Below are 57,671 nucleotides of genomic sequence, written 5' to 3'. Positions count from 1 at the left end.
TGTTCTTTATGAATCCATCTTGTGCAGTAGTTCTTTGTAGTTGAGTTATTGATATGAAAGTGTATAAAGTATAAGATTTCTTCATCATGCAACGCTTTTAGGTATTCTACAACAGACTTTCTGTTTATCTTCGTATTCTTTACTATAGTATCAATCGCAGTATATGATATTGGATTGTTGCTTACAGTGTAGAATATATTACCTATCATATTGAGATATGTTGCAAATATTTTAGGCTTATAATCACTTTTCATTACAACTATCTTTTGAATATCTTTATAGAACACCTTAGCGAAACCCCATTCTTCTTCCTTGCCTGTTGGTTTGATAAAGTAGTTGTTAGCATGCTTTAATTCTTTCACCTTACTTTCCATTGTTACATCTTCAAAAATCTCGATATGTCCCATCTCTTGCAATCTGAGAAGGGATTCATTTGTTCTTATTTTAGTCGTACTTTGTTCCGTACTCATTCCAATGAATCTCATCATGTGAATAACTCCAGTATAAGCTGCTCCTTGAAAGTTATTAGCAAGTGTTTTAATTATTGCTAGATGGTAAACGTCTAGTTCCCCATTCTTTCCTAAATCTTTAGTTTCCATTAGCGATTTGGAAATCTTAATAAACGATTCTTCCCTTTCTTTTTTTGTAGTTGATATTGTTTCTGTACTCACTCTTTTCTTTCTCCTTTTAAATTGTATTTTTCAATCTTCCCCGCCCAATAGAGAGATTTCAGAGAAGCTTGTTTGAGGGGAGCAAAAGGAGGCTTTGCCGACTTGCCCCCTACATTTCTATCTATTTAATTTCTTCTATCTAATATTCTTCTATCTATTCCCTCTTCGAAATTGACCGATATCATTGAAAAAGACTAACGGTTTTAAAGATAGGTGGATACCCGATTTTTCGGTGGTGTTTTAAAAATAGTGACCGTGTTTTTAAGTGGGGATTTATGCATATAAAAAAACCCCACCCATTATTTAGTTCGAAAAGGGATTGTATCAAGCTTAATATAGATACTCTCGTTTCACTTTTTCTTAGGCATAAGTGTTTGCTTTTTAGGATTGGTTTTACAGTATCTTGATAGATTCCCAGTCCTGTTTGCTAAGGCTTCATCGATCCTTTCCACCGAAACCTCACCGCGCCATTTAATGATTAAATCCTCTCTCATAGCAGAAAACGTCCACTCACGATCGGTTTCATTAACAATTCTGCCTATTACTCTTTGAATTGAACGAATTTCATATCTAGGATTTTCCGTTTTATTGAATTGAGGAATCCACTCTTGGATAAATCTTGACTCCTCTTCCTTTAATTCATCCTTTGCCAAGGGTTTAAAGATTACTTCAATATCATTAGGAACTTTTTTAACTAATTGCATCAATTTAGGATTGCAATGTTGACTACTTTCCTCTTTCAAATACCCAGAATAGAATCTTTTCCAAAAATTATCAGTCTTACCTACGTACTTTAAACCGCCCTTCAAATGAAAAAAGTACAGACCACTTTTCTTATTCAATTTTTCTTGATTACTACTTATCTCAGTAAATTTAAGTCTAAGTAATTGGTTGGACACTCATATTTGAAGTTAGTGTATGCCCTCACCCTCGACAATATATCATTGTCCGACACTACGATTTTCAGCAACTTCATCACCCCACTTTCTTTAATTGAATTTGATTTACGTTGTTTAGATTATTGTTAGCCGCTCCTTAAACAACGCAAAAAAGGAGCGAATCTACATGCTCCGCCCTCATTAGAAAACACACTTCTCCCCTGTCTATTAATAGGCATAATACATCCTATCCATTTCAGTACGTAACAGGTATAGATACAAGTGTGCCTCCTAATGAGGCGGTTGCATGTAATTCACTCCTTGAATAGTTTTATAGTTTAGTTGAAAACATTATAACACTATTGATCTCATATCACAATATATCTCTTTTGATTACAACTATTTTCCAACATTGTCTGAATGGTTTGAACGATTAGGCATAGCCAACGTACCTACTACCTCTTTAAATCAACGGATAACCGTCGAAGGCAGTTTCTATATCTGCTTACCCTACTCCCGTTTCTTACAGCATCATTTGTAACTTATTTCAAAAAACAACCAGATAAGTCTTTATATCTTAAATGAAATATCATATTTTTTATCGAGACCCATGCTCTTTACTACAAAGTACTTTTCTATTAATCTTTTAATCGTGGTACTCTTTACTACTAAATGGTCAGTAGCAACCACTTCAAAGCCATCATAAAATACCTCTATCAACTCTCTTTGCCAAACATCATTATTTAACAATCCATCTAGCTTTTCTCTTGTTAAAACAATTTCTTTTTTCCCATTATTATAAGTAATATAGTCAGTATTATTTTTTCTACTAGAAATCAAATAAGTTATGTAGGCACTAAAGTTCCCTCCATGGAATTTTTCCGCTTGTTCCAGAGCGTACTGATGTATGTCTTCTCTCAAACTAATACTTTTTTTAAAAATAATCTCCTCTTTCAATATTCGAATCCCCCTACCATTGAAATTATTAATTTCTCTTTATTTTGGAAATAGTGACCATAAACTCTTCCAAAGAAAGATTCCCCTTCTTTAGATTGCATTTCTTACAAGCGCACACACAATTACTTAAAGTGGTTTCTCCCCCTTTTGATTTAGGAATAATATGATCAATGGTATTGCCTGTCCCTCTACAATACCTACAGACATATCCGTCTCTTATTAGGACAATTTCTTTTATGTTTAACTGCTGGATAAGTGAGCTATTTACAATTCCACCAACCCCATCTTTTACCATTTCTACTGCCTCCTCATAGGAGATTCTATAAAACTGAATTCTAGACTTTGTTTTTACCCTTACCTTTATACTAGATTTTTCCGCCAACTTTTCAGTGTTAAAAATGTCTTTTGAGCCATTTCTATTAAAATATTTACACTCATGGCAATACGACTTCCTTCTACTCTTATCACGTCCATTAGATGCAAACCTTGTGTGACCTTTCATTTTATTCCTCCCATTTCTATGATTCTTCTAATATAGCATACCATTGAGGAGATTCCAAATAATACCAGTTAGGCAAAAGTATTGCAATCCTTAATCCAATAACTAACTTCTATTCATCAAATCCATGATTCTGTTAGGGGATACCTTAAACAAAACAATTGCAATATAATTTCAGATTTTATGTTCGAAACAAAAACATTTTTTTCATCGTCCAAATGGTTAGCTAACTACCAAATTCTTATGTTACAAGAAGAAGATAAATTGAAAATTAAGTTTTAGCTAATAAAAAGAGAACAGCCACACGACTGCTCCTTAGCTAAATCATTGATTTTAGTTTTTCAATTAACTCTTATTCAAAACCTTTCTCAATTGCTTGTTCAAGGTCTTTTCCATAAATCTGAACATAACGCTGGAGCATTTCAAGGTCGCTATGACCCGTCAATCTCTGTAGAACGAATAAATTTACTCCAGCTTCCACTTTTAACCGACAGAACGTCCTTCGAAATGCGTGTGGACTTACTGGGACTTCGTTTTCGACCTTTGAAACCACTCCGTAATGTTTCAGTCGCTCTTGTACCGTCCGAGCGTTTATTGGGGCATTCTCGACGCTTACAAACAGAGCATCAGTCTCCTCTAAAAGCCCTCGTTCTGCGACATATGCTTTCAAAACCGTCCTTAACCGCTTAGTCATCGGGACACGTCTTGCGTATCGATTTTTAGCTTGTTGAATTATAACTTCCCCATTTCCTTCAAATGATATGTCTTGAACCTTAAGTGAACAAAGTTCTTTAAGACGAAGTCCAACATGAGCGAACGTTAACATAATTGCGAGGTCACGTAAGCCAACAAATTGTGTTATATCTGGAGCATCCAATAATTTGTTCAACTGTTTCTTCGTAAAGGTCGCTCCAACGGTGTGCCGTTTCTTCAATTGTGACACCCCGTCAAAAGGATTCCTTTCAATGTAATCTTTTTTCAAACAGTAATTCATAAAGGTTCTTCCTGCTCTCATTCTTGCATTGATTGAGGAAATGGCTCTTTTCTTCTCCAACATGTATTCGATCCAACTTTCAATGTCATTTGTCTTGAGAATCCTCAAGTCTTTCAATGAAATCTCAATTTCAACTAATGCTCTAGAGAGTCCTTTCAGTTCTTTATCATAAAATTTGACCGTGTCTGGTGAAAGTCCTTTAATCTTACAATGCTTAAGAAATTCCTCTGTTGCTTTCTGAAAGTCTTTAGAGGGTTGCTCCTGCTGTTGAACCAATTTTTCCAATATGTTTGTGCTAACTGATTTTCTTCTCGACATAATAATGCCCTCCATTACGTGTTATTCGTTGCGTGGTACACGAGAATGAAAAGCACCCAGACAAATTAAATGAAAAAAGACCTCGTGTCTGTTGAAAACTCAACAAACACAAGGTCTCTCGTACGCCCTCGGCAGGAATCGAACCCACATTTTAAGAACCGGAATCTTACGTGCTATCCGTTGCACCACGAGGGCAAAATTATTAGCGACTTTTACATTATACAGCGAGTTATGTTTTTTTGCAAGAGGATTTACTGTTATAGTATTTATAAGAGTCCATTACGGTTTTAAAAATCCTGAAGATTGGTTATCCTGTATGAGGGAAAGTTGTCGAACATTTTTAAGGTGAATCGTTTGACCTTTATTGACCATCAGTGTATGATAACTATACATAAGTTTTTTACCTTTTCTATTCAAAGGAGGAAGAAAAATGAATTTGATTCCTACAGTCATCGAACAAACGAATCGCGGCGAAAGGGCCTATGACATTTATTCCCGTCTGTTAAAAGATCGGATTATCATGCTTGGAAGCGCCATAGATGATAATGTTGCCAACAGCATTGTAGCGCAATTGTTGTTCCTTGAAGCGGAAAATCCTGAAAAGGACATTACTCTTTATATTAACAGCCCGGGCGGCAGCATTACAGCCGGAATGGCCATTTATGATACCATGCAGTATATTAAACCACATGTATCCACTGTATGTATCGGTATGGCAGCGTCTATGGGCGCTTTCTTGCTTGCAGCGGGGGAAAAGGGCAAGCGCTTCGCATTGCCGAACGCTGAAGTGATGATTCATCAGCCGTTAGGCGGAGCTCAAGGCCAGGCTACTGAAATTGAAATTGCCGCCAAGCGCATTCTATTCCTTCGCGAAAAACTAAACGGCATTTTAGCTGAGCGCACTGGCCAGCCAATTGAAGTACTTCGCCAAGATACCGACCGTGATAACTTCATGACTGCTGAAAGAGCGAAAGAATATGGCTTAATTGACAACATCATTACACGCAATATTCTTGATAAGAAAGACAAATAATACTTATAACGGGCAATCGGCGGCATGCCGATTGCTTTTTTAATACAAAAAAGCTGGTCTCGAATGTGAGCCAGCTTTTTTTTCTTAATGATCCTTCTGAATAAATTCTGATAATGCCTTAATGGCGGTTTCTTCATCAGAGCCGTCTGCAATAATATTAATGACAACGCCTGAACCGACAGCTAGGCTCATTAAGCCCATAATGCTTTTGGCATTTACTTTCTTGCCGTCTTTCTCTAGGAAAATATCTGCCGAAAAGCGGTTCGCCTCCTGTACAAATAGGGCAGCAGGACGCGCCTGTAAACCAGTTCTTAATTTAACTTCTACTTCTTTAACCAACATTTCAAATTCCTCCTCATTATCCCACTATAATATAAAATGAATGCTCATTCTTTAACAAACTATTCTAAAATTATATCTACTTCACAGATGGCATTTCTCCAGCCCTCAGCCTCTCGGCAATTTCATCAATTTTACGCAGGCGATGATTGATGCCGGATTTGCTAATAGACCCGCCGGAAACCATTTCACCCAGTTCCTTTAAGGTAACATCTGTATAATTCAACCGAAGTTCAGCTATTTCCCGCAATTTATCAGGTAAAATCTGCAGGCCAACCGTTTGATCAATGAACCGGATGTTTTCTACCTGCCTTATTGAGGCACCGATTGTTTTATTAAGATTGGCGGTTTCACAGTTTACCAGGCGGTTAACGGAATTACGCATGTCCCTGACAATTCGGACATCCTCAAAGCGGAGCAGGGCATTATGCGCGCCAATAATATTTAAAAACTCGGTTATCTTTTCAGCCTCTTTTAAGTACGTAATATAGCCTTTTTTGCGCTCAAGCGTTTTGCTATTCAAGTCAAATGTATTCATCAATTCACATAAGGAATCATTATGCTCCTTATATAGTGAAGCAATTTCCAAGTGATAGGAGGATGTTTCCGGGTTATTCACGGAACCTCCGGCCAAAAACGCACCACGCAGATAAGAACGCTTACAACACTTCTTTGTTATCAGTTCGGGGGAGATATCATGGATGAAGGTAAAACCCTCACCAAGGATTTTCGTATCCTCGAGAATTTCCCTGGCCTGCTCTGCCAAACGCACGATGTAAACATTGTTCTTTTTCAAGCGCATTTTTTTGCGGACAAGCAGCTCAACCTGAACCTGGTAATTCTTTTTAATCAATGTATAAATTCTTCTGGCAATCGCAGCATTTTCGGTTTGAATATCGACAATGATTTTTCGATTTGAAAAGGAAAGGGAACCGTTCATGCGGATCAGCGCTGAAAGCTCAGAGCGGCTGCAGCAGGATTTCACTTCCAAGTTCGTTAATTCCTTTTTCGTTTCCGAAGCGAAAGACATTCCCTCACCTCCTTATGACCAACACTAACATAAATATTCCTTTTTGAAAGTAATTTTTTAAAGAAAACTTGCCGATTGGCGAGCCCCTAAGGGCGAAGACAGAGGCGTAGTTGCACTTATACTTTTTTATTAGCTCAAAAAAGAACATGCCAAATAAGCTTTTTAAATAATATTAACTTATTTACGCTTCATAACGTCTTTTGGTTTCATTTATTAACAAATTATATAAAATTTTTGCAACCTTCTTCGGGTCATGCCTTAGCGCGCCGTTTTCTAGATTGGCAATGTCGGCATAAACCGTCTCAAGACCAAGCTCGGTTAACCGGTCCACATCGTAGAGGACAGGATGGGCCAATTCCTCATTATAGCGAAGCTGAACATCCTGCGGAATTTCTTCATTATTCACGAGTATCGTATCGATAAACGCTCTGCTCATATGATCATAAATAGCTCGCACATGATCGCTAGCAGTATAGCCATGCGTTTCGCCGGCCTGTGTCATCAAATTGCAAATGTAAACCTTTTTGGCATGCGAACGACACACCTCATCGCCTAGCCGTGGAACAAGCAGATTAGGCAATAGACTCGTATATAAACTGCCTGGTCCAAGAATAATAAGGTCGGCTTGTCGGATGGCCTGAATCGTTTCCGGAAGCGGCCTGATTTGCTTTGGGGTCAAAAATACCCGGTTAATTTTTTTTCCGGAATAGGGAATTTTCGATTCTCCTGATACAATCGTGCCATCCTCCATTTCTGCATGCAACACAACACTTTGGTTGGCAGCAGGCAGCACTTTTCCCCTTACATTCAGAACCTTGCTCATTTCCTGAATCGCATGAACAAAATTACCAGTAATTGAGGTCATCGCGGCAATAATCAGGTTGCCAAGCGAATGGCCAGATAGTTCATTTGACGTCTTAAACCGGTGCTGGAACATTTCCTCGACAAGAGGCTCCACATCGGAAAGTGCCACCAAAACATTACGGACATCACCTGGCGGAGGAACATGCAGGTCCTCACGGATTCGCCCTGAACTGCCGCCATCGTCTGCGACGGTGACAATAGCGGTAATATCAACAGGATACTGCTTTAAACCTCTAAGCAAAACAGGTAACCCTGTGCCGCCGCCGATGACGACAATTCTAGGCTGCCAAAATTCTTTCATGTTGTCTTTTCCTTTCTCCGCTCAATGTCACGGTGAGAAACAATCGTCTTATAATCCTTTTGGAAAAATCGGCCAATGTATTCGGCGAGCGCCACAGAACGATGCTGGCCGCCCGTACAGCCAATCGCAATCACCAATTGGGCCTTGCCTTCCCTTTTGTAATGAGGGAGCATGAAACTCAGAAGGTCGGTTACTTTTTCCAAAAATTTCTGTGTTTCATTCCATTTTAAGACATAGCTAGAGACATCCTCGTCGAGTCCTGTTTTCGGGCGCATATGTTCAATATAATGCGGATTGGGCAAAAAGCGCACATCAAAAACAAGGTCGGCGTCAATGGGAATGCCGTGTTTAAAACCGAACGACATAACGTTAACTGTAAAAATTAATTGTTTATTCGCCGTAAACTCCGTTAATATCTTCTCACGTAATTCCCGCGGTTTCATCTGGGAAGTGTTGTAAATTAATTGCGCCCTGCCTTTTAACTCCTCAAGAAGCTCCCGTTCAAGGGTAATTCCTTCAAGAGGCGACCCTGACTTCGCGAGTGGATGGGACCGTCTTGTTTCCTTATAGCGGCGGACCAATGTGGCATCATCCGCATCAAGGAATAAAATCTGCGGTGTAACCCAGGAGGTTTCTGCAAGATTATCATCCAACGCTTTAAAAAGATGATCGAAAAACTCACGTCCCCTTAGGTCCATGACAAGGGCAACTTTATTCATTTTATTCCCTGATTCCTTCATAAGTTCTAGGAATTTCGGCAGTAAGGTAGGAGGCAGATTATCGACACAGAAGAATCCTAAATCCTCAAAGCTTTGGATGGCGACTGTTTTCCCTGCGCCGGACATGCCAGTAATAATGACCATTTGGATATCGCTTGTCGAACCGGTACTCATTTTGATTCCTCCTATTTCGAATTAACCTGGATCTAATCGGTAACTAATCAGCTGAAAGTCTTTTGTATAAGTAAAAGTACCGTAAATCATTCCCTTGCCGTGGATCATATAATCGATAATATGGTAGTCTCCGGCTGCCATCGGCAAGCCTTTTATTTGGTCAAAAAGGTGCCATTCAAGCTTGCCTTCTTCCGACTCATCAAGGTCTAAGCCGTCGGAATCGTGGGCCACAAAGGTAAACATCATCCACTCCGACAGAAGTTGGTCTCCCTCCATCATAATCATTGTAAAAATTCCTTTTAGCTGGGGATTCTTTAAATATACGCCCGTTTCTTCACGGTATTCCCGGATGCAGGAATCCCGGACCGACTCGCCCGGCTCCATTTTCCCGCCTGGTGCCACCCACCAGCCGCGCCGCGGTTTTTGCAGCAACAATACCTTATTTTCTCTAATTAACACACAATTGGTGACCCGCTGCACAACATTTCACCCTCTTTATATAAACACATATTGCAAAATATCTTAAGATAACAACCTCATATATTCTTCTCATTATACTATTTTTATAACCCGCTCACAATCAATTGAAAATTGATATTTCTGTAAATTCCCTCTTGCAAATATTACAATTGGGGCTAGTTTCCTTTTAGCGGGACCCTTATTAGTTATGTAGCTTTCTTGCTAAACACAAAAAAAGAGCACAGGCTGCTGGACCTGTGCAGAAAAGGTATATATTTTTAAAGGGGGTCAATTTCCATAATCATACTATATTTTTATTTCACTACTGTTACAGTTCAATTAAAACAGGATTAACTTTTTGTAAAAAATGTTGGGAAACTTTTTAATTATTTTTTCAGTTTCATTTCCTCTTTCAATTCTTCCACATAGTGCTGGGCTGTTTGGGCAGCAATACTACCGTCGCCAGTCGCCGTTACAATCTGGCGTAGTGTTTTTTCACGGATATCTCCTGCTGCGAAAATGCCCGGCACCTTTGTTTCCATTTTTTCGTTTGTTTCAATGTAGCCATTTTCGTTTGTTATGCCTAAGCTCTCGAATGGTTTAGATAGCGGCACCATTCCGATATAAATGAACACACCGTCTGCAGGCAGGGTTTGTTCTGTACCATCCACTGTTGACACCAATGTTACACTGCCAACCTTACCGTCCTTATCATTAATCGATTTAATGGTATGATTCCAAATAAAATCGACCTTTTCATTGGCAAAGGCGCGATCTTGAAGAATTTTCTGTGCACGAAGCTGGTCACGTCGATGTACGATGGTAACCTTAGATGCGAATCGAGTTAAGTATACACCCTCTTCAACTGCAGAGTCCCCTCCGCCGATGACAAAAAGCTCTCTATTTTTGAAGAATGCCCCGTCACAGACCGCACAATAGGAAACTCCGCGGCCGCCTAGCTCTTTTTCGCCTGGTACTCCGACTTTTTTATACTCTGCACCTGTTGTAATGATGACAGAATAGGCTTTATACTCCTTTGATCCGGCTTTGACCAATTTATAATCGCCATGATCAACAACCTCTTTAATGTCACCGTAAGCATATTCGGCACCGAACTTCTTCGCATGCTCAAACATTTTCGTTGATAAATCTGGACCTAAAATGCTTTCAAAACCCGGATAGTTTTCAACATCCTCGGTATTGGCCATCTGGCCGCCCGGCATTCCCCGTTCAATCATGAGGGTCGAAAGATTTGCACGTGATGTATATACAGCAGCTGTCATCCCGGCAGGACCCGCCCCAGCAATGATGACATCATAAATTTTTTCTTCAGTCATGGTCGTTTTCACTCCTTGTATAAAAAAAACGATTAAGTTTAGCTTTCCCAACTTAATCGTATTAAACAATTGATTTATAGTCCAAAAATCTGCTCATTTCCGGGGATTTCGGGGTGATTTTAATTTAAAAGCTCATTGACTAGCTTTACGTATTTTCCGATTGTTGCCGATGAGGTTCCGTAGCGCTGTGCGATTTCCTGCTGGGACACTTTTTCACTGCGCAGCCTGTGCCAGACGTACTCGACTGCACCTGCCCAGGCGCTTTTATTTTTCAATTGCATATTTGCTTTAAACATTTCCACAAAAACGGAAAACCACATTAAATATAAACCGGCCTCAATTGTCCCAATCGGCTGATGGTTTTCGTAAAACAGCTCGGCGACTTCCTGCGCGTCGGCCGTCCGTGACGGTCTTCCCGACCGGATTAACGAGATGTATTCCTTCTCCAGTGCCGTAAATTTCTGGTTTTGAAAAAGGCGCTTTGAAGTGATGATTTCATCCTTTTTATCCGAAACAGTTGTCAGGAAAAGAGCAAATAGCCGTTCCTCGACATAGTCGCTTTCTAGTTTTTGAAAAATCGATCCTGAATGGTCCTCAAACCCGTTTGCACGGTCCTGCTCATTTGTATTCCACGGTTCCTGGCCCTCTTTGTCAGGGCTAATTTCCAGAAGCTTTTTCCAAACGTTTTGGGCGAAAATTTCCCTGCCAGTGAAATAAGCAGAATAGGCGAGCCAATAATAAAACGGGCCATCCCCATCAAAGCCGTTTTTATATAATTTTTTCAGCCATACATAAGCATGCTCATATTCGCCAACAAGTGCGAAAGAAGTTCCAAGCTTAAATTGGTGTTCGCTTAAGAGCGGCTGAACTTTTTTCAAGCTATCGAACAGCTCATTGACATATTTGGTACGCCCTTGATAATGGGCAAATATCATTTTATTGCATAGTGCGTGCAGATTCCCAGGGTTCTTTTTCAAAACATCATTTAAGATGGCGTCCGCCTTCTCGCTTTTGCCTAAATAGAAATAAGCGAGCGCTAGGTTGTTGTAGGCAGACCAGTATTCCGGATAGTCCTTGATGACTTCCTTTAATAGTTCAATCGCTTTTGGGAAATAACCTGATTCGAGAAGCTCGCGAGCTTGCTCCTGTTTAACGATTAGGTCGTCTTGCTGAAAGAACTCATCAGCCAAATCATCCGACTCCAATGCGAGAAGCTCAAGCAATTCCTCCGCATCCTCTGAAAAATCACCACCTGCATCCAATTCCATATAAAGGTTGGCATGGTGATAAGCGTCTTTAAAAAATCCCAAATGGGCATAATTATTTGCTAAGAAGTAGTGGCACTCCACCATTTCGTGGTCAAGATCTTCAAGGATGAGATGCAGGAGTCGGTTGGAATCTTCAAACTCGCCAAGTTCAGTCGACACAATGGCCAGCTGGCACGCAATCATCGGTTCGCCCGGCTCAAGCTGCAGCGCCCGTCCTAGATATTTTTTCGCTTTGAAAAAATCACGGCGATGGTATGCCTTAATTCCTTTCTTGAAATAATATTCCCCCGTAGGAACAAATGAAAGTATTTTCCCCTTTTGCATTCTTGCTTTTGCGTCTTTACTCATGCAGTCCTCCATCATCCATTAATAACTAATGTAGTATAACACAATTCTGACTTGTACGAGAAGGATTTAGGGCTTTGGGCGGAATGGAAAAATTTCCGGAGCTAAAAAATGGGGGAGCAGCCAGTAAAATGATGTTTTTGGCGAGTAAATTCTGAAATTGTTGCGAGTAAATGTTAGATTCCGACGAGTAAATCCGAATTTCGGCGAGTAAATTGCAAAAATCGGTGAGTAATTCCCAAAACAGGTAATTTTCCCATAGAAAAACCGGTCCAAAATCAGGACCGGTCCTTGTGTCTTTCTTCCAGTGTCCGCAAAACTTCCTTAAATGGAAGGCCTTGTTCCACCAGCAATACCTGCAGGTGATAGAGCAAGTCGGCTGCTTCCCATTTCAGTTCTCCATGGTCGCGGTTTTTAGCTGCGATGATGACTTCGGCCGCTTCCTCACCGACTTTTTTCAAAATCTTGTCTACACCTTTTTCAAATAGGTAAGTGGTATAGGCACCTTCCGGCCGCTCACGTTCGCGGTCCAAAATAACCTTTTCTAGGGTTTGTAAAATTTGATAGTCCCCTAGGCTGGATTTGCGATCGGCAACCTCTTCCCCTGAAAAACAGCTGACCGCTCCTGTGTGACATGCAGGTCCTTTCGGATTCACCTGTACAAGAATGGCATCCTGGTCGCAGTCGTATTTGATGCTGACGACAGACTGAGTGTTGCCGCTCGTTGCACCCTTATGCCACAATTCCTGGCGGGAGCGGCTGTAGAACCAGGTTTCACCTGTTTCCAATGTTTTCGCAAGCGACTCTTTATTCATATAAGCCAGTGTCAAAACTTCTAATGTTTCTGCATCTTGAATAATGGCAGGGACTAATCCCTTTTCGTCAAATTTGATAGTGTCCGGATTCATCGGACCGTCACTTCCTTTTTTGAAATCGAACTTAGTTTTTGATAAAATCTTATGATCGCGCCCTAGTTAACGGACGGCCAGTCCCTTTTCGCGCAAACAGCTTTTAACTTCCTGTACTGAAGTTTCTTTGTAATGAAAAATGGATGCGGCAAGTGCGGCATCGGCTTTACCTTCCAAAAAGGCTTCAGCAAAATGCTCCGCGTTTCCGGCACCGCCTGAGGCAATAACTGGAATCGTAACGGCTTCACTGACCGCCTTCGTAAGAGAAAGGTCAAAGCCGTTTTTCTCGCCATCGCTATCCATGCTGGTCAATAAAATTTCCCCAGCGCCAAGCTCCATTGCCTCCCGCGCCCAATCGATTACCTTTTTTTCAGTTGGCTTTCGGCCGCCATGTGTGTATACCCTCCAAGTCCCAATCTCGGAATCATATTTTGCATCGATTGCTACAACTATACATTGCGAACCAAAAAAGTCGGCCCCTTCACGAATGAGTTCCGGATTCTGGACCGCCGCAGTATTCAAGGATACCTTATCTGCCCCGGCACGAAGAATTTTTTTCATATCTTCCAATGAATTGATGCCGCCGCCGACCGTAAAAGGAATGGCCAATTCGGAGGCAACCGCCTTAACAACCTCAACCATTGTCTTCCGTCCCTCAACTGAAGCAGAGATATCAAGAAACACAAGCTCGTCTGCCCCTTGCTCATCGTAAATCCGCGCCAGTTCTACCGGATCGCCGGCGTCGCGCAGTTGGACAAATTGAATTCCCTTTACTACCCGCCCGTCCTTTACGTCCAAACAGGGTATAATTCTTTTAGTTAAAGTCATGATTTCTCCCCCGCCCCTGTTTTAAAGCTGACCAATTTTTAAAGCTTCCTTTAAGGTAAATCTTTTTTCATAAAGGGCCTTGCCAACGATTGCCCCGCCGATTCCTTTTGCCGTGGATAGGGCCTGTAAATCCGCTAGGCTGCTCACTCCGCCTGAGGCAATGACGTTTTTGCCAGTAACTTCGGCTAGTTCACTGACAGCAGCAATATTTGGTCCAGAAAGCATTCCGTCAGTGGCAATATCGGTAAAAATAAAGGTCTCCGCCCCAGCCTCCGCGAAGCGTTTCCCAAGCTCAACCGCCTTCACTTCAGAAGTGTCGAACCAGCCATGTGTAGCCACATAGCCATTTTTCGCATCGATTCCTACTGCAATCTGCCCTCCGTACCTTTTAATCATATCAATAGCGAACTCCGGATTGGAAACGGCAATGCTTCCTATAATAACTCGGTCCACATTATTCTCCAAATAATGGGCAATATCAGCCTCCGACCGAATGCCGCCGCCGATTTGGATTTTCACATTAGCGAGCTTCTGAGCAGCCTCAATCACAAAACGGTCATTCACGCGCTTGCCATCCTTTGCCCCGTCAAGGTCCACCATATGGATCCACTCGGCGCCATCAGCCGCGAAGGACCGGGCCATGTCAAATGGAGAATCGCCGTAAACTGTTTCTTTGTCGTAATCGCCTTGCAGAAGGCGGACACATTTCCCGCCCCGCATGTCAATTGCGGGATAAATTGTGAATGTCATCGTACCGCCTTCCTTTCAACTGCTATTTTTAAAAAATTATCAAGTAGGGCCATTCCAAGCCGGCTGCTTTTTTCGGGATGGAATTGCATACCGAAAATGTTATCACGGCCGACAACAGCGGATACCTGTTCATGGTAATCCGCTTTAGCAACGAGGACCTCGGAGTTCTCCGCATTAACAAAATAAGAATGAACGAAGTAGACATAATCCTCTTCCAACTTGCTAGTAAGCGGCGAGGCATTCACGAACTCAAGCCGGTTCCAGCCCATGTGGGGAACCTTGTATGGTTCACCGTTCTCGGAGCGGCCAGGGAAACGGCGGACACTGCCCGGCAAGAGACCAAGACCTTCTGTAAAACCATTTTCCTCACTGTTTTCAAACAAAAGCTGCATGCCAAGGCAAATACCAAGAAGCGGTTTTCCGGTGGCAGCAAATTCCTTTATTGTATCTGCAGGCAGACGCTCCATCGCATCACGAAAGGCACCAACCCCAGGCAAAATCAAGGCATCAGCCTCAAGCAATTCACTATGATTGGCTGAAATAAAATAATCTGCCCCCAGACGTTCCAGCGCCTTGCTGACACTAAATAAATTCCCCATGCCATAATCTACAATACCGATCATATAAACATCCTTTCTGGTGCAGTGGCACGCGGTGCCTGTTACTCCCCGAATTTTCTAGAATCTACAACATTCCTTTTGTAGATGGAACACCTTTGATGCGCGGATCGATGGTTGTAGCTTCATCGAGTGCCCGGCCGAGTGCTTTGAAGACAGCCTCAATCATATGGTGAGTATTTTTTCCGTAATGGACGATTACATGGAGATTCATCCGTGCCTCCAGGGCAAGCTTCCAGAGAAACTCATGAACCAATTCGGTATCGAAGGTTCCTACCTTCTGGCCAGGGAACTCCGCACGCATTTCCAGATGTGGGCGATTGCTAAGATCGACCACTACCTGCGCCAATGCTTCATCCATTGGAACAAAAGCATTGCCATAACGTTTGATACCACGTTTGTCGCCAAGGGCTTCACGAAGAGCCTGCCCCAGACAAATGCCGATATCTTCCGTTGTGTGATGGTCATCGACTTCAATGTCACCATTTGCATCCACTGTTAAATTAAATTGTCCGTGTTTCGTAAACAAATCGAGCATGTGGCTTAAGAATGGTACACCTGTTTCCAGGTTGGAACTTCCTTCGCCATCCACATCAAACGTCAGCTTTATATTCGTTTCATTTGTTTTTCTATCCACTCTTGCAACTCGTTCCACGAGCTCACCCCACTAGTTATCGTTTTTTAGTCTTACCTCAACAGCGCGGGCATGGGCCTCAAGCCCTTCCATTCTGGCAAATGCCGCAATTTTTGCGCCGTTAGCCTTTAATGCTTTTTCACTATAAATAATCACACTGGATTTCTTTTGAAAATCATCGACGTTGAGCGGGCTCGAAAAGCGTGCCGTTCCATTTGTCGGCAGCACATGATTCGGTCCGGCAAAATAGTCGCCAACTGGTTCAGAACTATACCGTCCGATAAAAATAGCTCCAGCGTGACGAATTTTCCCTAACAGCTCCATTGCGTTTGCTGTAATAACTTCAAGGTGTTCTGGTGCTAGCTGGTTAACCGTTTCAACCGCTTCATCGATATCGTTCGTCACGTAAATAGCACCGTAATCGGCAATTGACCTGGCAGCAATTTCTTTGCGCGGCAGCAAGGCAAGCTGTTTTTCAACCTCGATAGCAACCGCCTCGGCCAACTCCTGTGACGGTGTCACCAACACACTGCAAGCCCGTGGGTCGTGCTCGGCCTGGGATAACAAGTCAGCCGCCACTTCGTCTGCCCTGGCTGTTTCGTCTGCTAAAATAGCAATCTCACTTGGGCCGGCAATCATATCGATGTCGACGTCGCCGAATACTTCGCGTTTAGCAAGCGCTACGTAGATATTTCCAGGTCCGGTAATTTTATCAACAGGCTGGATTGACTCCGTTCCGTAAGCCAGCGCCGCTACGGCCTGGGCTCCGCCAGCCTTGTAGATTTCTACTACACCTGCTTCTTTAGCGGCAACAAGTACCGCTGAAGGCAGTTTCCCATCGGCACCCGGAGGAGACACCATGACAATCCTCTTCACGCCGGCAACCTTTGCAGGAACCACGTTCATCAGCACTGATGAAGGATAAGCCGCCGTTCCGCCAGGAACATACACGCCTACTGAATCAAGCGGGGTAATTTTTTGCCCAAGAATAGTGCCATTCTCCTCCGTTGTCATCCAGGAAGGACGCAGCTGTTTTTTGTGGTATGTACGGATATTTTCCGCTGCTTCCCGAACGATGGAAATAAATTGGTCATCAACCTTCCCGTAAGCTTCTTCAATTTCCTCTTCTGTTACGGAAAAAGAAGACAACTTTACACGGTCGAATTTTTCTGTGTATTCTCTTAATGCCTCATCTCCGCGGCTGCGGACATCTGCGATAATTCCTTTGACAGCCGCCTGCTGTTCGGAGGTCCCGGCCTCTATCGACCTTTTTATTGAAACTAGATCCTGCACTCTTTGAATTTTCATTTATTAAACCCCCACCACTTCATGAAGACGCGCAACCAGATCGTCAATCTGCGCATCCTTAATTCGGTAGCTGACCGGATTGACAACCAGCCGTGAAGTCACATCGACAATTCTTTCATACTCAACCAGTCCGTTTTCCTTAAGGGTACGTCCAGTTGAGACAATATCAACAATCCTGTCCGATAATCCGATTAATGGGGCAAGTTCAATGGAGCCATTTAATTTAATGATTTCCACCTGCTCCCCCTGCTCACGGAAATAAGCTTCAGCGACATTCGGATATTTCGTTGCCACTCTTGGCGCCACTTCGTTCATTTTTGTATCCGGAAGACCGGCAACTGCCAGATAACAATAGCTGATTTTTAAATCAAGAAGCTCATAGACATCGCGTTCTTCTTCGAGTAATACGTCTTTTCCGGCAATGCCTACATCGGCAACGCCGTGCTCGACATAAGTGGCAACATCCATTGGCTTTGCGAGAATGAAGCGCAGGTTTTCCTCGGCAACATCGATGATGAGTTTGCGGGAATCATCAAATTCAGGCGGCAGCTTATAGCCTGCTTTACGCAACAATTCCGCTGCTTCTTCAAAAATTCGCCCCTTTGGCATGGCAATGGTTAATACATCTTTCATCGCTGTCCACCCCCAATTAAAAAGGTAGTCCCGGCAAATTTCTTTGTGAAAGCATCAAGGTCTTTTACACCGGTAATATCCTGAAGCACTGTTCTCGTTCCTTCCTCATGCATTTTGCGGGCGAGGTCAAACGCTTCCTTCCTGTGTTCCTGACTAAACAAAATGCAATGCCCGGTAGTTTCCGTTTGGCCGCCTCCCATTGCCTCGAGCAGCATATCAAGCCGGACCGCAAACCCTGTTGCGGTTGCATTTTTTCCAAACTTATCAAGTAAGCTGTAGCGGCCGCCGTTGCCAATCGGAAAGCCGACATTCCCGGCATAAACCTCAAATAAAATGCCAGAATAGTAGCTCATATGACTGACGATTGAAAAATCAAACTTCACATGTTCTTCGACACCATAATCCTTAATGACATCCCACAGCTCTTGTAATTCTGTGATTGCCTGCTTGCCTTTGTCATTTTCAATAACGTCCAAAGCGTATTCGATTACCTCTTCACCACCCCTTAGCTGTAGCAGCTTCAAGAGCCTTTGTTTATCAATCGAAGAGAGGTTAAAGGACTGGACGCTTTCACGATAGCCGACATAATTTTTTTCATATAAAAACTTCCTTAGTGCTGTCGCCCTGCCGTTGGTGCCAAGAATCTGCATGAACAGTTCCTGGGAAAATCCGACATGTCCGATTGAGACTTGAAATTCCGACAAGCCTGCTTTTTTTAAAGAAGAAATTAATAAAGCTATCGTCTCACCGTCGCAGGAGACGGTATTGTCATTCAAGTATTCGACACCAATCTGCTCAAATTCAGCAGGCCGGCCGCCCTCGCGCTGCTGGGCCCGGTATACATTTGCCGAGTACGCCAATCTAACGGGCAAGTCCTCATTTAATAACTTGGAAGCTGCCACGCGTGCAATCGGAGTTGTCATTTCCGGCCGTAAAACGAGGGTATGCCCCTCTTTGTCAAGTAATTTAAAAAGCTGGGCATCAAGAATCGCCGATGCCGCGCCAACGGTTTCATAGTATTCAAGAGTCGGGGTTTCAATAAATTGATAGCCCCAAAGCTTCATCGTTTCCGCAATTGCGGAACGTACTTGATGCTTTTTTTCATATAATTCTGGGAGCGTATCCCGCATCCCTAAAGGCTTTTCAAACATAAACAAGCGGCTCATCTTTCCCATCCTTTTCCGAACACTTTAGTCTGCTAATGTATTAGAGAAGTAAAGTTAATTATATGTAGTTTAAACCTTGTCGTGGTTTTCGTCAATGAAAAAACATTGAATATTAAGACTAGAGGTGGGATTCCTGTTTGAGGGTATTGACTTATTCGCCAAATCTTATGTATTATTCGCCGGATTCCTGATTTTATTCGCCAAATCGGGTAACTTATTCGCCAAACCGGGTAACTTATTCGTCAAAAATTAGTTGTTATTCGCCAAACGCTATTTTTTTAAAAATGCCTTTTGAAAAAGGTTGCTTTCAAGGACCAGACTGGGGGTATCCGCCAAACTTAGAGGGTTATCCGCTGAATCCTCGTTAATATCCGCCAAACCCGTTAATTTATCCGCCAACTTTAACTGAAAATCCGCTGAAACCCTGTAAGTATCCGCCAAACTAAAAAAACCACCTATTAAAAAAGCCTGGTCAAACACCCCAGACCAGACTTTCATTTCATTTATTCTTTTTTTGCATAAATCGGATCATCGGCCCACCGATCGGCCTGCTGCTCTTTTGTATAAATGACCTGCATTGGGTTGCCCCCGACAAAATAGCCGGGAGGAACATCCTTATGTACCATCGTACCCGCTGAGACAATGGCCCCGTCGCCAATCGTCACCCCGGGCATGATAAGCGAGTTGGCGCCGATCATCACTTCGTCCCCGATGATAACATCACCCAAGCGGTATTCCTTTATCAAATACTCATGGGCGAGGATCGTCGTATTAAAACCGATGACCGTGTTGCGGCCAACGCTGATTTTTTCCGGGAACATGATATCCGGCATAACCATCAGCGCGAACGATGTCTTTTCCCCTACCTTCATGCCGAGAAAAGTTCGATACAGCCAGTTTTTCACACTCATAAAAGGAGTATAGCGCGCCACCTGAATAACAATAAAACTTTTGGCAACCTTCCAGAAAGACACCGTTTTATAGACCTGCCAAAGGGAGTTCGCGCCCTCGACAGGGTAGCGGGTCGTTTTCCTCATTTTTCTCACTCTCCGAGGATTGTTTATTTTTTATAGAAAACTCGCCGATTGGCGAGCCCCTTAGGGCGAAGACAGAGGCGTAGTTGCACTTATGCGTTAAGAAAGAATAAAGCTTTCAACAGAAAGTTTATACTTTCTTATTAGCCAAGGATTGTTAATAAATCCGGCATTTCCTCTAAGATGTAATCTGGATTTTGCTCGGCAATGTGATCGCGGCCTTTAGCTGACCAGGCGACACCTGCCGTCAACACCCCAGCATTTTTCCCGCCCAAAATATCGTGGAGATTATCGCCGACCATCATCGCTTCAGATGGAGACGAGCCAAGCTGTTCCAATGCTTTCAAAATTGGTTCTGGATCCGGCTTGACCTTGGTAACATGGTCCAAAGCAATGACCGTTTCAAAAAACGAATCCATCTTCGTCAAGCGCAGCCCCATCATCGCCACATCAAGACGTTTAGTTGTAACGATCGCAAGCTTGTAGCCCTTTTCCCTTAAAGCTTGAATTGTTTCAAATACACCAGGGAATTCCTTCACAAAGGCATCATGGTTTGCAACATTAAAAGCCCGGTACTCTGCAATCATATCGTCTACCTGCTCAGGGTCTACGGTGCTAAACGCCTCACTAAGGGTTGGACCCATGAATGGTAAAACATGCTCGCGCTGATACTTGCCGGGATAAAATTTTTCCAATGTATGCAAATACGATGCGATAATTAATTCATTTGTATCAATCAAAGTTCCATCTAAATCAAATAGGATTGTAGTAATTTTCACTATTCCGCTTCCTTTCTTAGTAGACCTGACCGCCGCCAAATGGTGCCGACGATTAAGGTTAAGATAATCGCTACCCCCAGCCGGATTAAGAACAACGGCCAAACTGGGGTGCCTAGCGGTACAAAAATTAATGTATCCTCGACAACTGCATGACAGGCGACGAGAAAAATAAATGCCAAGGTCACGTCTTTATGGCTGACTCCGTCCTCTTTAACGGCTTGAATCATGACGCCTGCACCATACGCTAGCCCGAATAAGAGACCTGCAGCCATGGTCGTGGAGGTATTCTCCTGCATGCCAAGCGATTTGGTAACAGGAGACATCGTTTTCGAAAACTTTTTCAACCAGTTGATATCCTTCAAAATCTGAATGACCACCATTAGCGGAATAACAATCATTGCGAGTTGCAGGATACCGAGACCCGCTTTTTCAATCGATTGTAAAAAGATTCCGCCAAGGCTTGATGGATGCCCTGTTTGTGCTTCGATTAAGCCGTACTTGGCTGGGGCGCTGCCGCCATGCCAGACAAGATTAATCACTGCAGCAGAAACAATCGCCAATCCCAGCCTTGTTGTCAGGACGACCCAAAGCTTGACGCCAGCCTTCATCGCAACACCGGATTCGATAAATAAGTTGTGTGAAAAGGATAGCATAATGGCTAAAATAAACACTTCTTTTACGGAAAAATCGAGTGTTAAAATGGCTCCGATTGCAGCATAAAGGTTCAGGAAATTGCCGAGAACAAGCGGAATGGCGGCATCTCCAGAGAGTCCCAAAAGCTTCATCAGCGGGGAAATCAGCTTGATAACCCAAGGCAATACTGGTGTATACTGCAGCACGGCGACGATAAGCGTAACTGGAAAAATAATTTTCCCCAATGTCCAAGTTGTCTTTAAGCCGGACAGCAGTCCGTTTTTAATCGAGTTGAACAGCATTTCCCCAAAACTCCCTTTTATGTTTTACATGTTGTTTCATTTTATCTAATAATTTTAAGATCCTAGTTTGTCTGCTCCAAATACCTTGTTTCCGACAGCTGTTTTTTCCGTCGATAAATTAAGATGATAATCGCACCAACGATTAGCGCAATCGAAATGGTTTGTGCCATGCGCAGGCTGCCGAGCATTAGGCTATCTGTACGAAGACCTTCGACGAAGAAGCGGCCGATGGAGTACCAAATGACGTATGTTAAGAACAACTCTCCACGTCGGAAATTCACGCGGCGCAACAGCATCAACAGGACAAATCCAGCGAAATCCCAGAGCGATTCGTATAAGAATGTTGGGTGGTAATACGTCCCATTTATGTACATTTGGTTAATTATAAATTCCGGCAAATGCAAATTTTCAAGGAATGTGCGGGTAACCTCCCCGCCGTGGGCTTCCTGGTTCATGAAATTGCCCCAGCGGCCGATAGCCTGCCCGAGGATGATGCTCGGAGCAGCAATGTCGGCAATTTTCCAAAAAGAAATCCCCCGTTTTTTCGAAAAAATGTAAGCCGTCAGGACGGAGCCAATCAGGGCGCCGTGAATAGCAATTCCACCGTTCCAAATTTGCGGAATGTCCGCCAGGTGGTTTTTGTAATAGCCCCATTCAAAAATAACGTAATAAATGCGGGCAGAAATGATGGCAATTGGAATCGCCCAAAGCATTAAATCGGCAAACGTATCCTTCGGCAGACCGCGGCGATTTCCTTCACGAATTGCCAGGTACAACGCAAGAGCAAGGCCGGAGCCTATGATAATCCCATACCAATGCACCTGTATGGGACCAAACGAAAAGGCGATGGGGTTTAGTGGCTGAATATTTTCGTTCATCTAATTCTCCTCTTCCTATTAAAACTGTTTTGCATGAGAAAGCTACAAGCCGGTTCCGCCTCTAAACGCAGGCAGCATACCAATGATGAGCCCCTGAAAAAATGTATCTCTTAATGATCAGTATCTTCAATGACATCGGATAAGCGGTCGGTAAATTGCTGAGCTGCATTAACACCCATACGTTTGAGGCGGTAGTTCATCGCGGCCACTTCAATGATGACGGCAATGTTCCGTCCTGGACGGACCGGTACGGTCAGCTTCGTTACCTCAGTATCGATGATTTTCATTTTCTCTTCATCCAAGCCGAGGCGGTCATATTGCTTCTTGGCATCCCAGATTTCCAGGTTGATAACAAGTGTAATCCGTTTGTTGCTGCGGACTGCTCCAGCACCGAACAGCGTCATCACATTGATGATACCAAGACCGCGAATCTCCAATAAATGCTCAATTAATTCCGGCGACGTTCCCACTAGTGTGTCCTGGTCCTCCTGACGGATTTCCACGCAGTCATCGGCAACGAGACGGTGTCCGCGCTTTACAAGCTCCAGCGCTGTTTCACTCTTACCGACGCCGCTTTTTCCGGTTATTAATACGCCTATTCCGTAAACGTCTACCAATACCCCATGCACAGCCGTGGTTGGCGCCAGTTTACTTTCCAAATAGTTGGTCAGACGGCTTGAGAATCGGGTCGTCTTTAAAGTGGTTCTGAGAACCGGTACTGATTCCCGTTCCGCTGCTTCAATTAACTCAGGAGGAACCTCCAAGCCTCTCGTCACAATAATAGCCGGTGTGATATCGGTGCATAGTCGCTCCATTCTGGAAGCTTTATCTCTTTCAGGAAGCTCTTCGAAAAAAGATAATTCTGTCATTCCTAAAAGCTGAATGCGTTCTGCCGGGTAATATTCAAAGTAACCGGCCATCTCAATTCCAGGCCGGGAAATATCACTCATCGTAATCGGGCGATTAATACCCTCTTCTCCGCAAATCAATTCAAGCTGAAATTTTTCTAACACATCTTTTGTACGGACCTTAGGCAAGGAAGTTACCTCCTTCAAATTTCCACTCATTTCATAACAAACTACATTAAAAAATCAATTTGCTCCTATTTTAACATTTTTTTTATCGAAACCATACTTTAGTTGTTTAAATGTGTAACGTGCCTCCTAAATGAAAACTCGCCGATTGGCGAGTCTGTTAGGACGGTTCATGAGGCGTAGTTGAATTTATGCGTTAAGAAGTTATAAAATTTGCGAAAATTTTATAACTTCTTATTAGACAATAAAAATACCCGCCCTCAGTTTGGGGCGGGTACTTCGTTTATTTTTTCCTTGAAGATCTGTCTGAGTTCATAATCGTTTTTTGAAGGATAATATTGATGAGCGACATGAGTAAGGAGAAAAAGAGGGCCATGCCAAAGCCGGAGATTTCGAATGAATCTCCCATCAAATAGTCTGTCAGTTCAAGCGTCATCGCATTAATCACGAACAGGAACAACCCCATTGTCAGGACCGTCACCGGAAGAGTGAACAGAATCAGCAGCGGACGTACTAATATATTTAAGATGGACAAAAGGATGCTGGCCTGCAGTGCAGCCCAAAATCCTGTCAGATATAAGCTATCGTGAAAATAACCGGCAAACGCCATGAATAATACTGCATTGATCAAACATCCTATCAGCCATCTCATGTAACCAAACTCCTATTACAAAAAATTAATAAAGCTTGTTCATTAAAATATATTTGCAAAGTCCCCAATTATTCAAACGATTTTTGCAATGAAATCGAACCCGATTTGGAGTCCGCGTATATTTTTAACATTTTATCAGGATGATTGACGGATTGGAAGCGAAGCGATTTTTGAATCATTTCACTCTTTTCCTCTAAAATTTGTACACCGACAAGCTTCAGGTTAAAGCCGCCAAGATTGGTCTTAAGCTCACCATTTACCGGCAGGCTCTCCGGAACATACAAATCAATTGGGCCTGACGTTGTTTTGGCATGAATCCATTCGCATCGGTCCCCACTCAAGTTCACGCTGACATTCCCATTAAAGGATTGGGCCTCCGCCTTTTTAAAATCACCATCAAGCTTTATCGCACCATTTATCGTCTCGGCCTCGAGCTCATCAAAGCGGCTGTTCTTGACCTTGATTTTCCCGTTCGCTGTTTCTATCTCTGCTTTCGTGCCTGAGAGCTGTTCCAGCTGAATTTTCCCATTTGCGGTTTTCACACGTAGATCATTTACATTAATATCACCGCCGGAAATGGAGCCATTAAAGATCCGCACCCGTACCTTATCATACTGCGTTTTGGGCACGAACATCACGGCTTCAACCTTCATCCATTTTTGCTGGGTTAAAAAGCTCAGCTTTTCGGACTCCACTGTAAACGTAACATCCCGTAAAAAGTTTTGGCGGGCCTGATCCTGATTGTCAACGCGATAAACCTTTGCCTGGCACTCCACCCGAACATCGGGCTGATCCCAAGCAACGAGTTTCACGGAGCCATTCGCAAGGTCAATATCCATGTCCTTAAGTTCCACATTGCCATGGTGAAAAATATGCGAAATTTCAATGGAATGGCCAAAATTCAGGTCCAAATCAATCTCTTTTATTTTTTTCAAGGCAGTATCGACAAATTCAAAGATCTTTTCCTTTGTCGATTGGTACTTCGCAAAAACAGGGTCTTCCTTTTTCGCCTCCTCAAAGTGAACAGCCGTTGATAGCTCATTTAGGATTTGCGCCTGCTTTTGCTCCATCGCAGCTTGAGCCTTCTCCAATTCTTCGAGCAAGGTTAAGGCTTCCTCAACTGACAACTTACCCTCTTCGACCATTTTTAAAATTCGTGTGCGTTCCTCTTTCATGGTTTCCACCCTCTAAGGTTTAATATTTTTCTTCATAAAATATTATTCAGCCACTAAGACCTTTACGCCTTTTATCACGTTCCAAATGATTACAACGACCCATATGATTGCAAGGACAATTAAACTAACGATAAACAACACCGGAAATTGATTGTCGAAATTGGCAAAATCAATCGCAAAAGCAACAATAGCCAACGGTGTCAAAACGATTGGCAGCACATGTGACAGCAGTGATTTTTTGGCATGCTCCTTGGTTACTTCATCACCCGAAGCAAAATAAACAACTAACGGGAAAAGAAATCCTGCGAAAAAAATGCTGAAATAACACAGACTTGATAGGACTTTTCTCGATTCCATTTTCTCTACCACCCCTTATCCTTTATTTACGGATTGAGCCGGGAAAGGTTTCGAAATTTTGAAGTCGGTGCTTTTATAAATTCATAAAACTGAAATATTTAGACGAATAAAGAGCCGGCCCCGCTTCAGAAGCGGAGCCGGCTCTTCCTAGAACTTATCTATGCATTGATCGCACTTTTATCTTCAATTTCCTGTTTCATTCTTAATCGGTCGCGTTCAAGGATTGGCTTGAGGTATTTTCCGGTGTACGATTCTGGAACTTCAGCAACCTTTTCTGGGGTTCCCGTAGCGACAATCGTACCGCCTTTGTCGCCGCCTTCTGGTCCGAGGTCGATCAGGTAATCGGCGGTTTTGATAACATCCAGGTTATGCTCAATGACCAATACGGTGTCACCATTCTCGACTAGCCGCTGCAGCACCACAAGCAACCGTGAAATGTCGTCTACATGGAGGCCGGTTGTCGGCTCATCCAAGATATAGAACGAACGGCCATTGGAGCGGCGGTGCAGCTCGGAGGCAAGCTTGACGCGCTGTGCTTCCCCTCCCGACATCGTCGTTGCCGGCTGACCAAGCGTCATGTAACCTAGTCCCACATCATAAATCGTCTGGAGCTTGCGGCTGATTTTTGGAATGTTTTCGAAAAATTTTACTGCGTCCTCAACGGTCATATCGAGAACTTCGGAAATATTTTTACCTTTATATTTTATCTCGAGCGTTTCACGGTTGTAGCGTTTACCGTGACAAACCTCGCAAGGAACATAAACATCAGGTAAAAAGTGCATTTCGATTTTAATAATCCCGTCACCGCGGCAGGCTTCACAACGACCGCCTTTTACGTTAAAGCTGAAGCGGCCCTTTTTGTATCCACGGACTTTGGATTCGTTTGTGGCAGCATACACATCACGAATGTCATCAAACACGCCGGTGTAAGTTGCCGGATTGGAGCGCGGCGTCCGACCGATTGGTGACTGGTCGATATCAATGACCTTTTCTAAATGTTCTATACCCTTAATACGCTTATGCTGACCTGGCTTCGTTTTTGCGCGATTAAGCTTCTGAGCCAGCGCCTTATGAAGGATTTCATTCACAAGCGTACTTTTTCCGGACCCGGAAACACCCGTTACGGCGATAAACTGGCCTAATGGAATTTTCACGTTGACATTTTTTAGATTGTTTTCGGCCGCGCCTTTGATTTCGACATAACGACCCTCCGGCTTACGGCGTTCAAGCGGCAGCGGAATAAACTTTTTCCCTGACAAATACTGACCTGTTAGCGAGTTCGGATCGGCCATCACCTCTGCCGGTGTTCCAGCGGAAACGACTTCACCTCCGTGCACCCCGGCACCAGGACCAATATCAATCAAGTAATCTGCCGCCATCATCGTATCCTCATCATGCTCAACGACAATCAGCGTGTTGCCGATATCACGCATATTTTGCAGCGTCCCAATTAACCGGTCATTGTCGCGCTGGTGAAGCCCGATAGACGGTTCATCCAAGATATAGAGCACGCCTGTCAGCCGGGAACCGATTTGTGTCGCCAAGCGGATCCTCTGAGCCTCTCCCCCTGAAAGCGTCCCTGCCTGCCGGCTTAAATTCAGATAATCGAGACCAACATTGATCAGAAAGCCTATGCGCTCGTCTATTTCTCGTAAAATCAATCTGGAAATCTGCTCTTCTTTTTCAGAAAGCTGAAGGCTCGAGAAAAAGGCTTTCGCTTCATCAATTGCAAGTTCGGTTATTTGTGAGATATGATGGCCGTTGATTAAAACAGCTAGGGCTTCTTTCTTCAAACGGTAGCCTTTACAGGTTGGGCATGGCTGATGGCCCATGTATTTTTCCATTTGCTCGCGGATGAAATCGGAGCTTGTCTCCTTGTAGCGGCGCTCGATATTACGGATGACACCTTCAAATTGGATATAGCCCTCGCGGAGCTGCCCGAAATCGTTCTCGTAACGGAAGTAAATTTTTTCCGAACCGGAGCCATAGAGAATTTTTTCAAGCTGGTGTTCCGGAAGGTCCTTTACAGGAATATCCATTTCAATACCATAATGATTGCAGACTGCTTCCAGCAGCTGCGGGTAATATTGTGAGCTTGTCGGCTCCCATGGAGCAATCGCATGCTGCTTCAATGTCAAATCTTTATTTGGAATCACCAAATCGAGATCAACCTCAAGCTTTGAGCCCAAGCCATCACATTGCGGGCAGGCTCCGAAAGGACTGTTAAATGAGAACATCCGCGGCTCCAGTTCCCCAATCGAAAAACCGCATTGAGGGCATGAGTGGTTTTCACTGAACAGTAGCTCTTCCTCGCCAATCACGTCGACGATTACCTTTCCTTCGCCAAGACCCAAGGCGGTTTCAAGGGAGTCGGCGACACGAGCGGCGATACCTTCTTTAATGACAATCCGGTCAACAACCACTTCAATCGAATGCTTTTTATTTTTATCAAGCTCAATATCTTCGCTCAGGTCGAGCATTTCCCCGTCAACTCGGACACGGACAAAGCCCTGCTTTTTAATGTCTTCAAATACCTTAACATGCTGTCCTTTACGCCCTGAAATCACTGGAGCGAGGATTTGCATTTTCGTGCGTTCCGGATATTCAAGAACACGGTCGACCATCTGCTCAATGGTTTGTGAGGAGATTTCAATATGGTGAATCGGACAGGTTGGATGTCCGACTCTGGCAAATAACAATCTTAAATAATCGTAGATTTCGGTCACCGTTCCGACCGTTGAGCGCGGATTCCGGCTAGTTGTTTTTTGGTCGATTGAAATTGCCGGTGACAAGCCTTCAATGGTATCCACATCGGGCTTATCCATTTGTCCGAGAAACTGCCTTGCGTAGGCCGAGAGTGATTCCACATAGCGGCGCTGACCTTCTGCATAAATCGTATCAAACGCGAGTGAGGACTTTCCTGACCCGGAAAGTCCTGTCAATACAACAAGCTTATCTCTCGGAATGGTGACATCGACATTTTTTAAATTGTGGGTTCTGGCACCTTTCACAATTAATTTTTCCATTGCCATGCATTACGTCATCCTTCCGTTTATAAAAGCGGTGTTTGTTACCCTTCCGCCTTTAATTCCAAAATTAAATCACGAAGCTCTGCGGCACGCTCAAAATCAAGCGCTTTGGCGGCAGCCTTCATTTCTTTTTCCATATCGCCAATCAGTTTATCTCGTTCCTTCTTCGTCATCTTGCCAAATGCTGCAGTCGGTTTGTAATCTTCCTGTTCTTCCGCTGCATGGGTAGCACGGATGACATCACGGATATCCTTCTGAATAGTCTTAGGCGTAATGCCATGCTTTTTATTGTACTCCTCTTGTATAGCACGGCGGCGCTTCGTCTCGCTGATGGCCAGTTCCATTGAATTGGTCATTCGGTCCGCATACATGATGACATGACCGTTTGCATTCCGGGCCGCCCGGCCGATCGTCTGAATCAAGGAACGTTCCGAACGGAGGAAGCCTTCCTTGTCGGCATCAAGAATGGTAACCAAAGAAACCTCCGGAATATCGAGACCTTCCCGGAGCAGGTTAATTCCGACCAGCACATCATATTTGCCGAGACGTAGCTCACGGATAATTTCAATCCGCTCAAGCGTTTTAATCTCAGAATGCAAATACTGAACCTTGATACCAATTTCCTTCAGATAATCCGTTAAGTCTTCGGACATTTTTTTCGTTAATGTCGTAACTAGGACGCGTTCGTTTCGTTTAACGCGATCCTGAATTTCGCCAATCAGGTCATCGATCTGTCCTTGGATTGGACGGACATCGATGGTTGGATCTAGTAGTCCAGTTGGGCGAATGATTTGCTCTATCATTTCTGGTGTATGCTCTTGCTCATAAGGTCCCGGTGTTGCCGAAACGAAGACGATGTTGTGGATATGCTTTTCAAACTCGTCAAACGTGAGCGGCCGGTTATCCAACGCAGATGGGAGGCGGAAACCATGTTCCACGAGAACTTCCTTCCGCGCCTTATCGCCATTGAACATTCCCCTGATTTGCGGCAAAGTTACATGCGACTCATCAATTACTATAAGGAAGTCTTCTGGAAAATAATCTAATAATGTATATGGTGTCGAGCCTGCCGGTCTGAGTGTCAGATGGCGCGAGTAGTTCTCGATGCCGGAACAAAAGCCCATTTCACGCATCATTTCAAGGTCATAGCGGGTGCGCTGTTCCAGCCGCTGTGCCTCTAGCAGCTTATTGTTTTCACGCATTATGGCAAGCCGTTCTTCAAGCTCTTTTTCAATATTCTCGATGGCAATCCGCATCTTTTCTTCCCTGGTAACGAAGTGAGAAGCCGGAAAAATCGCCACATGGTCGCGTTCGCCAATAATTTCCCCTGTTAGGGCGTCAACCTCGCGGATCCGGTCAATTTCATCACCAAAAAATTCAACCCGCACACAGTGTTCATCGCGGGAAACTGGGAAAATCTCGACCACATCGCCGCGTACCCGGAACGTCCCGCGCTTAAAATCGATATCGTTCCGTTCATATTGAATATCAACCAGCCGATGAAGCAGCTGATTGCGCTCAATTTCCATGCCTGTGCGGAGGGAAACGACCATCTCCCGGTATTCTTCCGGCGAACCGAGGCCGTAAATGCAGGATACGCTGGCGATGATGATGACGTCCTTGCGCTCGAACAAAGAAGAAGTAGCGGAGTGCCGCAGTTTATCAATCTCATCGTTGATGCTGGCATCTTTTTCAATAAATGTATCGGTCTGCGGAACGTACGCTTCCGGCTGATAGTAATCGTAATAGCTGACGAAATACTCCACTGCGTTATTCGGAAAAAAATCCTTGAACTCGCTGTAGAGCTGGCCGGCTAATGTTTTATTGTGAGCGATGACAAGGGTTGGCTTGTTAACTTCCTTTATAACGTTTGATATGGTAAAAGTCTTCCCCGTACCGGTTGCACCAAGAAGCGTCTGGTGCTTCTTATTGTTTCGGATGCCTTCGACAAGTTCTTTAATGGCACCCGGCTGGTCGCCTTGTGGGGAATACTTTGAAACTAACTCAAATTGGTCCTTCACGTGGTTTCCCTCCCTTTTTCGAAAAACTGCCGTTCACACTTTCCTGAGGCGGCTAGAAAGTGTATCTCCTAAATTGCATATTAACATTTTAACACATTTACCCAAAATCAAACCAATAATATGCGAACTAATATTCGATTTTTATGTATTTCCTTCTTTCCTTTTGAAAATACATTTTCTAGAAAAATAAGAGGTCTATTTTTACCGACTGCACCCTCTTGTACCCTTCCAGGGCAAAAAAGGGACCTCTTTTTAACTAAAAAAGCCTGCCAATTAAGGCAGACTATTATCCATCAATTTTTCTAACGGTTTTGGGCTTCATTTTCGCGGCAAGCCAGAAACCGGCGGTCAGCGAAAAGGCGTCAATGACAATCAGAACAAACGTATTGGTATACCCCTTGTATACAGAAGCTGCGATAAGTGCCACTGTCAGGACAAGGCCGATAACTCGATTGTATGTGACCCTTGTAAAAAATAACACTAATAAACCTGGCATGATAAGCGCCGATAAATGGCGAATAACCTCTACCAATGGGATCCCCCACCTCTTCATTCTGTTAATTCATTTTAAAAATTCATAAAGAAAATTGCAACAAAAATAGTTCTGAAGCGGGGGCATCCTGAAAAGCTGCCTATTTTTCCAGTCCAAGACTGCTGGCTTTAGAATCAGTAAACATACTTGCCACGACAAATCCAGCCAGGGAAATCAGGATTGGCAGCACCACTGTATGCACGCCGAGGGGATTAGGATAAAATCGGTCAAAGATAATGTAGGAACTCATCCCCAAAATCATCGAAGTAATCGCCCCATATTTATTCCCCTTGCTCCAATACAAGCCTAAAATAACCGGCCAAATAAACACGGACTCCAAGCCGCCAAATGAAAATAAATTGAGCCAAATGATTAAATCCGGTGGACTCAACGCGAGCAAAATGACCAGGACACCAATAATCGCAGTTACGCTGAAACTTACCTTTTTAATTTGCTGGTCGCTGGCGGTCGGTTTAATATAATTTAAATAAACATCCTTCACCAATGCCGAGCTGACCAAAATCAACAGGGCATCAACTGTTGACATGATGGCCGCCATCGGAGCCGCTAGGACAATACCCGCAACAAACGGCGGGAGCACTTTCATGGAAAGCAGCGGCATAACGGTATCGCCAATTTTAACACCCGGAAGCACAGGCCTTGCGAAAACGCCGATGAGGTGCATACCAAGCATGATAAAGCCGACCACAACTGTTCCAATGATAATGGCATTGTGCATTGCTTTTGAGTTTTTATAGGACATGGCCCGAACGGCAATCTGCGGCAGGCCGACGACGCCTATCCCAACTAAAATCCAAAAAGAAGAAACGTACGCCGGAGTTAAAGTGCGTTCGGCACCAAATGGGCTGATTAAGTTCGGGTTTTCCGCCGCCAAATCGGCAATAATCCTTGGAATTCCCCCGCCGGCCTTAATGGTAGCGATTAGAAGAATCAAGGTTCCCATGAACATCACAACGCCCTGAATCGTATCCGTTAAAGCAACAGCCCGGAAGCCGCCAACAATGACAAAGACAAGGACGGAAAAAGCAAAAATCAATAAGGCCACCGTATACGGCAGTCCGGTCAACGATTCCACCAGCCTGGCCCCGCCAATCCATTGGGCTGTCATCGATGAAAAAAGAAAAATGATAATACTGGCCGCTGATAAAAGAACGACCGTCTTGCTATGATAACGATTTTTCAAAAAGTCAATCAGCGTAATGGCCTTGTACTGGCGGGAAATAATCGCAAATTTCTTTCCCAGCACCATTAAGGTGAAATAACCAGTGGCCAGCTGTGCCATCGCCAGCAGCACCCAGCCCAGGCCCTGTGTGTAAGCGACACCCGGCCCGCCGATAAAGCTTGAGGCACTGCCATAAGTGGCCACCATCGTCATGGCCAGAATGAAGCCACCCATCTGACGTTCGCCTAAAAAGTATTCCTCCAAAAACGAGTTGGATTTGAGGACAAATTTATTCGACCAGAAGCCGACAGCAAAAATGATGAATAAAAAAATAATTAATGGCGTAATGACTGCCCAGTTCACTCAGTATTCCTCTCTTTCTCTTCAAAGGGTACATCTTTAAATACAAATTTAACGGTTATGCTGACAAGAATGATCATTACGACAAATCCCGCGATGCAGCTATAAAAAAACCAGGCCGGCAAGCCGAATATGTAAGAGTAATCTTCTACCTTTTTAGAACCCAAACCGTAAGCAAACCCGTACCACCATACAAAATTGATTACAACCAGGACCACGCCGATTAACGCTTCTCGGTGGGCAATCTTAAACCGCTTGTCCTTCACAAAACCCCTCCTCATCACTTTAACTCATTGCCAAGCGGCATTGCCTGCAATGCGTTAAAGTATTAAATTCCTTCCTATGATACTGAACATAATTCTAATTTCCTATTTTAACGAATAATGAATATTTTACCAAACCTAATCACTTGAAAAAATAGGTGAAAATTCTCACTTTATGCTGAAGAATGCTTATCAGACAATGAAGCATGTTTCCGGTTTTTAGGATAATTTAACTATTTTTGTCATTCAATATTTTAAATATTTACAATTTTCTGTACCAATTTTATTATTAAAATAGATTATATTTTATTAGGGACACTAAGTTTTTATGGTAACCCTAAAGGGGGAATGGTACATAGCGTAGTTTTTTAATAGAAATACTTTGTGAAAGCGGTTACAAACATTGTCTAGGAGGGGCTTTATGAAAAGAAGAAAACTATTTTCTACAGCACTAGCACTATCTTTAGGGCTGGGAATGCTGAATATGGCGGCAGTACCTGCCGGACAAGCCGCAGGTCCGGCAGCAAAACTATCAACACAAGGGGCACCGATTGACCTGGGAATTGCTAATGATGAGAGATTAATAGAAATGCTGAAGCGGCAAGGGAAAATTGCTAAAAATGCTAGCCCTGCGGAGGCGGAAAAGGCATTACAACAATATCTAAAAGCAAAAGGCAAAGCTTTCAAGACAAAAGACCAGCTGCCTGCCGGACTTGGCACTATTAAAGAAGGAGTGAAGCCTAATTCAAACGGGCTTCAAAATGGCAAGGGAAATAATCTAGGACAAGCCAACAAAAATACTGTAGACCCTGTCCAAAAAGAGAGTTACGACGGTAATGTCCGCCACGACAAGGTTCTTGTTTTGGCAATTGATTTCCCAGATTACGAGAAAAGCTCAATAACAAAAGACGAAACGGATATGTGGTATGAGGATTACACCCACGACCATTTCCAAGATATGATTTTCGGAGCAAATGGCTACGATGGCCCTAACGGCGAGAAGCTTGTTTCCATGAAGCAGTATTATGAGCAGCAATCAGGCGGTAGCTATACGGTTGATGGAACTGTTGCCGGCTGGTATACTGCGGATCATCCTGCAGCGTATTATGGCGGGAACTATCCCACACCGGATGGAAGCGATGCTCGTCCGAGAGAACTTGTCTATGAAGCTCTTAAAAAAGCCGCAGCGGACCCTAATATTAATTTAGCAGATTATGATGTTTGGGACCGTGATGATTATAATGGTGATGGTATCTATAACGAGCCTGATGGCATTATTGATCACTTAATGGTCATTCATGCTGGTGTTGGAGAAGAAGCTGGCGGTGGAAAATTAGGGCCAGATGCTATTTGGTCCCACCGCTGGAATCTTGGTGCGCTAAGAGCAGTTCCTGGCGGAATATCCAATAGTGATCGTTTTGGAGGCCTCTTAGGAGCATACGACTACACCATCGAACCAGAAGACGGAGCAGCCGGAGTATTTTCTCACGAATTCGGTCACGACTTAGGCCTTCCTGATGAGTATGATACTCAATATACGGGTGCTGGTGAAGCAATTGAATATTGGTCTATTATGTCAGCCGGCAGCTGGGCCGGAAAAATTCCGGGAACTGAGCCGACTGGATTTAGCCCATTTGCGAGAGAAATGCTGCAAGACCTGCATGGCGGCAACTGGTTAAGTGGAACAACTCTCCATGCGAATGACATCACAAAAACAGGTACTACTGTTCTTCTCGATGAAGGGGTCACAAAAGGTACCAATAATGATGCGGTAAGAATTGACCTGCCTAACAAAGTAAATGTCTTGAATACGCCAAAGGATGGAACATTTGAGTACTATGGTGGCAAAGGTGATGAAGCTGACCATAAAATGTCTGCATCAGTGGATTTAACAACTGCAAGCAAAGCGACTCTTGATTTCGATGCCTGGTACAACATTGAAAAAGATTGGGATTACGCGATGGTGCAGGTTTCAACGGACGGAGGAAAAGCTTGGAAATCCCTTTCTTCCGAACGTACTAGCACAACCCTTGACCCTGGCGGCTATCCGGCAATCAAAGAAAACCTTCCAGGCTATACCGGCTCAAGTAACGGATGGGTCCATGAAACAATCGATTTAAGTGCCTACAAAGGTCAAAAGATCCAGATCCAATTCCGCTCAATGACAGACTGGGCTACCAATTTAGACGGCTTCTTCGTTGACAATGTAAAAGTGACTTCCGACGACGCTCAGGTATTCTTTGATGGCGCAGAAGACACCCCTCAATTTACATTAAACGGCTTTGAAAAGCATGATGGCAAATATACTACTACCCATTATTATCTATTAGAATGGCGCTCCCATAACGGTGTCGATGCAGGTTTATCCCACATCCGCCGCGGCGCAACCCTAATGAGCTATGACCCTGGCCTTGTTGTTTGGTATGTAGATGGATCCTATGATAACAACTGGACAGGCATCCATCCTGGGGATGGTTTCCTAGGTGTCGTAGATTCAGACCAGCATGCTCTATCCTGGAGCGATAAAACTGTCAGCTCCTCTCGTTACCAATTGCATGACGCCGCATTTGGTCTAAGCAAAACAGAAAAAATGTTCTTGAATTATCCAGGGCAATTTACGTTAACCGACAACTTCACTCAGCGTAATCCGCTTTTTGATGACAAGGCTGACTACAGCAACCCAGGCCTCGTGGATGCCGGCCGTAACGTACCAAAATACGGATTGAAATTCCGTGTGGTTGGCGAAAGCGCCGATGGCACAGTTGGTAAGGTATTAATCTTTAAATAAGTAAAAAACAAGGGCGCCTTCACTTTCTTGGAAGGACCCTTGTTTTTTTTCGAAACCTTTTTATTAAAAAAACAACCATAAAAATTGAACATAACACCAAAATAATTTTTCCCTGTACACTCCAGTTAAGAACCTGCTGAACGGAGTAAGCTTCTATTAATAGGGCAGGAATTTTTCCAAGCGTGCTAGCAATTGAATAATTCAGGATTCCCACCTTGCTGCTTGCGCTTACGAGCGTCACCACTCCTGAGGGGATGAACGGAAAGATTCTAAGTGCGACAATCAGGAAAAAAGCCTCCAAGCCTTGGGTACTCTGCAGTCTCTTTAAATATTTATTTTTTATGGTAATCCTATCTTTTACCTTATTAATCCCTTTTCGATATAAATGAAAACTGAAAATTGCTCCAAAAGCCTCACCAAGAATCGAGATTAACAGGCCTTGTCCAAATCCAAAGAAGCTGATATTGGCGGCGGTTAGAAAGACGCTTGGAACAATTCCCAAGAAACTAATGATGATATTCAGAACAATGCTCAGCAAAACGGAATAGATACCACTGTTTTCAAACCATGCTAGAATTTGCGCCTCCATCTAAACCTCCGAAGCAAAAGAATATTCTATATCATTATTTATTTTATATTTTTACTACTAAAAAATATATAGGGGTGTCCCTAAAAAGGAACACCCCTATTGTGTTAACAAACCTATTATTTCTTTTTCATAGAAAACCCTAAGGCAATTAACCCTACTAAGAGTGCTGCGATAGAAAGGTAAAGCGCCGTATTGGATGATGCTTTATTCTCCGTATTTTGTGCGTGATCAGCTGCAGTATCCGCCGTTTTATCTGTTTGGACAGCCCCATGACCATGTCCGCTATCACCCGTAGCTGGATGTACGACTGTTACAGAAGCAGGCTTATCCGCATCCGCTGCTCCAACCCATTCAACGACACTGCCATCCTGGTAAGTTTGGTAGGCCTTCCAGACAATTTTCTCAGCTTTGTCGCCAACTTTTCCGGACATGTTAAACATCGCAAATTCTGTCGGTGATAAGCCTTCGCCTTCAGTAGTCCAGGTAACACTTGTGATTTTGCCTATCGCATCCTTTTGAACGTCATATTTCCAGCCCGGTTTTGGTTCAAAACGAGTAACATCGACATCATCAGGAATTTTTACTTCAATTTTCGTTGTTGGTGCCTGCTCATTTTCTGAAGGTACTTTAACCGTGAATACTTCATATTTTCCCTGTGATGTCTCACTCGGCTGAACAGTAACATGGGCACTGGCGACGCCAGCAAATAGAGATAATGCCCCAATAATTGATAACATATATGTTAAAAGTTTTTTCATAATAAAAATCTCCTATCCGTTTTTTAATAAACAACAAAATCTTTCCGATACACGGTTTCATTATCCTCCGAATCCAGAATCCGGACCTCTGCTGTCCAGTTCCCTGCAAACGGCAGGTAGCTGCCATCGGTCATAAAATGCGCATACTTCCCTTGGTCATAAACCTCCAGTGGGACATGAATCGGTGCGACATCGGAATTGTCTTTATTGATTAAATTAAGCTCAATTCGCTTTATCCCCAGCCCTTCCTCATGAGAATTCGCCTCCACCATGAATGAGTTGGTACCAGGCACCTTAGGTGAAATGCTGGTTGTAAAATCCATTCCTTCCACTTTTTCATGCCAATGTAACGGTTTATTTTCCGGAATCGGACTAAGGTAGGTAAGAGCCCCCACGATACATACAATGCTGAGCATAAGAATAAAATCCAGCTTTACCAATCTTCGAATGTTTCCTTCATCCTGTTTTTTTAAATAAAAACGTAACGCCGCAGCAACCGCTATTACGACTAAAACGAGATTAGTTTTAACTATTAGCAGGGCTCCCCATCTGGTTTCCAAAAGGTACTGGATTTTTGGCAAATAAATAAAGATAGAAATCAATCCCGTTCCAATCAACACCACCATACTGATAAGGGCCGCAGCAGAAAATAATTTAATAAACTTTTGGACGTGTTCTTGAAACTTTTTAATATAGAGCAAAATATAAAGCAATCCGCCTGCCCAAATGGCTGCTGCCAGCAAATGAAGCAAGTCCAAGGAAACGGTTAAGAGCCTCGGTTCAAAGGCAAACGCATGGCCGTTGACACTCTTTGCTCCAAGAATCAGCACTACCCAGACACAATCTACCCATGGATTGCGGAATAATATGACAAACCCAAGCAGCAATAAAATAGTCGTGATCATCCATGATAGACCTGCTGTTGTATCAATTATCATGGCGATTAAGTTACTTAGACTCCATTGGTCCAGGTACCCTCCTGCAAACATGGCGCCAAATCCGAAATTGGCAATGATAAAGACCATTAACAAAAGATGGGCAATACTTTCATGGCTTTGCTTTAATTCATGCAATAGCACCAATTGTTTTCTTGCCATTGCCCCCCACCAAATCCATCCTGCAGCAAGAAGCAGCGCAAGATAGTAGAAAATTCGTCCAACCGAAGTTAATGGGGAAAGTTCATCCCCTTGTTGAATCGGGACAGTCTTACTTTTACCGGCAAAGCCTTCTCCAACAGAAAATATGTAAGACCCCTTTACAGGATGACCATCCGCGGAAACTACCTGATAGGATACTGTATAATTTCCATCTGCTAATTTAGGTAATTTCAAGTCCAATTGCTTTTGATCAACACTAAGCTTGGCCTTTGTTCTGCCGATTTCTTCCCCGTTTTCATCGAAAACCTTTAGTGTAAAAAATTCATTCTCCAGCCTTTCATTAAACGTTAGTGTTATTTCTTTTGGGGAAGACTGTAAGTGGATATCTTGAGCCGGTACAGCCTTTTCCAAAACAGCATGGGCGAATGCTGCCTTCGGTGTTGCTAGTAAAAACAGCACCCAAAATAATAAGGTATAAGAAAGGGATTTTTTCAAAGTCACCGTCACCCCCTTTTTCCACTATAAAAAAGTTTTCTAATATAAAATTAAGATTTTCAGCCCTTTTTTTATATGACTCTTTGGGGCTATTTTTTAAAAAAACAGCCGAATGTGTTCATAAAACGGTCACAGTATTGTATCGTTAGTTAAAGCAAAAGAAATGCCATCTATAAAGGAGAAGCCTTGATGTCCTACCGTTTCCTTCCGTTTCTTACCGCTTTAATCCCGACTATTTTAATTGGCGGTTTTGAATTTTTCCGTCATAGCGAACTTCTCCATCAAATTTCGATGGAGACTGGAAATTATTTAATTACTATCCTTACTTTTCTTATTTCATATGCCTTCGCCCTTTGGGTTTTCCATTTAATGAAAAAACAGAATAGACGAATCACCGTTGAAAGGGAAATGCGGGTGATTTATGAAGAAAGAGAAAGGTTGGCAAAGGAGTTACATGACAGTATTGCCCAAACTCTGTTTTTATTAAAAGTTCATCTAAAAAAAGGCAAGCATGATGAGGCCGGAGCTCTCGTGAACTCGATTGACACCCAACTGCGGCAGGCAATTTTCAACTTACGAATGAGCCCAGCAAAGGATGTTTCTTTTTCAAAAAGGATCGAAAATTGGCTGGAAGACTGGAGTGTGGTTTCGGGGATTGATGTCGATTTAAGCCTGCGGTTAATAGATGCTTATTTCACACCTGCCGAAGAGGTACAGCTTTTCGGCATTATCCAAGAGGCTTTTACAAACATCCGAAAACATTCAGAAGCATCTAATGTTACTTTCCATTTTCATGTGCAAGAGGACGAATGGACTCTGAAGATAGAAGACAATGGAGTTGGATTTAAAGTATCTAACATCGGACTGAAGCAATACGGTGTTTCGATGTTACAGGAGAGGTCCGAAAGGCTCGGGGCTATTTGTGAAATTGATTCTAAAGAAGGCCGGGGAACAAAAATTATTGTGAGAGGGATGAAATAATGGTGCATCCATATCGTATTATTATTGCTGATGACCATCCCCACGCACGGGAAGCCATCGTTACCATGCTTGAGGATGACTCTACTTTTCAAATTGTAGCGAGTGCCAAGAACGGTATGGAAGCCATCGAACTTTGCGAGAAACATATCCCAGACATTGTCTTGATGGATATTGAAATGCCCGTGATGAATGGTTTAGAAGCCACAAAAATGATCAAAGAAAAATTCCCCTATATTAAAGTTATCATCCTGAGTGTTTCCGACAATGTTGCAGATTTGTTTACCGCCGTACAATACGGTGCCCAAGGCTATTTGCTAAAAAATATGGATCCTGATGATTGGCTCCAATATCTGCATTCAATCGTAGAAGGAACGAGTGATGCCACACGGGGAATGGCAGGAAAACTTCTTTACCAATTCAGAGAAAAGGACCTTCAGGTTTCCCCTTCCACAAGATCGCTGACTCCCCGTGAAAAAGAGATTCTGTTATTGCTTACAGAAGGGATAACCAATAAACAAATTGCGGAGCATTTATTTATTGCGGAAAACACGGTGAAAAATCATATCAAAAACTTATTGGAAAAACTAGGGCTGGAGAATCGTGTCCAGCTTGCTTCCTATGCTTTAAAACATTTGAAAGCGTAAAAAGGCTCTTTTAGTAAAATCTAAAGGGGTCTTTTACTTCTTTATGACACCATCCTTTCCAGACTATTTTTTCTAAAAATTGAACCCAATCAGTTTAAAATCTCGTCATAATAATAGATAATTTTCCAATTATCTATTAAATCTCCCATATTTATATTTTTATTGTAATATTTACCAAATAATTTATAGTTAATATGAGAGAAAAATAAATTACTAGACGGGGGTTCATTGTGAAAAAAAAGGTTTGGATTTGGATTGTATCGATTATTGCAGTATTAATCATCGGGGGAACGACCGCTTATTTTATTACTAAGCCACAGAGTCAAATGGCGGGAGCGGAACCAAAAACAACAATGGGAATTACCGTTCAAAAAGTGAGTCAGAAAGAACTTGCCCAATCTATTCTCGTAACCGGGAAAATTGTACCGGAAAGTGAGCAAAAGGTCTTTATCGATCCCCAAAAAGGGGCGATTAAAGAAATTAAGGTAAATGAAAACCAGGCAGTCAAAGCCGGTGATGCGCTGGTAGTTTACGATTCCGCCAAAATAGAAAACGAACTTACTAGAGCCGCCCGCAGCAAAGATTTGCTCACTAGCAGGGCAAAAACAGAGCAAAATCAAATTGCTGACCTAACGAAGCGCCTTAATGATGCGAAGAAGAAATTGCAGACACAGGCTTCCAATTCGGAAAGTACGGAAGAGGCTCCTGTAACTCAAGAAAGTGTAAATCAGCTTTCGAATGAAAAAATCCAGTTGGAAATGCAATATGAAAGCACAAAATCCGAAATTGCCACTGCCGAAGATCAGATTAAAGAGCTTACTGCTCAAAAAAATGACATGACGGTTGTAAGCAAAATGGATGGCATAATCGTGAAGGTTGACCCTAACGTCGCCAAAACGGAAACCGGTTCAGCAGAACCTGTCATCCATATTATTTCAAGTCAGCCATATAAAGTGATTGGGACTATGAGCGAATTTGACGCTGTCAAAATTCAGCACGGGCAGCCAGTCATTATTCGCCCAAAAGTGTATAAAGACCGGGAATGGAAGGGTACGATCGAATCTGTTTCCCAATTCCCTACGGAAGACGGCGGAGGCGGCGGAGAATTCGGCGGACCTCCAGGCGGAGGCAATGTGACGATGTATCCGTTTAAGGTCGCGATTACCGATGATACTTCGGAGCTGCGGCAAGGCTTCCATGTTTCATTAGAAATTAAAGTGAGCGGCGCCGAAAAACCACTTGCGGTTCCACACCCAGCGCTTGTCGATGAAGGAGGCGCCAAAGTTGTCTATGTTTTAGTGGATAGAAAGTTGGAAAGACGTGAAGTGAAAACAGGCGCAATGAATGATGAATTAATCGAAATTAAGGATGGAGTAAAGCTGGGTGAGCTTGTCGTGATTACGCCAAACGAACAAATCCATGATGGAATGGAAGTGACCTCTTTTGATGAAGTTAAATAAAATCACGAAGGTTTATGGAAAGGGGTCACTCGAGGTTCCAGTCCTCCATGGAATTGATTTAACCATTGAAGATGGAGAGTTTATTGCGATTATGGGGCCATCGGGGTCTGGAAAGTCCACCTTAATGAATATCATTGGGTTTTTGGATTACCCGACATCTGGAACCTATGAATTGAATGGCGAAGTTATCAGCTCCGCAAAAGAGAGCATCTTGGCAAAATTGAGAAATGAGCATATTGGCTTTGTTTTTCAACAGTTTTTTATGTTCCCCAGGGATAATGCTTTGAAAAATGTTGCCTCCCCGCTCATATATGCTGGGATATCAAAACGGGAAAGAACCGAGAGGGCGAAGCAACTGCTGACCAAGGTCGGCTTGGAAGACCGCATGAAGCATCTCCCCAGCGAATTGTCCGGAGGTCAAAAACAGCGGGTCGCCATTGCAAGAGCTCTTGTCAACAATCCTACAATTATTCTAGCAGATGAGCCAACCGGGGCTCTTGATTCAAAAACAAGCGCCCAAATCATGAAGCTATTTACCCAGTTGAACGAGGAAGGAAAAACGGTGATTATCGTTACCCACGAAGAAGAGATAGCAGCCTACGCGAAGAGGATTATTACAATAAAAGATGGCATGATTACCGATGACCGGAGTGTGGTGGCCTCATGAATATATGGGAAAGCTTTAAAATCGCCCTTTCTTCCATTTGGAATCATAAGGTACGGTCTATTCTAACAATGCTGGGGATTATTATCGGGGTTGCCGCTGTTATCATTATAGTAGCAATCGGACAAGGTACAAGAACTAAAATGACGAATGAATTTTTCGGTACTGATAAAAATGCCATTAATATTTTCTATGAATACATCCCTCCAGAGGGAGAAGAGCCAACATTTTGGATGGAACCTGAGCTGACAAACGAAGATGTCCAAACACTTGCTGAGGTCCCCGGCGTGAAAGCGGTTATTGCGACTAACCAAGGCTTTGGCATGATGGTGCGTAATGATGTACAGGGAGACATGCAAATCACCGGTGTTGGTGCTGAATACTTCTCTGCCAGAAAAATCAGGGTACAGGAAGGCCGTGCCTTCTATGCGGCAGATAATGACGGGCTAAATCGGGTAGTCATGATTGACACTGTTGCCCGGAAGAAATTCTTCAAGGAATCTGAAAATCCCATTGGTGAAATTATTGATTTAAACGGCAATCCTTATAAAGTAGTTGGTGTCTATGAATCACCTATTCCTGAGCAATTCCGGAACAAGGATAACGGTGAAATGATGATGCCTCGGGCTGTCATTTCGATGATGTTTGGCAATAGGGAAATTGAACAATTATCTGTGATTGCAAGTGATCCTGAGAAAGTTTCAGTGACTGGCAGACTGGCCGCAGAAACCTTGACAGAAAAAAAAGGACTAGAAGATGGGAAGTATACAACCAATAGCTTCGAAGATTATGAAAAGGAATTAAATAAGATGATTTCGTTGCTGACACTGCTGATTGGAAGTATTGCAGGTATTTCTCTCTTAGTTGGCGGGATTGGCGTCATGAACATCATGCTTGTATCTGTCACGGAACGAACAAGAGAAATTGGCCTTCGAAAAGCAATCGGTGCTACAAGGAGAAAAATCCTCCTGCAATTTCTAATCGAAGCGATCACTCTAACCTCTTTAGGCGGCCTAATAGGCATGGGGTTAGCCGCAATCGGTACGATTATTGTGTCTAAATTATCTCCTATCACAGCCACAATGAGTCCTTTAATCGTGTTAATAGGAATCAGTTTTTCTGCCTTTATCGGGATTATTTTCGGCATCCTCCCTGCTAACAAAGCATCCAAGCTTAGTCCAATTGATGCATTAAGATATGAGTAAATACTTTGGTAAAAAGCTCCGACAAAACTGGTCGGAGCTTTTTCCTTTTAAAAAAACGGCTTAAATCAAGAGGTTAAATTTTCGTAATATTGTTATTATTATTCTCATATTGCATTAGATGATATTTTAGTATTATAATATGGTAGTGTGATAAAGTACTAAAGCAATTAAAATTAAATATAAAGGTGGTTTCTATAGAATGAAACGTATCGCAACTATGATTCTAGCAATAGCTGCAGTATTCGCCATCGTAACGGGATGCTCTTCTAATTCTGCTGAAAAGGCTGCTAAGGCTGATGACACGTTAGTAATCGGTATTGATGATAAATTTGCTCCGATGGGATTCCGTGATGAAAAGAACGAAATCGTTGGTTTTGATATTGATTTCGCAAAAGCAGCGGCTGAGAAAATGGGCCAAAAGGTTAAGTTCCAGCCAATCGATTGGAAAACAAAAGAATCCGAATTAAGCTCCGGCCGAATCGACCTTATTTGGAACGGTTACACCATTACAGATGAACGTAAAAAGAAAGTTCTTTTTACAAAGCCTTATTTAAAAAATGCGCAGGTAGTTGTTACCCGCTTTGATTCTAATATAAAAAAATTAGCTGATTTAGAAGGGAAAGTGGTTGGCTTACAATCTCTTTCATCTGCATCTGATGCCTTAGATGCTAATCCAATTAAAGACAAAATCAAAACAGTGACAGAATTTAAAGATAATGTTCTTGCACTGAACGACCTAAAGAGCGGCAGATTAGATGCTGTTGTCATTGATGAGGTTGTAATAAAGTACTATATGTCTAAAGAAAAAGAATCCTTTAAGATTCTTGATGAATCCCTTGCTCCTGAAGAGTATGGAATTGGCGTGAAAAAAGGAAATGAAAAGCTTCTAGATAAACTGCAAAAAGCACTGGATGAAATGAACGAAGACGGCACTGCCGCTAAAATTTCAGAAAAGTGGTTTGGCGAAGATAAAGTTTTAAAATAATAATAATAATAACGAAGATTATACGGAACAGGATTTCCATAGGAAACCCTGTTTTGTTTTTGGAGGAATCCTTCTATGTCTTTTGATTATATCGTCTCCATTCTTGGTCCGATGCTCGAAGGGGCCCAGATGACCATCCTGTTGTTTTTAATTGCCATTGCCGTATCTATTCCGCTTGGCTTTTTATTGACACTGGCTGTCAGAAGCCGCTTTAAGACGCTTTCCAGGCTTGCCCAAACCTATATTTATGTGATGCGCGGCACACCGCTTTTGTTGCAGCTACTATTTATTTGTTTCGGTCTGCCGATGATTCCGGTCATTGGCGAATATTTGGTATTAGACCGCTTCGTTGCAGCTTGTTTAGGGTTTATCCTGAACTATGCCGCCTATTTTGCCGAGATCTTTCGCGGAGGGCTTCTGGCTATTGATAAAGGACAATATGAAGCTGCACAGGTTCTTGGCTTAAATAAGTTTCAAACAATGACTCGTGTCATTTTACCGCAAATGTTCCGCATTGCTCTTCCGGCCGTAGCGAATGAATCAGTGACTTTGGTTAAAGATACCGCCCTGCTTTATGCCGTTGCTGTACCAGAATTGCTCCACTTTGCCGAGACAGCGGTAAACCGCGATTTTACTATTGCGCCTTTTCTTGTTGCCGGTATTATTTATTTAATCATGACGTTAATCTTAACCATGTTCTTTAAATGGATTGAAAAACGGTTCAATTTTGCATAGGAAAGGAGCAGTGGAATATGGCAATCATCGAAGTAAAGAATCTAAAAAAATCGTACGGCCATTTAGATGTTTTAAAACAAATTACCTTTGATGTAAATAAAAATGATGTGGTCGCTGTCATCGGCCCCTCCGGTTCTGGTAAAAGTACAATGCTTCGCAGCCTGGTACAGTTAGAAACAATAGACGGCGGCAGCATCTGTGTTTCCGGAGATTATTTGGTGAAGGATGGAGTCTATTCTAAACCAGCCGACATCAAGAATATTACCGCCAAGATGGGCATGGTGTTCCAACACTTTAACCTTTTTCCACACTTAACGGTCAAGGAAAATCTGGAACTAGCGCCTAAATTGGTAAAAAAGCAAGCACCATCAGCCATTCAACAGCAAAGCAAAGATATTCTTGAAAAAATTGGTCTCTCTAGTCATGCCAATGCCTACCCATCCAACTTATCGGGGGGCCAAAAACAGCGGGTAGCCATCGCCCGAGCACTGATGATGAATCCTGATATCCTTCTGTTTGATGAACCTACTTCCGCCTTGGATCCAGAGTTAACAGGTGAGGTTCTACAAGTAATGAAAGATTTGGCCAAAGAACACATGACAATGATTGTGGTGACCCATGAAATGGGCTTTGCAAAAGAGGTAGCCAATCGTGTTATTTTTATGGATAATGGTGAGATTGTAGAATCTGGCCATCCAGCTGAGCTTTTCGAAAACCCGCAGCATGAACGGACGAAGGCTTTCTTGAATCGCAGTTTGAAATAATTATAATATATTCTTAATTAACAAAGGCAGTATGTCCAATCATACTGCCTTTGTTATAAGGACCAATAAGTTAATGTATCAAAAATCCCCAAAAGCAGCATGACAATTCCCGCTGACCTTTGAATGAATGCCCCGAACTTTCTACCCTTTTTCATGATCATACCGCTTCCGCCAAGGTACCAAATGATCAACATGATAATTAATAATGGGATGGCCGTCCCTAAGGCAAATACTGGAGGAAGAATAAATCCATACGGACTAGAGAGCACAACTGGCATTAAGGTAACAAAAAACAGAATAAACATGGTCGGACAAAAGGCAAGTGAGAAACTAAACCCAAGCATAAAGGATCCAAAAGGATTTTCATGTTTGTACTCTTTCGTTGCCTTAAAGAGATTGAATGTCCCTCTAAATTTTATGATTCCTACCATAAATAGTCCCACAAAAATTAATAAGGGTCCCATTATCTTGCGAAGCCATGGAAAAACAAAGGTAAGGTTTTGTTCAATTTCTTTTCCAAGCAGCCAAACCAAAACACCCAATAGAGAAAAAGCGATTATTTTTCCCAGAGTAAAAAAGAAAACATCCTTCCAGGCAATTTTCTGTTGAATCGAACGGTTGCCATAAAGGGTGATGGCACTAATATTCCCGGTCAGCTGGCAGGGCGCAAGCGCTCCTACTAATCCAAGAATTAACGCGAAAATAATCGGCCATGATTCTAAACTATTCGCCATTTCAAAAAACGGTTGGCTTAACACTGCACTGATTTTGCTAAATAAATTGTACATGATATCACCTTACATACCATTTTTATAGAATTAGTCTAACATACAAACATTCACGTTTTATGGAGAAAAAATGACGAAATTAAAACCTTTAGGAGATTTGCCCTCTTAAATTCGGTGCTTTAGATTTGCTTTTTTTAAAATCAGGGAACTTATTTTTCTGTTAGACCGCTTATATAGAGTGGATAAATCCCGGTCGAGAACAACTGTCGGCTTCGGGCAGGGCACTTGCTTTATCATAAAATTAAGGAAATAAACAAAGGCAACAGGAAATTGTTACTCACCCTGTTGCCTTTTCCTGCTTTATAAACTTTTCTGCTTAATTTGCTACACGTTTCTTTCCATCTTTTTCTGACTTTTTATAACCATCAGCCCAGAAATCTGCATTCTTGATACCCAATTTAGTTGAATTGAACTCCGGATCTAGCCCTTGCTTCAGCTGTGCTTCATAATCCTTTAGAGCAATATGTGCTGGTTTGAATAATAAAAGAATTGCCAGCAAGTTCAACCATACCATGATTCCAAGTCCGATATCCCCCATGGCCCACGCTGTTTCCGCGGTCTTTACTGATCCATAGAAAGTGGCACCTAAGAGGACAATCTTTAAAACTGTCATAGATAATTTCCTATTTTTACCCTTTACTAAATATGCAAGATTTGTTTCCGCAATATAGTAGTAGGCAAAAATAGTTGTGAAAGCAAAGAAGAATAGAGCGATTGCAATGAATCCTGAACCTAATCCAGGCAGGATGGTATCAACTGCTGCTTGCGTGTAAGCAGGACCACTCTCCACTCCCTTGAGGTGCTCAACTAGGATTTTGCCCGTTTTTTCATTAATAGTATTATACGAATTTGTAAATAGAATCATAAATGCAGTCGATGTAACGACTAGGAATACATCAAGATAAATCGAAAATGCTTGTACAAGTCCTTGTTTTGCCGGGTGTGATACTTCTGCGGCAGCTGCAGGGTGGGCACCTGTACCTTGTCCTGCTTCATTCGCGTATAGACCGCGTTTTACACCCCACATTATGGTAGAACCGAGAATTCCGCCAAACATTTCTTCCGCTCCGAAAGCACTCTTAAAAATAAGGGAAAATACTTCAGGAATTCTATCAAAATTAACCGCAATGATGGCAAGAGCAATTAATAAATATCCCCCGGCCATAAACGGGACGACAAATTCTGCGACTCTAGCAATCCGCTTAACTCCTCCGAAAATAATAAGCCCCATTAGGAACACAACTACTAAACCAGTTACCGTCCTGTCAATGCCAAATGCATTGCTGACGCCCTCTGCAATGGAGTTTGCCTGAATGCCCGGCATCAATACCGCCATAGCAAGGAGAGTGGCAATCGCAAAAATAACCGCAAACCATTTCCAACCAAGCCCTTTTTCAATATAGAAGGCCGGACCGCCTCGATACTCTCCGTCTTGCTTTTCCTTGTAAATTTGTGCAAGCGTTGATTCCACAAAAGCGGATGCTGCACCAATAAAGGTAATCACCCACATCCAAAACACAGAACCTGGTCCTCCGAATGCAATTCCCGTTGCCGTTCCAGCAATGTTACCGACACCTATACGGCCTGATAATGACATGGCCAATGCTTGAAAGGAAGATACCCCCTCATTGGAACTCTTACCGGAAGAGATTAAACGAATCATTTCTTTAAAATGACGAATTTGCAAAAATCCGGTGCGGACACTAAAGTACAGCCCTACCGCAACGATGAAGACGATGAGTGGCGGGCTCCATAAATAACCTGTAATGCTTGTGACCAGTTTCTCAAACATAAATTTCCCCCTTTGTTATGTACTACAAATTTTCTCCCCCAAAGATGTTATATAACAAGGTGATAAAAAAATTATAAATTAATTGATGATAATATTTCAATAGAATATTTTATCTATTTCGATTTTACTGAAATATCTTTATATATCGACTCTTGGGCTATTTTGGTTTATTTGAACCTTGCAAAAGACCTTTCAAGATTAATTTGGACTAATTAAAGTTTAATTTAACAAGATTACCTTCTTTATCCTCATACTTTCTTCATCCCCGGGGAAATTTATTAAGGGTTTCTTTATAAAATCAAGTTGCTGCTTTCATTCTCTGGAAAGGAGTGGTTGTCAATCATGCCAATACAGGTAATAGTATGAACAGGGACTCATTGAAATGGCTGCTGGTGTCTACCTTAAAAGGAATCTCTCAAGTAATTTTAATTGAAAATGCCATCTCTGGGTTTATTATTCTGGCTGCGATCACCATCTCCTCCGTTTCTCTAGGGGTGGTCACACTTTTGTCAGCTGTTATCGGAACTTTAATCGGAAAAATTGGCGGGGCTGATGCAGAAAGCGTCAATCAGGGTTTATATGGATATAACTCTGTACTTACTGGAATGGCCCTTTCCTTATTTCTAAGCGGTGATGACCGTTTTTTCATCGCTTTGGTTGGTGCTGCCGTTGCATCCGTTTTTACAGCTGCGATGATCCATTTCATGCGGCAAACGGGCATCCCTGTTCTCACCTTCCCGTTTATCGTCCTAACCTGGTTTTTGCTGCTGACAACTTATCGCCTGGTTTCATTTAAGATAAGCCCCAATCTCACCCCGCAATCTTTATCTAATTGGACGTTAAATATCAAAGGGGAGACAAATTGGCTTGACGGTGCCGTGAATGGGATTGGACAAATATTTTTCCTAGATAACAATTTATCTGGAGTGTTACTATTTGTTGCTGTATTTTGGGCAGGTTGGAGATTGGGCGTTTACGCTATCCTTGGGAATGCAGCAGCATTATTAACATCGTACGGCCTTGGGGGAGAGCATCATTTAATTTTTATGGGGCTTTATGGCTATAATGCTATTTTAACAATAATTGCTGTAGCCATTGTTTTTAAGGAAAATGCCCGGTATCCGCTATTAACCGGTATTATCGCTGCCTGTTTAACCGTTCTCATTACCGGCAGCGTCGTAACATGGCTCCTACCCTACGGCCTCCCGGCATTGACCATGCCGTTCGTGTTATGTACATGGCTGTTTTTGGCTGCCAGAAAAGTGATGCCGAGAATTTAATTTTGCGAAAAAAATGGATGCCCGGTACGGGCATCCTTTTCGCTACTCCAAATGCTCTTGCATCATGTCATAGACCTGACTTTCAACAGAACTTACATGCTCTTCTTCAAGCCTTTGTTTGGGGTGGGGCTGGTACCAATGAATTTTATCATCTTTAACCATACCCTTATACTCATGACCATCAATACTTAGTGAGAAATGCGGGTGCTTCTGGACTGAATCCTCAAATAAATGGTTGACTTCAAAATTTTCGAACATACCCCTTACCTCCTTTTTTCAATTAGAGTTTTTCCATTAACTTAAACTCATATGCGGAAGTTACATCCAAAGGTTAAATAAACCATCTTTAACGCCTAAATTATACATATAATAAAACCCAAACACAGTACTTACGGCGCCTGTAGTTAAAATTAAGACCCTACTTGTAACCATTTGCTTCATACTCATAATAAACGGGATTCCTATAATCGTTGTAAAAATTAACATACCAAGGACCGTTCCCAAGCCGAACACAATAATATATAATGCCCCCTGCCACACCGAATGAACCGTGCTCATCGTCAGCAGCACCATCGCCGCACTGCCGGCAAGACCGTGAACAAATCCGATGAATAAGGATTTGTAATATCTACCCCGCTTTCCTATAGGGGGATTATGTACGTGGCCATGTTTCCGGTGAAGCGTGCGGTTTTTTCGAATCGATAACATCGCTGCTACACCTAAGTATACCAGCATAATTCCGACCAAAAATTCCAACGTCAGAGCCCATTTTACCGGAATATCATTTTTCATTAAAATTAAAAAAATCCCAATAATAAATAATGTGGCTGTATGTCCAATTCCCCAAAAAACACCGGCAAGCGAAGCGTGCCAAAGCTTTTTGCTCTGGCTTGCAATCGTCGAAACTGCAATTACATGATCCGGCTCAATCGCATGCCTGATGCCCAAAATAAACCCTAACGCCAATACCGAAAAAAAGGTAACATCCATTTTCTTTCCTCCCCAACTTACTATTATCTATCTATTAAAAACCCGGCAGCCATTTTGGTTTACCGGGTTAACTATCAATATTTTCTGAGAAAGCTTGGTTTCCTGCTAAACCATTCCTCGCTAATCATCCGATGAATGTCCGAAAAAATTTTTTCAATCACCTGAGTGGAATTCGCAAACACGCGTATCGTAAATCCAGGCACCGGCAATGAGGACAGTCCAACTTTATAATCATTTGTATTCATTTCAATTGCCAAATATAACTGGTCAAGCAAGGAACTGTCCGACTGCGTCCCGACCACAAGCATCGAGCCCAAGTGGGAATACCCCTCCATAAAACCGAGACCTCGTAAATTTTGTTGGGATGGTTTTAATTTTATATGGTCGTAAACCACTAGTTCATCATCAATGTAGATCTCATTCAACAATTGGATTGTTTCATAGCTGAAATGGTCTCCTTCCGGTGACCAGCCAGGTGTAATGATGTCCGAATAAAGAAAAGTGGCAGTTTTGTCCATCCGAATCACATTTTTTTGTTTATATTTAGCATTCTGATAAGCAATTAACGGATCAGGAATAAACTCAAGGTAGCTGCCTGCCTGAAGAGTAATCTCTGATTCCTGGTAGGCATACCTTTTCGGCGTTTTATAAATCTTTGTGGCTCCTAGTGTGGTCAGCGTCATCCTCGCATTCTCACCGAGGGATACCTTCATTTGATAGCGGTCACCATCCAAATATCCGCCGCCAGGATTTAATAAATAATAGCAGGCCTGACCGGAATTATCATGGTAAATAGGGCGCATTACTTTAAATGCGCCCTGAAAATACACATTTTTCGCGACAGTCTTTCCTTTCCGTTCCTCTGCTTCGAGATGAAGAACACCTGTCCAGTCCTTCATGGTTAGGCCAATCCTTTTAATAATGCATTTTCCTTTAACCAATCAATCACATTATCCAGCCCTGAATCATCCTTTAGATTGGTAAAGACAAATGGTTTGTCACCGCGGAAAACTTTTGTATCTGACTCCATGACGTCAAGCCTTGCTCCGACATGTGGGGCTAAATCGGTTTTGTTGATAATAAATAAATCCGATTTAATCATTCCTTGCCCGCCCTTGCGCGGAATTTTTTCTCCTTGGGCCACATCAATGATATAGATTGAGAAATCAACCAATTCCGGGCTGAAGGTGGCTGCCAAGTTATCCCCGCCGCTTTCCACAAAAATCAGCTCGACATCCGGGTGTTTTTCTTTTAGTTCGTTGATTGCCGCAAAATTCATTGAAGCATCTTCACGAATAGCCGTATGCGGGCACCCGCCGGTCTCCACACCAATAATGCGGTCAGAAGGAAGTACGCCGTTTTGCATTAAAAATTTAGCATCTTCCTTTGTATAGATATCGTTTGTCACAACTGCCATGCTAATTTCATCATTCAATTTACGTGTTAATTTTTCCACTAACATCGTTTTTCCTGCCCCAACAGGACCGCCTACACCGATTTTAATTGGATCCATAATAAAACTTCCTTTCTTTTATTTATGACATAAAAATTCGTATATTCACACGTTCATGCCTCATTTGGGATAACTCGATACCAGGTGAAACAATGCCAAAGTCCTCTTCATCCATCTGACCTATTTTTTCAACAGCTGCTATTAAAACAGGCTGAATATCATGAAGGATTTTCTGACCTGCCGTCTGCCCTAATGGAATCCCTCGTACGGCATTTTGAACAATGCTGGATACAACTGAATAGAGGTAAAATAAAACAGTTGTTAGTTTTGGTACACCAATATCATGCGCTGTCATCGTAAAGACAATCGCAGGATGACCAAACGATTGCTTTGCGCTAATCCTTTTTCTGTAAATCGCTAGAACAGGTGCATCATATAAAGACTGGACAAGTTCTAACATCCGCTCACCCATTCTTTGGCTGCCCTCCCGCGTTTCCCGCGGCAAATTTTGGACAGTCAATAATCGATCCAGCTTCCAGACCCTAGCAAGATCATCCTCTTCCAATGCCTGATATACAAGATGGCTGGCCAGCCCATCTGAATAGATGAGCTGCTCGTCAATATAAACCTGCAGCCATTGTGAAAAGGTTTCAGAATTATGAACCGTATTCTCTTGGATATAGCTTTCCAAACCGTAGGAATGACTAAAGGCTCCTGTCGGAAAATTGGAATCACAAAGCTGAAACAGTGCTAGTAATTTACTCTCCATGACTATGACCAATATGGCGAAACGCCTGCTTCACTTTTCGGTTTTCCCGTTTATAGGGAATCTCCAGCTCCTTTAACAGGTCTTCTACAAGGTAATCGTATTGCACCATCATCTCATCACCCTCAAATTGGGCTGGAAGGTGCCTGTTACCCAACTGATGGGCGATGGTCCCCATTTCTTTTAAATTACGGGGACCAATGACGATTAAATCATCTGCGATTACGTCAACGACAATCATATTTTTTTCATCCATAAACAACACATCTCCGGCCACAAGATCACGTGGATCCTTCAGGCGAATGCCTATTTCCCGGCCGTGGTCCGTTTTAACTCGCTGAACACGTTTCACGAGATGATCACTTTCAAGGTATACTTTTTCAATATGGCGTCTGAAGATTTCTTCCTTTTCCATATTTTCAATATTGGCTTCAATTCGTTCAATTAACATGCTTTTTCACCTCAAAATAGGAAATATCTTTGTGCCATTGGTAATTTTTCAGCGGGTTCACATGTGATAAGCTCCCCATTCACTCTAACCTCGTATGTTTGTGGATCTACGGAAAGTTCAGGGGTTTCCGAATTGAGCTTCATGTCTTTTTTCGTAAGCTTGCGGATTCCCTGGACAGGAAGAATGACTTTTTCTAAGCCAAGCTTTTCATGAACTTTTCCTTCATAAGCCGCCTGCGACACAAACGTAATCGAGCTCTTGTGCAAGGCTTTTCCATATGCCGCATACATTGGCCGGCAAACTACTGGCTGTGGTGTTGGAATAGAAGCATTGGCATCCCCCATCATTCCGTAGACAATGAAGCCGCTTTTTATTACCAATTCCGGTTTCACTCCGAAGAACGCAGGCGACCAAAGGACAAGGTCAGCAATTTTTCCTACTTCTATCGAACCGACATAGTCAGCAATACCGTGGGTAATTGCAGGGTTAATCGTATATTTTGCAATATAGCGCTTGGCCCGGTTATTATCGGAAAGCTTACTGTCCCCCTGCAAAGTGCCTCTTTGCAGTTTCATCTTATCGGCTACCTGCCAAGTTCGCGTGACCACCTCACCTACCCGCCCCATTGCCTGGGCATCGGAGCTGGTCATACTAAAAATCCCCATATCCTGAAGGATATCTTCAGCAGCAATTGTTTCCTTTCTAATCCGGGAATCGGCAAAGGCGATATCTTCCGGGACGGAAGGATTCAAATGGTGGCAAACCATTAGCATATCAAGATGTTCATCAATCGTATTAACTGTATAAGGAAGCGTCGGATTCGTGGACGAAGGCAGGACATTCATAAAGCTTGCAGATTTGATCAAATCCGGCGCATGCCCGCCCCCGGCACCTTCCGTATGATACATGTGAATAACCCGGTCTTTGACGGCAGCCATCGTATTTTCTACAAAGCCGGCTTCATTTAAGGTATCTGCGTGAAGCGCCACTTGCACATCATATTGGTCCGCCACCTTCAAAGCATGGTCAAGAGCTGAAGGTGTAGCTCCCCAGTCTTCATGAACCTTAAGCCCAATCACACCTGCCCGTACTTGCTCGGCCAGCGGTTCTTCAGTTGCAGCTTGGCCTTTACCGGTCAAACCAACATTTATTGGCAGGCCTTCTACTGCTTCAAGCATACGGTGGATATTCCATTCTCCAGGGGTGACAGTGGTAGCCCTTGAGCCTGCAGATGGCCCTGTACCGCCACCAATTAAAGTTGTCAGTCCCGCTGAAAGAGCAACATCGACTTGGGCCGGATTAATAAAATGGACGTGTGTGTCGATGCCGCCTGCCGTGACAATCATTCCTTCACCGGCAATGATTTCTGTAGAGGCCCCAATAACGATATCTACCCCATTCATCACGAGCGGATTTCCAGCTTTTCCGATTCCAGAAATTTTCCCGTCACGAATGGCAAGATCCGCTTTATAAATTCCCGTATAATCTAAAATAACGACATTGGTAATTACAACATCTGGTATCCCATCACCGCGGGTGACAAGCGGATGCTGTCCCATTCCATCGCGGATGACCTTTCCGCCTCCAAAGACGACCTCTTCTCCATAGGTGGTAAAATCCTTTTCAATCTGAATGATTAAATTGGTATCCGCCAGACGAATGGAATCCCCGGTAGTTGGACCGAACATTTGGGCATATTGCTTACGAGGCATTTCAAAACTCATTTTCCACACCCACTTTCCACAGATCCATCGACTTTATTATTAAAGCCGAAAACCTTTTGTTCCCCTGCAAAACAAACCAATTCCACTTCTTTTTCATCGCCGGGCTCGAATCGGACCGCTGCTCCAGCAGGAATATTCAGCCGTTTTCCAAACGCGTCATCCCTGTTAAAAGTTAGGGCATCATTTACTTCATAAAAATGATAGTGCGAACCAATTTGGACCGGCCGATCACCGGTATTCGTCACCTTTACCCTGTGTATTTCTCTTCCTTCATTACAAATAATCGGATCCTCTTTTAAAAACAACTGACCTGGTTCCCATTCCATTTATGTATCCCTCCTGCTGCCTCTTATCGAATTGGATCATGAACCGTTACAAGTTTTGTTCCGTCGGGAAAAGTTGCCTCTACTTGAATGTCGTCAATCATTTCTGGAATGCCTTCCATGACATCATCACGCGTTAAGATGGTAGCCCCATATTTCATTAATTCCGCCACCGTTTTCCCATCTCTTGCCCCTTCTAGCACTTCATAAGTGATAAGTGCTACTGCTTCGGGATAATTTAACTTCAATCCTCTTTCCTGTCTTCGTCTAGCAAGATCAGCGGCTACCACAATCATAAGCTTGTCTAACTCACGCGGTACTAGTAACACTGCCCAGCCTCCTTTAATAGTTGTCATTTTTGTAAAAATTAACCACCTTCAATAGACTTTCCATATGGACTTCATTTAAACAGGGCTGGCAATTTTTTAATAATATATTTTTTAAAATTTATTTAGAAATTCACTGGACGTTTGCCTCAGCTTGGTGAACACCGCCCAAGTTGTCTATCGAAAATATTATGTTAGAATAGGACAGTTGGCATCCTATGATAGAAAGGGTGGTAAATGTGTTAAAGGCATATGCGTTGCTGACTATCTGTGTAGTAGTATGGGGAAGTAATTTTGTATTCGGGAAAATATTAGTCCAAGATTTCTCTCCAACCCTATTAACCATGTTGAGACTCTTATTTATTGTCCTGTTTTTAAGCGGATTATCCTTTTACAAAAAACAATTTAAACGGGTAAAGAGCAAGGATTTACTCTCGGTTGTTTTTCTGGGGATTATTGGGGTATTTATTAACCAATGGTCTTTTTTTGTAGGCTTACAAACAGCTGACCCGACAACATCGGCCCTTATTTTAGCAACAACGCCCATTTTAACCAGCTTTTTAGCGGCAATTTTCTTGAAGGAACAATTGACCGTTCGAATGTTGCTGGGTTCTGTAGTGGCAATTATCGGTATTTACTTTGTAGTGGCAAAAGGGAATGTGTCTTCCATACAGATTGATCGTGGTTTATTATGGATTGTGTTAACCATGGTCACATTCGCTGTTATGATTATCATGACAAGACTTCTCTCTCAACGAATAGATCCTCTTACGATTACCTTATACTCCAATATGGTAGGTTTGATTGTATCGATTCCTTCCGCTTTTTCATTAGATACTCCCTTACGAATAAGTGCTAATGTATCCGACTGGGCTTTGCTAATTGGAACTGCCGTTGTGGTACATGGTATGGCCGCACTAATATGGAATCAAAACATTCGACATGTTGATGCTTCAAAGGCCTCTATCTTATCTAATTTAGAGCCTTTCGTTGCAATGATTATGGGGTTGGTTTTGCTATACAAACCAATAACGAGTACAGAAATAGCAGGCTCACTCTTGATTGTCGGCGGCGTTGTATTATCTACGTACCAACGGAAAAGATTAAAAAGACTTGGAAGGCAATCGTTAACTTAATGATGAAAAGCCCCAATTTCCCATTTTTTACACTGAGAGATTGGGGCTTTTTTTTTACTTGTTATGTTTTTCGGACATAACAGTTGACCAAAATATATATAGGCGTTATAATACAAACGAAAGTTTAACAAGCAAACAAATGTTTATAAAATCTTCTAAAAACTACAACTTAGGGAGGCACACAAAATGAAAAAGCGTAAAATTGGTTTGGCACT

The 57,671-nt window shown here is 42.8% G+C and carries 60 protein-coding genes and 1 tRNA gene (2 of these 61 running past the window's edge); 13 read left to right on the top strand and 48 right to left on the bottom strand.

Annotated features, from left to right (window positions below; translation table 11 throughout):
- The 6 genes from KHA99_RS12330 to KHA99_RS12305 form a co-directional block, all read right to left on the bottom strand.
- A protein-coding gene (locus KHA99_RS12330; protein ID WP_213117736.1) for a hypothetical protein crosses the window boundary here: on the bottom strand, nucleotides 1–671 show its 5' portion. The gene continues 94 nt to the left of window position 1, outside the view; the window shows 671 of its 765 coding nt (coding positions 1–671); it begins with the start codon at nucleotides 669–671; its stop codon lies beyond the left edge, outside the window.
- Nucleotides 672–1,021: 350 nt separating this feature from the next.
- Complete coding sequence (locus KHA99_RS12325; RefSeq protein ID WP_213117735.1) at nucleotides 1,022–1,513, bottom strand: GIY-YIG nuclease family protein; 492 nt, start codon at nucleotides 1,511–1,513, stop codon at nucleotides 1,022–1,024.
- Between the two features lie 606 nt (nucleotides 1,514–2,119).
- On the bottom strand, nucleotides 2,120–2,506 hold the full coding sequence (locus KHA99_RS12320; RefSeq protein ID WP_213117734.1) for a hypothetical protein: 387 nt from the start codon (nucleotides 2,504–2,506) through the stop codon (nucleotides 2,120–2,122).
- 28 nt (nucleotides 2,507–2,534) lie between these two features.
- Nucleotides 2,535–3,008, bottom strand: a complete 474-nt coding sequence (locus KHA99_RS12315) for an HNH endonuclease (protein WP_213117733.1) — start codon at nucleotides 3,006–3,008, stop codon at nucleotides 2,535–2,537.
- A 349-nt stretch (nucleotides 3,009–3,357) separates the two neighbouring features.
- Entirely contained in the window at nucleotides 3,358–4,317 is a 960-nt protein-coding gene (locus KHA99_RS12310; RefSeq protein WP_213117732.1) for a tyrosine-type recombinase/integrase, read from the bottom strand.
- Nucleotides 4,318–4,440: 123 nt separating this feature from the next.
- A tRNA-Arg gene (locus KHA99_RS12305) sits at nucleotides 4,441–4,512 on the bottom strand.
- Nucleotides 4,513–4,747: 235 nt separating this feature from the next.
- Here KHA99_RS12305 and clpP point away from each other — a divergent pair.
- Complete coding sequence (gene clpP, locus KHA99_RS12300; protein WP_213117731.1) at nucleotides 4,748–5,350, top strand: ATP-dependent Clp endopeptidase proteolytic subunit ClpP; 603 nt, start codon at nucleotides 4,748–4,750, stop codon at nucleotides 5,348–5,350.
- Between the two features lie 84 nt (nucleotides 5,351–5,434).
- Here the strand turns inward: clpP and KHA99_RS12295 are convergent, their stop codons facing one another.
- From KHA99_RS12295 to KHA99_RS12160, 28 genes are all read right to left on the bottom strand, one after another.
- Complete coding sequence (locus tag KHA99_RS12295; RefSeq protein WP_213117730.1) at nucleotides 5,435–5,692, bottom strand: HPr family phosphocarrier protein; 258 nt, start codon at nucleotides 5,690–5,692, stop codon at nucleotides 5,435–5,437.
- 76 nt (nucleotides 5,693–5,768) lie between these two features.
- Nucleotides 5,769–6,719 carry a DNA-binding protein WhiA gene (gene whiA / locus KHA99_RS12290; protein WP_213117729.1) on the bottom strand — a complete coding sequence of 317 codons (951 nt, stop codon included), beginning with the start codon at nucleotides 6,717–6,719 and terminating at the stop codon, nucleotides 5,769–5,771.
- Nucleotides 6,720–6,900: 181 nt separating this feature from the next.
- Entirely contained in the window at nucleotides 6,901–7,884 is a 984-nt protein-coding gene (gene mgfK / locus KHA99_RS12285) for a gluconeogenesis morphogenetic factor MgfK (protein WP_213117728.1), read from the bottom strand.
- On the bottom strand, nucleotides 7,881–8,777 hold the full coding sequence (rapZ, locus tag KHA99_RS12280; RefSeq protein WP_213117727.1) for an RNase adapter RapZ: 897 nt from the start codon (nucleotides 8,775–8,777) through the stop codon (nucleotides 7,881–7,883). Before rapZ ends, mgfK begins: the two co-directional genes overlap by 4 nt.
- A 21-nt stretch (nucleotides 8,778–8,798) precedes the next feature.
- The gene (locus tag KHA99_RS12275) at nucleotides 8,799–9,257 is read right to left on the bottom strand and encodes an 8-oxo-dGTP diphosphatase (protein ID WP_213117726.1); all 459 of its coding nucleotides are present in this window, start codon (nucleotides 9,255–9,257) and stop codon (nucleotides 8,799–8,801) included.
- Nucleotides 9,258–9,622: 365 nt separating this feature from the next.
- Nucleotides 9,623–10,573, bottom strand: coding sequence for a thioredoxin-disulfide reductase (gene trxB, locus KHA99_RS12270; RefSeq protein WP_213117725.1), 951 nt, complete (start codon nucleotides 10,571–10,573; stop codon nucleotides 9,623–9,625).
- Between the two features lie 119 nt (nucleotides 10,574–10,692).
- Nucleotides 10,693–12,189 (bottom strand): tetratricopeptide repeat protein, encoded by a 1,497-nt coding sequence (locus tag KHA99_RS12265; protein ID WP_213117724.1) that lies wholly within the window; start codon nucleotides 12,187–12,189, stop codon nucleotides 10,693–10,695.
- A 275-nt stretch (nucleotides 12,190–12,464) separates the two neighbouring features.
- Nucleotides 12,465–13,094, bottom strand: coding sequence for a bifunctional phosphoribosyl-AMP cyclohydrolase/phosphoribosyl-ATP diphosphatase HisIE (gene hisIE, locus KHA99_RS12260; protein WP_213117723.1), 630 nt, complete (start codon nucleotides 13,092–13,094; stop codon nucleotides 12,465–12,467).
- Nucleotides 13,095–13,160: 66 nt separating this feature from the next.
- Nucleotides 13,161–13,922 carry an imidazole glycerol phosphate synthase subunit HisF gene (gene hisF, locus KHA99_RS12255; protein WP_213117722.1) on the bottom strand — a complete coding sequence of 254 codons (762 nt, stop codon included), beginning with the start codon at nucleotides 13,920–13,922 and terminating at the stop codon, nucleotides 13,161–13,163.
- 21 nt (nucleotides 13,923–13,943) lie between these two features.
- Nucleotides 13,944–14,672 (bottom strand): 1-(5-phosphoribosyl)-5-[(5-phosphoribosylamino)methylideneamino]imidazole-4-carboxamide isomerase, encoded by a 729-nt coding sequence (hisA, locus tag KHA99_RS12250; RefSeq protein ID WP_213117721.1) that lies wholly within the window; start codon nucleotides 14,670–14,672, stop codon nucleotides 13,944–13,946.
- A complete protein-coding gene (gene hisH, locus KHA99_RS12245) occupies nucleotides 14,669–15,295 on the bottom strand; it encodes an imidazole glycerol phosphate synthase subunit HisH (RefSeq protein ID WP_213117720.1) in 627 nt (208 codons plus the stop codon). Before hisH ends, hisA begins: the two co-directional genes overlap by 4 nt.
- A gap of 61 nt (nucleotides 15,296–15,356) precedes the next feature.
- On the bottom strand, nucleotides 15,357–15,944 hold the full coding sequence (gene hisB / locus KHA99_RS12240) for an imidazoleglycerol-phosphate dehydratase HisB (protein WP_213117719.1): 588 nt from the start codon (nucleotides 15,942–15,944) through the stop codon (nucleotides 15,357–15,359).
- Between the two features lie 12 nt (nucleotides 15,945–15,956).
- Nucleotides 15,957–17,231: a histidinol dehydrogenase gene (gene hisD / locus KHA99_RS12235; RefSeq protein ID WP_213117718.1), complete on the bottom strand. Its 1,275-nt coding sequence runs from the start codon at nucleotides 17,229–17,231 to the stop codon at nucleotides 15,957–15,959.
- A gap of 3 nt (nucleotides 17,232–17,234) precedes the next feature.
- Nucleotides 17,235–17,864: an ATP phosphoribosyltransferase gene (hisG, locus tag KHA99_RS12230; protein ID WP_213117717.1), complete on the bottom strand. Its 630-nt coding sequence runs from the start codon at nucleotides 17,862–17,864 to the stop codon at nucleotides 17,235–17,237.
- Complete coding sequence (locus KHA99_RS12225) at nucleotides 17,861–19,030, bottom strand: ATP phosphoribosyltransferase regulatory subunit (RefSeq protein WP_213117716.1); 1,170 nt, start codon at nucleotides 19,028–19,030, stop codon at nucleotides 17,861–17,863. Before KHA99_RS12225 ends, hisG begins: the two co-directional genes overlap by 4 nt.
- Before the next feature lie 503 nt (nucleotides 19,031–19,533).
- Entirely contained in the window at nucleotides 19,534–20,067 is a 534-nt protein-coding gene (locus tag KHA99_RS12220; protein ID WP_213117715.1) for an acyltransferase, read from the bottom strand.
- Nucleotides 20,068–20,207: 140 nt separating this feature from the next.
- Nucleotides 20,208–20,843 (bottom strand): pyrophosphatase PpaX, encoded by a 636-nt coding sequence (gene ppaX, locus KHA99_RS12215; protein WP_213117714.1) that lies wholly within the window; start codon nucleotides 20,841–20,843, stop codon nucleotides 20,208–20,210.
- Complete coding sequence (locus KHA99_RS12210; RefSeq protein WP_213117713.1) at nucleotides 20,843–21,778, bottom strand: nucleoside recognition domain-containing protein; 936 nt, start codon at nucleotides 21,776–21,778, stop codon at nucleotides 20,843–20,845. The genes ppaX and KHA99_RS12210 overlap by 1 nt, the downstream gene beginning before the upstream one ends.
- A 62-nt stretch (nucleotides 21,779–21,840) precedes the next feature.
- Nucleotides 21,841–22,656, bottom strand: coding sequence for a prolipoprotein diacylglyceryl transferase (gene lgt, locus KHA99_RS12205; RefSeq protein ID WP_213117712.1), 816 nt, complete (start codon nucleotides 22,654–22,656; stop codon nucleotides 21,841–21,843).
- A 110-nt stretch (nucleotides 22,657–22,766) separates the two neighbouring features.
- Entirely contained in the window at nucleotides 22,767–23,693 is a 927-nt protein-coding gene (gene hprK / locus KHA99_RS12200) for an HPr(Ser) kinase/phosphatase (protein ID WP_213117711.1), read from the bottom strand.
- 280 nt (nucleotides 23,694–23,973) lie between these two features.
- Nucleotides 23,974–24,342 (bottom strand): phage holin family protein, encoded by a 369-nt coding sequence (locus KHA99_RS12195; RefSeq protein ID WP_213117710.1) that lies wholly within the window; start codon nucleotides 24,340–24,342, stop codon nucleotides 23,974–23,976.
- A gap of 68 nt (nucleotides 24,343–24,410) precedes the next feature.
- A complete protein-coding gene (locus KHA99_RS12190; protein WP_213117709.1) occupies nucleotides 24,411–25,517 on the bottom strand; it encodes a DUF4097 family beta strand repeat-containing protein in 1,107 nt (368 codons plus the stop codon).
- A 42-nt stretch (nucleotides 25,518–25,559) separates the two neighbouring features.
- Nucleotides 25,560–25,874: a magnetosome magnetite crystal formation protein family gene (locus KHA99_RS12185; protein ID WP_213117708.1), complete on the bottom strand. Its 315-nt coding sequence runs from the start codon at nucleotides 25,872–25,874 to the stop codon at nucleotides 25,560–25,562.
- A gap of 158 nt (nucleotides 25,875–26,032) precedes the next feature.
- Nucleotides 26,033–28,906 carry an excinuclease ABC subunit UvrA gene (gene uvrA, locus KHA99_RS12180; RefSeq protein ID WP_213117707.1) on the bottom strand — a complete coding sequence of 958 codons (2,874 nt, stop codon included), beginning with the start codon at nucleotides 28,904–28,906 and terminating at the stop codon, nucleotides 26,033–26,035.
- A 38-nt stretch (nucleotides 28,907–28,944) separates the two neighbouring features.
- The gene (uvrB, locus tag KHA99_RS12175) at nucleotides 28,945–30,924 is read right to left on the bottom strand and encodes an excinuclease ABC subunit UvrB (RefSeq protein WP_213117706.1); all 1,980 of its coding nucleotides are present in this window, start codon (nucleotides 30,922–30,924) and stop codon (nucleotides 28,945–28,947) included.
- Nucleotides 30,925–31,210: 286 nt separating this feature from the next.
- Nucleotides 31,211–31,456, bottom strand: coding sequence for a CsbA family protein (locus KHA99_RS12170; protein WP_261363790.1), 246 nt, complete (start codon nucleotides 31,454–31,456; stop codon nucleotides 31,211–31,213).
- Between the two features lie 100 nt (nucleotides 31,457–31,556).
- Nucleotides 31,557–33,002 carry a sodium/pantothenate symporter gene (gene panF / locus KHA99_RS12165; protein WP_213117704.1) on the bottom strand — a complete coding sequence of 482 codons (1,446 nt, stop codon included), beginning with the start codon at nucleotides 33,000–33,002 and terminating at the stop codon, nucleotides 31,557–31,559.
- Entirely contained in the window at nucleotides 32,999–33,265 is a 267-nt protein-coding gene (locus KHA99_RS12160) for a YhdT family protein (RefSeq protein WP_372447589.1), read from the bottom strand. Before KHA99_RS12160 ends, panF begins: the two co-directional genes overlap by 4 nt.
- A 418-nt stretch (nucleotides 33,266–33,683) precedes the next feature.
- Between KHA99_RS12160 and KHA99_RS12155 the strand changes: the two genes are divergently transcribed.
- Nucleotides 33,684–36,050, top strand: coding sequence for an immune inhibitor A domain-containing protein (locus tag KHA99_RS12155; RefSeq protein WP_213117702.1), 2,367 nt, complete (start codon nucleotides 33,684–33,686; stop codon nucleotides 36,048–36,050).
- A 19-nt stretch (nucleotides 36,051–36,069) separates the two neighbouring features.
- On the opposite strand, the gene KHA99_RS12150 is transcribed toward KHA99_RS12155, so the two are convergent.
- The 3 genes from KHA99_RS12150 to KHA99_RS12140 form a co-directional block, all read right to left on the bottom strand.
- Nucleotides 36,070–36,639, bottom strand: a complete 570-nt coding sequence (locus tag KHA99_RS12150) for a TVP38/TMEM64 family protein (protein WP_213117701.1) — start codon at nucleotides 36,637–36,639, stop codon at nucleotides 36,070–36,072.
- A 116-nt stretch (nucleotides 36,640–36,755) separates the two neighbouring features.
- Nucleotides 36,756–37,397 carry a YcnI family copper-binding membrane protein gene (locus KHA99_RS12145; RefSeq protein ID WP_213117700.1) on the bottom strand — a complete coding sequence of 214 codons (642 nt, stop codon included), beginning with the start codon at nucleotides 37,395–37,397 and terminating at the stop codon, nucleotides 36,756–36,758.
- A gap of 23 nt (nucleotides 37,398–37,420) precedes the next feature.
- Nucleotides 37,421–38,995, bottom strand: coding sequence for a copper resistance CopC/CopD family protein (locus KHA99_RS12140; protein ID WP_213117699.1), 1,575 nt, complete (start codon nucleotides 38,993–38,995; stop codon nucleotides 37,421–37,423).
- Between the two features lie 183 nt (nucleotides 38,996–39,178).
- Between KHA99_RS12140 and KHA99_RS12135 the strand changes: the two genes are divergently transcribed.
- From KHA99_RS12135 to KHA99_RS12100, 8 genes are all read left to right on the top strand, one after another.
- Nucleotides 39,179–39,970, top strand: a complete 792-nt coding sequence (locus KHA99_RS12135) for a sensor histidine kinase (RefSeq protein ID WP_213117698.1) — start codon at nucleotides 39,179–39,181, stop codon at nucleotides 39,968–39,970.
- A 2-nt stretch (nucleotides 39,971–39,972) separates the two neighbouring features.
- Entirely contained in the window at nucleotides 39,973–40,614 is a 642-nt protein-coding gene (locus tag KHA99_RS12130) for a response regulator (protein WP_213118001.1), read from the top strand.
- Between the two features lie 230 nt (nucleotides 40,615–40,844).
- Entirely contained in the window at nucleotides 40,845–42,074 is a 1,230-nt protein-coding gene (locus KHA99_RS12125; protein ID WP_213117697.1) for an efflux RND transporter periplasmic adaptor subunit, read from the top strand.
- Complete coding sequence (locus tag KHA99_RS12120) at nucleotides 42,058–42,741, top strand: ABC transporter ATP-binding protein (RefSeq protein WP_213117696.1); 684 nt, start codon at nucleotides 42,058–42,060, stop codon at nucleotides 42,739–42,741. Before KHA99_RS12125 ends, KHA99_RS12120 begins: the two co-directional genes overlap by 17 nt.
- Nucleotides 42,738–43,943 carry an ABC transporter permease gene (locus KHA99_RS12115; RefSeq protein ID WP_213117695.1) on the top strand — a complete coding sequence of 402 codons (1,206 nt, stop codon included), beginning with the start codon at nucleotides 42,738–42,740 and terminating at the stop codon, nucleotides 43,941–43,943. The genes KHA99_RS12120 and KHA99_RS12115 overlap by 4 nt, the downstream gene beginning before the upstream one ends.
- 199 nt (nucleotides 43,944–44,142) lie before the next feature.
- Nucleotides 44,143–44,928, top strand: a complete 786-nt coding sequence (locus KHA99_RS12110; RefSeq protein WP_213117694.1) for an amino acid ABC transporter substrate-binding protein — start codon at nucleotides 44,143–44,145, stop codon at nucleotides 44,926–44,928.
- A gap of 75 nt (nucleotides 44,929–45,003) precedes the next feature.
- Complete coding sequence (locus KHA99_RS12105; protein ID WP_213117693.1) at nucleotides 45,004–45,663, top strand: amino acid ABC transporter permease; 660 nt, start codon at nucleotides 45,004–45,006, stop codon at nucleotides 45,661–45,663.
- A gap of 17 nt (nucleotides 45,664–45,680) precedes the next feature.
- Entirely contained in the window at nucleotides 45,681–46,427 is a 747-nt protein-coding gene (locus KHA99_RS12100) for an amino acid ABC transporter ATP-binding protein (RefSeq protein WP_249366603.1), read from the top strand.
- A 53-nt stretch (nucleotides 46,428–46,480) separates the two neighbouring features.
- Here the strand turns inward: KHA99_RS12100 and KHA99_RS12095 are convergent, their stop codons facing one another.
- Both KHA99_RS12095 and KHA99_RS12090 read right to left on the bottom strand, forming a co-directional pair.
- Nucleotides 46,481–47,215, bottom strand: coding sequence for an urease accessory protein UreH domain-containing protein (locus KHA99_RS12095; RefSeq protein WP_213117692.1), 735 nt, complete (start codon nucleotides 47,213–47,215; stop codon nucleotides 46,481–46,483).
- A gap of 316 nt (nucleotides 47,216–47,531) precedes the next feature.
- Entirely contained in the window at nucleotides 47,532–49,007 is a 1,476-nt protein-coding gene (locus tag KHA99_RS12090; RefSeq protein ID WP_213117691.1) for an alanine/glycine:cation symporter family protein, read from the bottom strand.
- Nucleotides 49,008–49,369: 362 nt separating this feature from the next.
- Here KHA99_RS12090 and KHA99_RS12085 point away from each other — a divergent pair, with 362 nt between their 5' ends.
- Entirely contained in the window at nucleotides 49,370–50,287 is a 918-nt protein-coding gene (locus KHA99_RS12085) for an urea transporter (RefSeq protein ID WP_213117690.1), read from the top strand.
- Nucleotides 50,288–50,329: 42 nt separating this feature from the next.
- Here KHA99_RS12085 and KHA99_RS12080 read toward each other — a convergent pair whose 3' ends face one another.
- The 9 genes from KHA99_RS12080 to KHA99_RS12040 all read right to left on the bottom strand — a co-directional run bounded on the left by KHA99_RS12080 (nucleotide 50,330) and on the right by KHA99_RS12040 (nucleotide 56,323).
- A complete protein-coding gene (locus KHA99_RS12080) occupies nucleotides 50,330–50,545 on the bottom strand; it encodes a hypothetical protein (protein ID WP_213117689.1) in 216 nt (71 codons plus the stop codon).
- A 60-nt stretch (nucleotides 50,546–50,605) separates the two neighbouring features.
- Nucleotides 50,606–51,277, bottom strand: a complete 672-nt coding sequence (locus KHA99_RS12075) for an urease accessory protein UreH domain-containing protein (protein WP_213117688.1) — start codon at nucleotides 51,275–51,277, stop codon at nucleotides 50,606–50,608.
- Nucleotides 51,278–51,351: 74 nt separating this feature from the next.
- A complete protein-coding gene (locus KHA99_RS12070; RefSeq protein WP_213117687.1) occupies nucleotides 51,352–52,176 on the bottom strand; it encodes an urease accessory protein UreD in 825 nt (274 codons plus the stop codon).
- Between the two features lie 2 nt (nucleotides 52,177–52,178).
- Entirely contained in the window at nucleotides 52,179–52,790 is a 612-nt protein-coding gene (gene ureG / locus KHA99_RS12065) for an urease accessory protein UreG (RefSeq protein WP_213117686.1), read from the bottom strand.
- 22 nt (nucleotides 52,791–52,812) lie between these two features.
- Nucleotides 52,813–53,499 (bottom strand): urease accessory protein UreF, encoded by a 687-nt coding sequence (locus KHA99_RS12060; RefSeq protein WP_213117999.1) that lies wholly within the window; start codon nucleotides 53,497–53,499, stop codon nucleotides 52,813–52,815.
- On the bottom strand, nucleotides 53,489–53,947 hold the full coding sequence (ureE, locus tag KHA99_RS12055) for an urease accessory protein UreE (protein ID WP_213117685.1): 459 nt from the start codon (nucleotides 53,945–53,947) through the stop codon (nucleotides 53,489–53,491). The genes KHA99_RS12060 and ureE overlap by 11 nt, the downstream gene beginning before the upstream one ends.
- A gap of 11 nt (nucleotides 53,948–53,958) precedes the next feature.
- Nucleotides 53,959–55,671 (bottom strand): urease subunit alpha, encoded by a 1,713-nt coding sequence (ureC, locus tag KHA99_RS12050; protein ID WP_213117684.1) that lies wholly within the window; start codon nucleotides 55,669–55,671, stop codon nucleotides 53,959–53,961.
- Nucleotides 55,668–55,997 carry an urease subunit beta gene (gene ureB, locus KHA99_RS12045; RefSeq protein ID WP_213117683.1) on the bottom strand — a complete coding sequence of 110 codons (330 nt, stop codon included), beginning with the start codon at nucleotides 55,995–55,997 and terminating at the stop codon, nucleotides 55,668–55,670. Before ureB ends, ureC begins: the two co-directional genes overlap by 4 nt.
- Nucleotides 55,998–56,020: 23 nt before the next feature.
- Nucleotides 56,021–56,323 carry an urease subunit gamma gene (locus KHA99_RS12040; protein WP_213117682.1) on the bottom strand — a complete coding sequence of 101 codons (303 nt, stop codon included), beginning with the start codon at nucleotides 56,321–56,323 and terminating at the stop codon, nucleotides 56,021–56,023.
- Between the two features lie 236 nt (nucleotides 56,324–56,559).
- On the opposite strand from KHA99_RS12040, the gene KHA99_RS12035 reads away from it, so the two are divergent.
- Together KHA99_RS12035 and KHA99_RS12030 are read left to right on the top strand one after the other, a co-directional pair.
- Nucleotides 56,560–57,456: a DMT family transporter gene (locus KHA99_RS12035; protein ID WP_213117681.1), complete on the top strand. Its 897-nt coding sequence runs from the start codon at nucleotides 56,560–56,562 to the stop codon at nucleotides 57,454–57,456.
- 186 nt (nucleotides 57,457–57,642) lie between these two features.
- Nucleotides 57,643–57,671, top strand: the start of a protein-coding gene (locus KHA99_RS12030; protein ID WP_213117680.1) for a BMP family lipoprotein. 1,048 nt of this gene lie beyond the right edge of the window; 29 of the gene's 1,077 nt are visible here — the first part of the coding sequence; its start codon is at nucleotides 57,643–57,645; the stop codon falls past the right edge of the window.

Source organism: Neobacillus rhizophilus (assembly GCF_018343535.1).
Classification (GTDB): domain Bacteria; phylum Bacillota; class Bacilli; order Bacillales; family Cytobacillaceae; genus Neobacillus; species Neobacillus rhizophilus.
This window is presented reverse-complemented; position numbering and strand designations above follow the sequence as displayed.

What these genes read in the sequence shown, in the direction of transcription:
- KHA99_RS12315 (WP_213117733.1), bottom strand. Translation starts at nt 3,008, where the DNA reads ATGAAAGGTCACACAAGGTTTGCATCTAATGGACGTGATAAGAGTAGA.
- KHA99_RS12310 (WP_213117732.1), bottom strand. Translation starts at nt 4,317, where the DNA reads ATGTCGAGAAGAAAATCAGTTAGCACAAACATATTGGAAAAATTGGTT.
- clpP (WP_213117731.1), top strand. Translation starts at nt 4,748, where the DNA reads ATGAATTTGATTCCTACAGTCATCGAACAAACGAATCGCGGCGAAAGG.
- KHA99_RS12295 (WP_213117730.1), bottom strand. Translation starts at nt 5,692, where the DNA reads ATGTTGGTTAAAGAAGTAGAAGTTAAATTAAGAACTGGTTTACAGGCG.
- whiA (WP_213117729.1), bottom strand. Translation starts at nt 6,719, where the DNA reads ATGTCTTTCGCTTCGGAAACGAAAAAGGAATTAACGAACTTGGAAGTG.
- mgfK (WP_213117728.1), bottom strand. Translation starts at nt 7,884, where the DNA reads ATGAAAGAATTTTGGCAGCCTAGAATTGTCGTCATCGGCGGCGGCACA.
- rapZ (WP_213117727.1), bottom strand. Translation starts at nt 8,777, where the DNA reads ATGAGTACCGGTTCGACAAGCGATATCCAAATGGTCATTATTACTGGC.
- trxB (WP_213117725.1), bottom strand. Translation starts at nt 10,573, where the DNA reads ATGACTGAAGAAAAAATTTATGATGTCATCATTGCTGGGGCGGGTCCT.
- KHA99_RS12265 (WP_213117724.1), bottom strand. Translation starts at nt 12,189, where the DNA reads ATGAGTAAAGACGCAAAAGCAAGAATGCAAAAGGGGAAAATACTTTCA.
- hisIE (WP_213117723.1), bottom strand. Translation starts at nt 13,094, where the DNA reads ATGAATCCGGACACTATCAAATTTGACGAAAAGGGATTAGTCCCTGCC.
- hisF (WP_213117722.1), bottom strand. Translation starts at nt 13,922, where the DNA reads ATGACTTTAACTAAAAGAATTATACCCTGTTTGGACGTAAAGGACGGG.
- hisA (WP_213117721.1), bottom strand. Translation starts at nt 14,672, where the DNA reads ATGACATTCACAATTTATCCCGCAATTGACATGCGGGGCGGGAAATGT.
- hisH (WP_213117720.1), bottom strand. Translation starts at nt 15,295, where the DNA reads ATGATCGGTATTGTAGATTATGGCATGGGGAATTTATTTAGTGTCAGC.
- hisD (WP_213117718.1), bottom strand. Translation starts at nt 17,231, where the DNA reads ATGAAAATTCAAAGAGTGCAGGATCTAGTTTCAATAAAAAGGTCGATA.
- hisG (WP_213117717.1), bottom strand. Translation starts at nt 17,864, where the DNA reads ATGAAAGATGTATTAACCATTGCCATGCCAAAGGGGCGAATTTTTGAA.
- KHA99_RS12225 (WP_213117716.1), bottom strand. Translation starts at nt 19,030, where the DNA reads ATGAGCCGCTTGTTTATGTTTGAAAAGCCTTTAGGGATGCGGGATACG.
- KHA99_RS12220 (WP_213117715.1), bottom strand. Translation starts at nt 20,067, where the DNA reads ATGAGGAAAACGACCCGCTACCCTGTCGAGGGCGCGAACTCCCTTTGG.
- KHA99_RS12210 (WP_213117713.1), bottom strand. Translation starts at nt 21,778, where the DNA reads ATGCTGTTCAACTCGATTAAAAACGGACTGCTGTCCGGCTTAAAGACA.
- lgt (WP_213117712.1), bottom strand. Translation starts at nt 22,656, where the DNA reads ATGAACGAAAATATTCAGCCACTAAACCCCATCGCCTTTTCGTTTGGT.
- KHA99_RS12195 (WP_213117710.1), bottom strand. Translation starts at nt 24,342, where the DNA reads ATGAGATGGCTGATAGGATGTTTGATCAATGCAGTATTATTCATGGCG.
- KHA99_RS12190 (WP_213117709.1), bottom strand. Translation starts at nt 25,517, where the DNA reads ATGAAAGAGGAACGCACACGAATTTTAAAAATGGTCGAAGAGGGTAAG.
- KHA99_RS12185 (WP_213117708.1), bottom strand. Translation starts at nt 25,874, where the DNA reads ATGGAATCGAGAAAAGTCCTATCAAGTCTGTGTTATTTCAGCATTTTT.
- uvrA (WP_213117707.1), bottom strand. Translation starts at nt 28,906, where the DNA reads ATGGCAATGGAAAAATTAATTGTGAAAGGTGCCAGAACCCACAATTTA.
- KHA99_RS12155 (WP_213117702.1), top strand. Translation starts at nt 33,684, where the DNA reads ATGAAAAGAAGAAAACTATTTTCTACAGCACTAGCACTATCTTTAGGG.
- KHA99_RS12150 (WP_213117701.1), bottom strand. Translation starts at nt 36,639, where the DNA reads ATGGAGGCGCAAATTCTAGCATGGTTTGAAAACAGTGGTATCTATTCC.
- KHA99_RS12145 (WP_213117700.1), bottom strand. Translation starts at nt 37,397, where the DNA reads ATGAAAAAACTTTTAACATATATGTTATCAATTATTGGGGCATTATCT.
- KHA99_RS12135 (WP_213117698.1), top strand. Translation starts at nt 39,179, where the DNA reads ATGTCCTACCGTTTCCTTCCGTTTCTTACCGCTTTAATCCCGACTATT.
- KHA99_RS12115 (WP_213117695.1), top strand. Translation starts at nt 42,738, where the DNA reads ATGAATATATGGGAAAGCTTTAAAATCGCCCTTTCTTCCATTTGGAAT.
- KHA99_RS12110 (WP_213117694.1), top strand. Translation starts at nt 44,143, where the DNA reads ATGAAACGTATCGCAACTATGATTCTAGCAATAGCTGCAGTATTCGCC.
- KHA99_RS12105 (WP_213117693.1), top strand. Translation starts at nt 45,004, where the DNA reads ATGTCTTTTGATTATATCGTCTCCATTCTTGGTCCGATGCTCGAAGGG.
- KHA99_RS12100 (WP_249366603.1), top strand. Translation starts at nt 45,681, where the DNA reads ATGGCAATCATCGAAGTAAAGAATCTAAAAAAATCGTACGGCCATTTA.
- KHA99_RS12095 (WP_213117692.1), bottom strand. Translation starts at nt 47,215, where the DNA reads ATGTACAATTTATTTAGCAAAATCAGTGCAGTGTTAAGCCAACCGTTT.
- KHA99_RS12090 (WP_213117691.1), bottom strand. Translation starts at nt 49,007, where the DNA reads ATGTTTGAGAAACTGGTCACAAGCATTACAGGTTATTTATGGAGCCCG.
- KHA99_RS12085 (WP_213117690.1), top strand. Translation starts at nt 49,370, where the DNA reads ATGAACAGGGACTCATTGAAATGGCTGCTGGTGTCTACCTTAAAAGGA.
- KHA99_RS12080 (WP_213117689.1), bottom strand. Translation starts at nt 50,545, where the DNA reads ATGTTCGAAAATTTTGAAGTCAACCATTTATTTGAGGATTCAGTCCAG.
- KHA99_RS12075 (WP_213117688.1), bottom strand. Translation starts at nt 51,277, where the DNA reads ATGGATGTTACCTTTTTTTCGGTATTGGCGTTAGGGTTTATTTTGGGC.
- KHA99_RS12070 (WP_213117687.1), bottom strand. Translation starts at nt 52,176, where the DNA reads ATGAAGGACTGGACAGGTGTTCTTCATCTCGAAGCAGAGGAACGGAAA.
- ureG (WP_213117686.1), bottom strand. Translation starts at nt 52,790, where the DNA reads ATGGATCCAATTAAAATCGGTGTAGGCGGTCCTGTTGGGGCAGGAAAA.
- KHA99_RS12060 (WP_213117999.1), bottom strand. Translation starts at nt 53,499, where the DNA reads ATGGAGAGTAAATTACTAGCACTGTTTCAGCTTTGTGATTCCAATTTT.
- ureE (WP_213117685.1), bottom strand. Translation starts at nt 53,947, where the DNA reads ATGTTAATTGAACGAATTGAAGCCAATATTGAAAATATGGAAAAGGAA.
- ureC (WP_213117684.1), bottom strand. Translation starts at nt 55,671, where the DNA reads ATGAGTTTTGAAATGCCTCGTAAGCAATATGCCCAAATGTTCGGTCCA.
- ureB (WP_213117683.1), bottom strand. Translation starts at nt 55,997, where the DNA reads ATGGAATGGGAACCAGGTCAGTTGTTTTTAAAAGAGGATCCGATTATT.